Below are 56,356 nucleotides of genomic sequence, written 5' to 3' on the forward strand. Positions count from 1 at the left end.
CAGATGTGGAAGCCCGGTAACGGGTGGAGCTGACTGGTACTAATAGGCCGAGGGCTTGTCCTCAGTTGCTCGCGTCCACTGTGTTAGTTCTGAAGTAACGAACTGTGCCGATATCCGGTTTGGTTAACTTCATAGTGTTTCGGTGGTCATAGCGTTAGGGAAACGCCCGGTTACATTTCGAACCCGGAAGCTAAGCCTTTCAGCGCCGATGGTACTGCAGGGGGGACCCTGTGGGAGAGTAGGACGCCGCCGAACAATCATTGTGGGAAAGCCCCGCACCTTATGGTGCGGGGCTTTTCTGCGTTCCGGGTCCGGAGGGCCGGGTCGTTCTCCTGTAGGGTCAGGAGGCATCGTTCGTACGTTTCAAAGTGGAGGCCCTCGGGTGGAGGTCCAGGAGACTCGGGTTCAGACGGACCGAATCCTCACCATCCCGAACATTCTGAGCATGGCTCGCCTCGTCGGCGTCCCCGTGTTCCTCTGGCTCATTCTGATGCCGGTGTTCGGCGGCCCGAAAGCCGACGGTTGGGCGCTGCTGGTGCTCATGTTCAGCGGGGTCAGCGACTATCTGGACGGGAAGCTCGCCCGCCGCTGGAACCAGATCAGCAGCCTCGGCCGGCTGCTGGATCCGGCCGCGGACCGGCTGTACATCCTGTCCACGCTCATTGGGCTCACCTGGCGCGAGATCCTGCCGCTGTGGCTCACCGGCGCCCTCCTGGCCCGTGAGCTGATGCTGCTGGTCATGGTGTGGATCCTGCGCCGCCATGGCTATCCGCCGCCGCAGGTGAACTTCCTGGGCAAGGCCGCCACCTTCAACCTGATGTACGCCTTCCCCTTGCTGCTGCTCAGCGACGGGACGGGCTGGCTCGCCTGGTTGGGTTCAGTTTTCGGATGGGCGTTCGCAGTTTGGGGTACAACCCTCTATTGGTGGGCAGGAGTCCTGTACGTGGTGCAGGTCCGCCGTCTGGTGAAGGCGGACGCCACGGCCGACTGAGTTCGGCTCGCCGGAGTAGTCACGCGGAAGAGCAGCGTAGCCACCGTCCGAGACGGGCGAGGTCGGCGCAGAACGCCGTCTCTCTAGGAGGACTCTTCCGACATGAAGGCCGTCGTGATGGCTGGTGGTGAGGGCACACGCCTTCGCCCCATGACCTCGAGCATGCCCAAGCCGCTCCTTCCGGTTGCCAACCGGCCGATCATGGAGCACGTGCTGAGGCTGCTCAAGCGGCATGGTCTCAGCGAAACCGTGGTCACCGTGCAGTTCCTGGCGTCACTCGTCAAGAACTATTTCGGTGACGGCGAAGAACTGGGCATGGAGCTGACCTATGCCAATGAGGAGAAGCCACTCGGGACCGCCGGCAGCGTGAAGAACGCCGAGGAGGCACTCAAGGACGATGCCTTCGTCGTGATCTCCGGCGACGCGCTCACCGACTTCAACCTCACCGACCTCATCAACTTCCACAAGGAGAAGGGCGCACTCGTCACGGTGTGCCTGACCCGGGTGCCGAACCCGCTGGAATTCGGCATCACGATCGTGGACGAGGAGGGCAAGGTCGAGCGCTTCCTGGAGAAGCCGACGTGGGGGCAGGTCTTCTCGGACACCGTCAACACCGGCATCTACGTGATGGAGCCGGAGGTCTTCAACTATGTGGACCCCGATGTCCCGGTCGACTGGTCCGGTGACGTCTTCCCGCAGCTGATGAAGGAAGGCCGGCCGATCTACGGCTACATCGCCGAGGGCTACTGGGAGGACGTCGGCACCCACGAGAGCTACGTCAAGGCCCAGGCCGACGTGCTCGAGGGCAAGGTCCAGGTCGACATGGACGGCTTCGAGATCTCCCCCGGGGTCTGGATCGCGGAAGGTGCCGAAGTGCACCCCGACGCCGTGCTGCGCGGCCCCCTCTACATCGGGGACTACGCCAAGGTCGAGGCCGGGGTCGAGATCCGCGAGCACACGGTCATCGGCTCGAACGTGGTCGTCAAGACCGGCGCCTTCCTGCACAAGGCCGTGATCCACGACAACGTGTACATCGGTCCGCACAGCAACCTCCGCGGCTGCGTCATCGGCAAGAACACCGACATCATGCGGGCCGCCCGGATCGAGGACGGGGCGGTCATCGGTGACGAGTGCCTGATCGGCGAGGAATCGATCGTCCAGGGCAACGTGCGGGTCTACCCCTTCAAGACGATCGAGGCGGGCGCCTTCGTCAACACCTCGGTCATCTGGGAGTCGCGGGGCCAGGCGCACCTCTTCGGTGCGCGCGGGGTCTCCGGCATCCTGAACGTGGAGATCACCCCCGAGCTGTGCGTCCGGCTCGCCGGTGCCTACGCGACCACGCTGAAGAAGGGGGCGATGGTCACCACGGCCCGTGACCACTCCCGCGGTGCGCGTGCGCTGAAACGCGCGATGATCTCCGCGCTCCAGGCCAGCGCGATCGACGTGCGCGACCTGGAGAACGTACCGCTGCCGGTCGCGCGGCAGCAGACCGCGCGCGGCAGTGCGGGCGGGATCATGCTGCGGACCTCGCCCGGCGTGCCGGACTCGGTCGACATCATCTTCCTCGACGAGCGGGGCGCGGACCTCTCGCAGGGGCAGCAGCGCAAGCTCGACCGCGTCTACGCGCGCCAGGAGTACCGGCGTGCGTTCCCCGGCGAGATCGGTGACCTGCAGTTCCCGTCGAGCGTCTTCGACTCCTACACCGGTTCGCTGCTGCGGCACGTGGACACCTCCGGCGTCGCGGACTCCGGGCTCAAGGTGGTCGTGGACGCGGCGAACGGCAGCGCCGGGCTCGTGCTGCCCAGCCTGCTGGGCCGGCTCGGGGTGGACGCCCTCACGGTCAATCCCGGGCTGGACGAGTCCAGGCCGACCGAGACCGCCGAGTCCCGGCGTGCCGCCCTGGTACGCCTGGGGGAGATCGTCGCCTCCTCGCGCGCGGCCTTCGGCGTGCGCTTCGACCCGGTCGGCGAGCGGATCTCGCTCGTGGACGAGCGGGGCCGGATCATCGAGGACGACCGGGCGCTGCTGGTGCTGCTGGACCTGGTCGCGGCGGAGCGTCGCAGCGGTCGGGTGGCGCTGCCGGTGACCACGACCCGGATCGCGGAGCAGGTGGCGGCGTACCACGGCACGCAGGTGGAGTGGACGACGACCTCGCCCGACGACCTGACCCGGGTGGGCCGGGCGGAGACCACGATCTTCGGCGGGGACGGCCGGGGCGGATACATCGTCCCGGAGTTCAGCAGCGTCTTCGACGGGTCGGCCGCCTTCGTCCAGCTGATCGGGCTGGTGGCGCGCACGCAGCTCACGCTGAGCCAGATCGACGCCCGGATCCCGCGGGCGCACGTCCTCAAGCGGGACGTGCCCACGCCGTGGGCGGTCAAGGGCCTGGTCATGCGGCGCGTGGTGGAGGCCGCGGGGGACCGGCAGGTGGACACGACCGACGGGGTGCGCGTGGTCGAGGCCGACGGGCGGTGGGCGCTCGTCCTGCCGGACCCGGCGGAGGCCGTGACGCACCTGTGGGCCGAAGGTCCCGACGACGCGTCCGCGCAGGCCCTGCTGGAGGAGTGGGCGGGCGTCCTGGACGGTGCCGGGGACTGACCCCGGGTCCGCGGGCCGGGGCCACGCAGCGTGGTTCCCGGCCCGGCGGACGGCAGCATTCGGTGTCGGCCGGTGCGACATGCGACGATGTGCGGCATGTCGCAGCCGCCCAACAACCGGAGTTCGGCGAAACCGCCGGTGCGCCCGGACGCATCCATGTCGCTGCTGACGCACGTGATGGACCACAGTCTCGACGAGGGCTATGCGGAAGCCGCGGCCCGGCGCGAGGCGGAGGGCACGTCGGGTCTGCCGCGCAACCTCAAGGCCAAACTGGCGCTGGCGGCCGGTCTGGTGCTCGCGGCCATGGTCGTGACGCTGGGTGCCGCGCAGGCACGGATAGCCGCTCCGGTGCTGGCGAAGGAGCGGGAGGAGTTGATCTCCCGCGTCGAGCGGGCCGACGACCACGCGGACGGCCTGGAGAAGGACATCGAGCGGCTGCGCGACGACGTCGCGGGCCGCCAGCGTGCGGCCCTCAAGCAGCACGGCGGGGACCAGGGCGAGCTGTTGGCGCTGCTCTCCGGAGCGACCGAGGTCCGCGGACCCGGCATCAAGCTGACGGTGGACGACGCCAAGGGCGCCTCCAAGGGCAACGGCAACGGTCCGCGGGAGAGCGCGGGCTTCTCGGACACGGGCCGCTTGCGGGACCGGGACATGCAGCGGATCGTCAACGGCCTCTGGCAGGCCGGGGCGGAGGCCGTGTCGATCAACGGGCAGCGGCTGACGGCGCTGTCGGCGATCCGGGCCGCCGGTGACGCGATACTGGTCGACAACAAGCCGCTGGTGCCTCCCTACGAGATCCTCGCGGTCGGCGACAAGAAGCGGCTGAACACGGAGTTCCAGGACAGCGTGGACGGCCAGTACCTGCACGTGCTCCAGGAGAGCTACGGGATCCGGTACACCCTGTCCGCGGAGAACGAGGTACGGCTGCCGGCCGCTTCGAGCCTGACCGTACGGACAGCCACAGCAGAAGATCCGAAGAAGGGTGCATCGTGATCGCGGTACTGGGCCTGGTGGCCGGAGTGGTGGCCGGACTTCTGGTCCGACCCGAGGTGCCGGCCGTCGTCGAGCCATATCTGCCGATCGCCGTCGTGGCCGCGCTCGACGCGGTGTTCGGCGGTCTGCGCGCGATGTTGGACGGCATCTTCGTGGACAAGGTCTTCGTGGTGTCGTTCCTGTCCAACGTGGTGGTCGCGGCGCTCATCGTCTTCCTCGGCGACAAGCTCGGCGTCGGCGCGCAGCTGTCCACCGGCGTCGTCGTGGTCCTCGGCATCCGGATCTTCTCCAACGCCGCGGCCATCCGTCGGCACGTCTTCCGGGCGTGAGGCCATGAGTACGGACGAGAACACTCCGCCCGAGCCCATCCGGCCCGCGGCTCCCACAGCTCCCGAGGCGCCCGTGGAACCGTCAGGGGCCCCCTCCGCGTCTACCGAACAGACGGGGCGCCAGCGGCTGGCCGCGGGGCTCTGGCCGCCGCGGGTGAGCCGGGCCCAACTGATCGTCGCCCTGTTGCTGTTCGTCCTCGGACTGGGGCTCGCCATCCAGGTGCGCCACAACAGCGACTCCAGTGCCCTGCGCGGGGCGCGCCAGGAGGACCTGGTGCGCATCCTCGACGAGCTGGACGGGCGCACCAAGCGGCTGGAAGACGAGAAGCAGAAGTTGGTGGACCAGCGCAAGGAGCTGGAGTCGAGCTCCAACCAGGCCGACGAGGCGCGCAGGCAGACGGTCGAGAAGGAACGCCAACTGGGGATCCTGGCGGGTACCGTGGCGGCGCAGGGGCCGGGCATCACGCTCAAGGTCACCGACACCAAGGGCCAGGTGCAGTCGGACAAGCTGCTGGACACCATCCAGGAGTTGCGGGCGGCGGGAGCAGAGGCCATCCAGATCAACGGTGTGCGCGTCGTCGCGAGCACGTACTTCTCGGACGAGGGCGGCGGGGTCACGATCGACGGCAGGAAGATCACACAACCCTATGAATTCAGGGTGATCGGAAAGCCGCAGGACCTGGAGCCGGCCCTCAACATTCCCGGCGGCGTCATCCAGACGCTGGAGAAGGAACAGGCCAACGCCACCGTCGTACGATCGGCGAAGATCGTTGTGGACGCCTTGCGGCCTGCGAAGCAGCCTGACTACGCTCGGTCGTCATCGTCATGAGACCGGGCGGGATGTGGAGCGGCTCACGTGGGCGGATGCCTGCGGGGGGTCGACGCACCGAAGAAGCGGTGCGTGGTGGAAACTGTCTGGTGGTGACGGACGTTGTGAGAATGTCCGGGTCGGCAGGTGTGAGTATTCGGAGTTCGTCCTGCCCCACGGGCGGGTCTGTTTCGGTCAAGGGGAATCGCCCGTGAAGTTGTTTGAGAAGTTGTTCGGCAAGAAGAACCGCGAGGAGAGCGGTGCGCCCAAGCACCGCGCGGGACACGGTGACGTGGAGGGGCAGGGCGACCGGCCGCTCTTCCGCGACGAGGTCGCCGGAGCGGGTGACGATTCGGGCGCGTACGGCGCGTCGGCTGTTGACCCTGCTGGTACCGGACGCATAGGTTTCGGTGAACCATCAACCTCAAGTACGGGTGGAGGGTTTGCCCCCGACCCGTATGCCACCAATGCCTCCGCGGGGCACCCGCGGCGCGAGGAGCCGTCCATGTCGGCCGAGCAGGTTTGCAGCAGGTGTGGCCACCGCAGCGATGCGGCCAGCCGGTTCTGCTCCAACTGCGGGGCGCCGCTGCGGCCGGGCCTGACGCCGGAGCGTGCTTCGGAGACCACGTCCACCATCTCGATCTCGGGCCTGGAGGCCTACGAGGCCGAGGTGTCCGGACAGCACGTGTCGTCCTCGCTGTCCCCCGAGGCCCAGGCCGCGGTGGAAGCACTGCCTGCGGGCTCCGCGCTGCTCATCGTGCGGCGCGGCCCGAACTCCGGCAGCCGCTTCCTGCTGGACGGCGAACTGACCACGGCGGGCCGCCACCCGCAGAGCGACATCTTCCTGGACGACGTCACCGTCTCCCGGCGGCACGTCGACTTCCGCAGGGGTCAGGACGGTGGCTTCACCGTCTCCGACGTGGGCAGCCTCAACGGCACGTACGTGAACCGTGAGCCGATCGACTCGGTCGTCCTGCACAACGGCGACGAGGTCCAGATCGGCAAGTACCGGCTGGTCTTCTACGCGAGCCAGCGGGGCATCTGACCGTCTCCCCGGGTCCGCCCCGGGGAGACCACAGGGAAGGTCCATGCTGCGTACCTCGACGGGCGGTGCCGGACACGGCGCCGCCGGCTCGGGCGGGCGGCTGGTGAGCATCGGCACGGTGCTCACCACGCTGCGCGACGAGTTTCCCGAAGTGACGATTTCCAAGATCCGGTTCCTCGAAGCGGAGGGGCTGGTCGAGCCCCGGCGCACACCTTCCGGATATCGCAAGTTCAGCCCCGACGACGTCGAGCGGCTGGCCAGGATCCTGCGGTTGCAGCGCGACCACTACCTGCCGCTGAAGGTCATCAAGGACCAGCTCGACGCGCTCGAACGGGGCGAGCAGATTCGTATCCCCGCCCCCGCCGCACCCGCTGACGGCGACGCCGCCGGGGCAGCGGTGGTGGCCGCCGTGCTGGGTGAGATCAGCCGGAGCCGGCCCACCGTGGCCCGGATCGGCCGGGCCGAGCTGCTGGCCGCCGCCGAGGTGGACGAGGTGCAGCTGGTCGAGTGGGAGTCGTACGGGCTCCTGGCGGAGGGGCCGGAGGGCGGATTCGACGCCGAGGCCGTCACCGTGGCCCGGCTGGTGGCGGAACTGGGCCGCTTCGGCCTGGAGCCGCGCCACCTGCGCGCCATGAAGGCCGCGGCGGACCGGGAGGCCGGGCTGGTGGAACAGGTGGTCGCACCCCTGCGGCGGCACCGCAATCCCCAGACCAGGGCCCATGCCGAGGCCACCCTGAAGGAGCTCGCGGGCATCTCCGTACGGCTCCACGAGGCCCTCGTACAGACCGCTCTCGGGGTCCGACTGCACTGACTCGAGGGGCCCCGACTACCCAAACCGGCCGGGCAGGTCCTAGGGTTGCTGTGTGAACGAGCTCGACGTTGTGGGTGTCCGGGTTGAAATGCCCTCCAACCAACCGATCGTGCTCCTGCGTGAAGTGGGAGGCGATCGGTACCTCCCCATCTGGATCGGTCCTGGGGAGGCTACTGCCATTGCCTTCGCCCAGCAGGGGATGGCCCCTGCCCGGCCGCTGACGCACGACCTGTTCAAGGACGTGCTGGAGGCGATCGGCGAGGAACTCACCGAGGTCCGGATCACGGATCTGCGGGAGGGTGTCTTCTACGCGGAGCTCGTCTTCGCCAGCGGGGTCGAGGTGAGCGCGAGGCCGTCCGACGCCATAGCGCTGGCCCTGCGCACCGGGACGCCGATCTACGGGAGCGACGGGGTGCTGGACGATGCCGGAATTGCGATTCCGGACGAGCAGGAGGACGAGGTGGAGAAGTTCCGCGAGTTCCTCGACCAGATCTCCCCGGAGGACTTCGGCAGCAGCAATCAGTGAGGTGTCGGCCGAGTCGTCCTCAAGGGAATGTCAGCCCATTCGAGTAGCCTTTCCCCGCTAAGGGATACGGGAAACCACTCTCAGGGTGATTATCACTCGGCGTGCCGAGTGTGGCGATCGTTGACGCACCCCGGGTGACTGCCTACCTTCAAGGTGGCAGGTCAAGGACGGAGGGTCGGCGTGAGGATCACGGGCGACGGTACGACCGGGGGAACCCCCGCACGGAGTGAGGCCGGACCGTACGCGCTGCACGGCGGGGCGGTGGGTGCCGCGCGCCGTCAGCCGGAATCCGTGCCGCCCGGCCCGGAGGACGGCGAACACGCCACCGGGGAGATCGGCTACCGCGGGCCCACGGCCTGCGCGGCCGCGGGCATCACCTACCGGCAGCTCGACTACTGGGCGCGCACCGGGCTCGTCGAGCCCAGCGTGCGCGCGGCCGGCGGATCCGGTACCCAGCGGCTCTACGGCTTCCGGGACGTGGTCGTCCTCAAGATCGTCAAACGCTTCCTGGACACCGGGGTGGCGTTGCAGAACATCCGCACCACCGTCCAGCACCTGCGCGACCGGGGCTTTCGCGACCTGGAGCGGATGACGCTCATGAGCGACGGCGCGACCGTCTACGAGTGCACCTCTCCGGACGAGGTCGTGGGCCTGCTCCAGGGCGGGCAGGGGATCTTCGGGATCGCCGTCGGAGTGGTGTGGCGGGACGTGGAGAAGGCGCTGTCGCAGCTGCACGGGGAGCGCGTGGAGACGGGCGAGACGCTGGTCGGGCACAACCCGGCCGACGAGCTGGCCGCGCGCCGCAACCGGGCGGGCTGAGGCCCTTGAGTCGGCGGGGCCGCGGGTCGGCCCCGTCCGGGCCGCCCTCGGGGCGCGCCGGACGCGTGTCGGGGGCGTTGTCAGTGGCGTAGGGCAGCATCGGGGGCGTGAGAGCCGCGCCGACCATCCTGCATCTGGACATGGACGCCTTCTACGCCTCCGTGGAGCAGGCGGCGAAGCCGAGCCTGCGCGGGAAGGCCGTCATCGTCGGTGGGCTCGGCCCGCGCGGGGTGGTCGCGACCGCCTCCTACGAGGCGCGGCGCTTCGGGGTGCATTCGGCGATGCCCACCGCGCAGGCCCGACGGCTCTGTCCGAACGGGGCCTATCTGATTCCGCGCTTCACCCTGTACCGGGCGGTCAGCGACCTGGTGATGGCGCGGCTGCGCGCGCTGTCGCCGCTGGTGGAGCCGCTCAGCCTGGACGAGGCCTTCGTGGACCTGGAGGCGGGCGGCGCGGCCTTCGACTCCGCCGGGGCCCGGGTCACGGCCGAGCGGCTGCGGGCGGACATCCGGGCGGCGACGGGGCTCAGCGCCTCGGTGGGGCTGGCCGGGTCCAAGATGCTGGCCAAGGTGGCCTCGGAGGGTGCCAAGCCGGACGGGTTGTTGCTGATCGAGCCGGGGACCGAGCGGGAACTGCTGGCGCCCATGTCGGTGCGGACCCTGCCCGGGGTGGGGCCGGCCACCGGGGAGCACCTGCGGCGGGCCGGCATCACCACGGTGGGGGAGCTGGCCGATGCCGGCGAGGACGAGCTGGTCCGGATGACCGGGCGGGCGCACGGGGTGGCGCTGTACCGGATGGCGCTGGGCCTGGACGACCGGCCCGTGGTCGCGGAACGGGACGCGAAGTCCGTCTCGGTCGAGGACACCTTCGACGTGGACCTGCACGACCGGGTCCGGATCCGGGGCGAGGTGCAGCGGCTCGCGGAGCGGTGCGTGGGGCGGCTGCGCGCGTCGGGGCACTCGGGGCGGACGATCGTGCTCAAGGTGCGCCGCTACGACTTCTCCACGCTGACCCGGTCGGAGACCCTGCGGGGCCCGACGGACGATCCGGCGGTGGTCCGGGAGGCGGCGGCGCGGCTGCTGGAGGGGATCGACACGACGGGCGGCGTGCGGCTGCTGGGCGTGGGGGTGTCGGGGCTGGCCGACTACACGCAGGAGGACCTGTTCGCCCAGGCGGAGGCCGAGGCCGAGGCGCTGGCCCGGACGCAGGGGCCGGACGGGGGTGAGGGGGCTGACGGGGCTGACGGGGGCGCGGGGGCGCCCGTACCCGCGGAGGCGGGGGCCGGGGTCGAGGCCGCTGACGCGACCGTGGGGGAGCCCCCGCAGGAGCGGAGGTGGCCGGCGGGGACCGATGTGCGCCACGGAGAGTACGGGCCCGGTTGGGTCCAGGGCAGCGGGGTGGGGAGGGTGACCGTCCGTTTCGAGCGGCCGGGATCGCCGCCGGGCCGGGTGCGCACCTTCCGGATGGACGATCCCGACCTGGAACCGTCCGATCCGCTGCCGCTGGTGGGGGAGCCGGGCGGTGGACTTGCCGAAGTCGGTGGCGAAGGTGCCAAAGAAGGGACCGGTTGAGCGCGGACCGGTGCCGGCGGCCCCGGGCCTACGCCTCGCCGCCGGCGAGGTGGCCGAAGTCGCGGTCGCCGTGTTGGAAGTCACTCGGCAAGGTCACGTCCAGGCCGTAGTGGTGGTAGAGCTGGAGCTCCTGTTCGGGGGAGAGGTGGCGACCCACCCCGAAATCGGGGGCGTCCTTGATCAGGGCGCGTTCGAAGGGAACCCGCAGGGTGTCGCCCACCACCTCGCTCGGTTCCAGTGGGACGAACGCGTCGCGGCTGAAGAGTCCGGTCCGTACGGCGGCCCATTCCGGGACGCCCGTGGCATCGTCGAGGTAGACCTCGTCGACGGTGCCGATCTTGGTTCCATTGCGGTCGAACGCCTTGCGGCCGATCAGGCTGCGCGGATCGATGTCGGTCTGCACGGTCGCCTCCTTTTGGTCGCAACTCCTCCGTAATGACTACAAAAGTGCATTTCCGGGGAGGGGGCCACTCGAGGGAGTGCCCAGATCCTCGCTGGTAGGCTGGGGAACGGCTGCTGACCCTGTGCGGGAGAGTCCTCCGATCGAGTTCGTCGGAGGCGCCGAAGGAGCAACTCCTCCCCGGAATCTCTCAGGCAGACGTACCGCACGGACGAGGCCACTCTGGAAAGCAGGACGGGCGACGGATCGCAGTTCCGGTGCCCTTCCTCACCGACGGTGAAAGCCGGACCTCCACGGGCGATCCCCAGGAGGCCCGGTGAAGCTCTCAGGTTGAGATGACAGAGGGGGAGGCCGTCCGGGTGCCCGCGCCGTGGTACCCCTCGCAGGTCGTACGACCAGGAGGCCTCCGTACATGACCGCCAACCGCATTCCGCTCTCCCAGCTGGAGCGAGGCATCCCCTTCGAGCAGCGCCACATCGGCCCGGATGCCGAGGCGCAGGCGAAGATGCTGGCCCAGGTGGGCTACGGCTCCCTGGACGATCTGACCGCCGCCGCGGTGCCGGACGTCATCAAGAGCGCCGAGGCGCTGAACCTCCCCGGGGCCCGCACCGAGGCCGAGGTCCTCGCCGAGCTGCGTCAGCTCGCGGACCGCAACCAGGTCCTGACCCCGATGATCGGCCTCGGTTACTACGGCACCTTCACGCCGCCGGTGATCCTGCGCAACGTCATGGAGAACCCGGCCTGGTACACGGCGTACACGCCCTACCAGCCCGAGATCTCGCAGGGGCGCCTCGAAGCGCTGCTGAACTTCCAGACGGTCGTCGCCGACCTGACCGGACTGCCGACCTCCGGCGCCTCCCTGCTCGACGAGGGCACCGCCGCCGCCGAGGCCATGCAGCTCGCCCGCCGCGTGGGCAAGGTCAAGGGCGGGGTCTTCCTCATCGACGCGGACACGCTGCCGCAGACCATCGCGGTCATCGAGACGCGCGCCGAGCCCACCGGGGTCGAGGTCGTGGTCGCGGACCTGTCCGAGGGCATCCCGGCCGAGATCGCGGAGCGGGGCGTCTTCGGCGTGCTCCTCCAGTACCCGGGCGCCTCCGGTGCGGTCCGCGAGATCAAGCCGGTCATCGACCAGGCGCACGACCTCGGCGCGATCGTCACCGTCGCCGCCGACCTGCTCGCCCTGACCCTGCTCACCTCCCCGGGTGCGCTCGGCGCGGACATCGCCATCGGCACCACCCAGCGCTTCGGCGTCCCGATGGGCTTCGGCGGTCCGCACGCCGGTTACATGGCCGTCCAGGCCAAGCACGCCCGCTCGCTGCCCGGCCGCCTGGTCGGCGTCTCCGTCGACGCCGACGGCAACAAGGCCTACCGCCTGGCCCTGCAGACCCGCGAGCAGCACATCCGCCGCGAGAAGGCCACCAGCAACATCTGTACCGCGCAGGTGCTGCTCGCCGTCATGGCCGCCATGTACGCCGTCTACCACGGCCCCGACGGCCTGCGGACGATCGCCCGCCGCACCCACCGCTACGCCACCCTGCTCGCCGCGGGCCTGACGGCCGGCGGCGTGGAGCTGGTGCACGGCTCGTACTTCGACACGGTCACCGCGCGGGTGCCCGGCAAGGCCGACGGGGTCGTGGCCGCCGCCCGCGAGGCCGGGGTCAACCTCTACCGGGTCGACGCCGACCACGTCTCCGTCTCCTGCGACGAGACCACCCTGCGCGCCGACATCGACGCCGTGTGGGCCGCCTTCGGCGTCACCGCGGACATCGAGGCGCTGGACGAGGTCACCGCCGACACGCTGCCCGAGGGGCTGCTGCGCTCGGACGCCTACCTGAGCCACCCGGTCTTCCACCAGCACCGCTCCGAGACCGCGATGCTGCGCTACCTGCGCAAGCTGTCGGACAAGGACTACGCGCTGGACCGCGGCATGATCCCGCTGGGCTCCTGCACGATGAAGCTCAACGCGACCACCGAGATGGAGTCGGTGACCTGGCCCGAATTCGGCCAGCTGCACCCCTTCGCCCCGGTCGAGCAGGCCGCGGGGTACCTCACGCTCATCACCGAGCTGGAGGAACGTCTCTGCGAGGTCACCGGTTACGACAAGGTGTCCATCCAGCCCAACGCCGGCTCGCAGGGCGAGCTGGCCGGTCTGCTCGCGGTACGGGCGTACCACCGGGCGAACGGCGACGACCAGCGCACCATCTGCCTGATCCCGTCCTCCGCGCACGGCACCAACGCCGCCAGCGCGGTGATGGCCGGCATGAAGGTCGTCGTCGTCAAGACGGCGGACGACGGCGAGGTCGACGCCGCCGACCTGCGCGCCAAGATCGAGCAGTACCGCGACGAGCTCGCCGTGCTGATGATCACCTACCCGTCCACGCACGGCGTGTTCGAGGAGCACGTCGCCGACATCTGCGCGCAGGTGCACGACGCGGGCGGCCAGGTCTACGTCGACGGCGCCAACCTCAACGCCCTGGTGGGCCTCGCCAAGCCGGGTCACTTCGGCGGCGACGTCTCGCACCTGAACCTGCACAAGACCTTCTGCATCCCGCACGGCGGCGGCGGCCCGGGCGTCGGCCCGGTCGGTGTCCGGGCGCACCTGGCCCCGTACCTGCCCAACCACCCGCTGCAGCCGACCGCCGGTCCCGCGACGGGCGTCGGTCCGATCTCGGCCGCGCCGTGGGGTTCGGCGGGCATCCTGCCGATCTCGTGGTCGTACGTGCGCCTGATGGGCGGCGAGGGCCTCAAGCGCGCCACCCAGGTGGCGGTGCTCGGCGCCAACTACATCGCCAAGCGCCTGGAGCCGCACTTCCCGGTGCTCTACACCGGCCCGGGCAACCTGGTCGCGCACGAGTGCATCATCGACCTGCGCCCGCTGTCGAAGGCGACGGGCGTCAGCGTGGACGACATCGCCAAGCGACTGATCGACTACGGCTTCCACGCGCCGACGATGTCCTTCCCGGTGGCCGGCACCCTGATGATCGAGCCGACGGAGTCCGAGGACCTCGCCGAGATCGACCGTTTCTGCGACGCGATGATCGCCATTCGCGCGGAGATCGAGAAGGTCGCGGCGGGCGAGTGGCCGCTGGAGGACAACCCGCTGGCCAACGCCCCGCACACGGCCGCGGCGCTGGGCGGCGAGTGGAACCACCCGTACACCCGTGACGAGGCCGTCTTCCCGGGCGGGCTGAGCGCCGCCGAGAAGTACTGGCCGCCGGTCCGCCGGATCGACGGCGCGTTCGGCGACCGGAACCTCGTCTGCTCCTGCCCGCCGCTGGACGAGTACGACAACTGATGGTTGCGCTTGCCCATTGCTGAGCAATGAAAGGGGCCGGTCCGGGAGTATGCCTCCCGGGCCGGCCCCTTTCGCGTGCGTCGTGCGTGCCTCTTCGTACGTGTCTGTCTTCGTGCGCGTGCGTCGTGCGTGTTCCTCGTGCGCGTTCCTCGGGCGGCTCGCTACGCCGCCTTCACCACCTGCGCCGCCGCGAGCGGGCGGTGCGGAGCGATGATCTGGCCGTCCGGCAGCAGCTCACCGGTGTCCTCGAAGAGCAGGACGCCGTTGCACAGCAGGCTCCAGCCCTGTTCCGGGTGGTTGGCCACGGGATGTGCGGCCTCCCGGTCGGCGGAGTCGGCGCTAGGGCAGGCAGGCTGGTGCTGGCACATGGATACGTTCTTTCGCTGCGGTGTGGTCTGTGTGCTGCGGCTCGATGCGTCGTTCATGGCCGCCCCCCGTATCAATCTCGGTGTGGTCAGGGTCCAGTGTTGCCCTACGGACAGGCGTCCGCAGGGATTTCCGGTAGCTGTCCTCATAGATTGATGACGCATCACCCGTGCGGGCGGTTCAGCTCAACTCCCCTGTCATTTCGGGTGGTTCGGAACTGGCCCGAGCGGGCTAGGCCGAATGGGCACAGTGGGCCACGGGGTCGTCGGAGTCGGGTCGGATCGGGCCGCGGCGGCCCGGTTCAGGCGGCCGGTGCCGCCAGTGAGGGTGGCACCGGCGGGCCCTGGGGGCTCGGCGGGCTCTGGGGGGTGAGGCGGTGGGTCAACACCGGCAGCAACTCCGACACGGGGTGCGGGCGGTAGGCGGCGATGCCCGGCGGGGCGGGTGCCAACGGCACCAGCAGGTCGGCGGCGGCGGGCAGGCCGGCAGAGGCGTCGGCGCCGACCCCCTCGTGCAGCCACAGGGTGAGCATGTACAGCTCCGGTACGGACAGCAGCCGGGGCTGGTAGTTCTTGCCGAGGGATTCCGCCTGGCGCAGGGCGCGTTCGGTGGCGGCGACGTAGGGCCCCTCGAAGAAGTGGGAGAAGGCCCAGCCGTCCGCCGTCAGCCGGGTGTCCGCAGCGGCGACGAAGCGGTCGCCGCTGCGGATCAGGAACCTCCAGCCGGTGAGCCGGGTGCGGGGCGGCCGGCCCGCCGTCGACGGCAGGAACTGGAGCCGGTCCAGTACGTGGACTGGCAGGGGCAGTTCGGCGGTCAGCGGTCCTTGGAGGGAGCGCAGCGCCGGCGTGAGCGCCTCGTGGACCGCGGTGGGGGAACCGAGTGCCGCGAGGACGCTGCGCAGGGCGGGCGCGGGGGCCGGAGGGACATGCAGCGGCATGGTGGGTCGCCTCTCACTTGGGAGACCTGGGAGAACGGGGGCGGGTGCGGACGGCGCTGTCGCATTCTGGGGCCAGAGGGGGGCTGAGGGGCAATGGCCGCGCGCCAACTCTCTGCCTCGTTTGCGGAGTTTATACGACATGTGTTCACGCAGTGTTTCGGCTAGCTGTCCCGCCCATTGCCGACAAGGCGCATACCGGTCCCACTGTGGAGGAATCTCAGCTGCGCGAGCGCGGACATCCTGCGCTGACCTCGGAGGTTACCCGAAGGGCGCTCGGCTGGAAAGCGCCGTTATTGCGTACACGGAAAAGTCGACGGGGGCATTGCGGGATGCCCCTTGCCAGACGAATGTGCCGTAGCGCCCATCGGCCAAACCGGCGCGCGCTGTCCGCCAGTCGTGCCCCCGCCGCGTTATCGATCACTCGGCCGGGGCATCATCGACCGTAACGTGCGCCCGGACGGACCGGGCCGGGCCCACTCGTGGAGGGACGCTTCGATGGGGGAGAAGGTCGTGGCAGGCGGATTCGACCTGTCCGATCGGCAACGGTATCGGAGGAAGCTTCACGAGTGCCTGGAGGGACTGGAGCGGCTTCTGGCGGAGAAGAGGTTCGATCGCCCCAAGAACATGATGGGGCTGGAGATCGAGTTGAATCTCGCGGGTTCCGACGGATTGCCGAGAATGGTGAATGCCCAGGTACTGGAGCGCATTGCGAGCCCCGATTTCCAGACCGAACTCGGCATGTTCAACCTGGAGGTCAACATACTTCCGCACCGGCTCGACGGCCGGGTATTCGACCAGCTCGCGGAAGAACTCAGCGCGAGTCTCGCATATGCCAATCGGCAGGCCGCGGAGATAGACGCCGGGGTGGTGATGATCGGCATCCTGCCCACGATCTCCCGCGGCGACCTCGTCTCCGCGAACCTCTCGGCGGTGGACCGCTACTCGCTGCTGAACGAGCAGATCCTGATGATGCGGGGCGAGGACTTCGTCCTCGACATCGACGGGGTGGAGCGGCTGACCTGGACCTCGGGGTCGATCGTCCCGGAGGCGGCCTGTACCTCGGTCCAGTTGCACCTCCAGGTCACCCCCGCCCGGTTCGCGGACGTGTGGAACGCGGCGCAGGCGGTGGCGGCGGTACAGATAGCCGTGGGCGCCAACTCCCCCTTCCTCTTCGGGCGCGAGCTGTGGCGGGAGTCGCGGCCCCCGCTCTTCCAGCAGGCCACCGACACCCGGCCGCCCGAGCTCCAGGCCCAGGGGGTGCGGCCGCGGACCTGGTTCGGCGAGCGCTGGGTCGACTCGGCGTACGAACTCTTCGCGGAGAACGTCCGCTACTTCCCGGCGCTGCTGCCGATCTGCGACGAGGAGGAGCCGCTGCGGGTGCTCGGCGAGGGCGGGGTGCCCAGCCTCCAGGAACTCGTCCTGCACAACGGCACCGTCTACCGCTGGAACCGGCCCGTGTACGGGGTCGCCGACGGGGTGCCGCACCTGCGGGTGGAGAACCGGGTGCTGCCGGCCGGGCCCACCGTCACCGACGTGGTCGCCAACGCCGCCTTCTACTACGGGCTCGTGCGCACCCTCGCCGACGAACAGCGCCCGGTGTGGAGCCGGCTGCCCTTCGCGGAGGCGGAGGCCAACTTCGACGCGGCCTGCCGCTACGGGATCGACGCGCGGCTGCGCTGGCCGCGCCGGGGCCGGGGCGGGGGACTGGCGAGCGTGCCCGCGGTCCGGCTCGTGCTCGACGAGCTGCTGCCGATGGCGGCGGCCGGGCTCGACGCCTGGGGCATCGAGCCCGCGGACCGGGACCACTACCTCGGGATCATCGAGGAGCGCTGTCGCCGGCGCGCCAACGGGGCGACCTGGCAGGTCGAGACCTACCACCGGGCGCTGGCCGCCGGGCTGGAGCGGGACGCGGCGCTCGCGGCGACCACCCGCCGCTACACCGAGCTCATGTACAAGGGGGACCCCGTGCACACCTGGCCCGCCGGGTTGCCGGAGGAGGAGGTGAGCGCGGCCCTGACCGCGGGGCGGTAGGGCGGTGGGGCGGTGGGGGTGGTCGGGCGGATCCGTTCCGTGCGGCAGCCGGGTTCCGTGCGGTGCGGCGGCCGCCTTCCGTCCGGTGCCCTGTCCTGCCCGGTGATCCCGTTCCGTCGTAGAGCGGGCAGTATGGGGTGGTCGGAGCGGGACGGTGGGTCGGAGCGGGACGGAGTCAGGCGTGCGGGCGGATCCGGAGCCGGTGGTCGGGACCTTGCGCGAGGACGGGCGGCGGGTCCTGCGGACCGAGACGCTGCTGGTGCTCGCCCTGTCGCTGGGGGCGAGCGCGGTCTCGGCGCTCATCAGCTTCATCGGCTCGCTCACCAAACCGGGCGGGCTGAAGGACCAGGCCGCCACGCTCAACGGCTCCTACGCGCCGGGCCGCCCCTGGCTCGACCTGTCCTGGCAGCTCTTCGGGATCGCGACCGCCCTGGTCCCCGTACTCCTCGTGGCCCACCTGCTCACCCGCGAGGGCGCGCCCGGTCTGCGGGTGCTGGGTTTCGACCGCACCCGGCCCCGCGCGGACCTGGGGCGCGGGGCGCTCGTCGCGGCCGGGATCGGCAGCGCCGGGCTCGCCTTCTACTTGGCGGCGCGCGCCTCGGGCTTCAACCTGACGGTGGTGCCGGAAGCGCTGCCCGACGTGTGGTGGAAGTTCCCCGTACTGATCCTCTCCGCGGTGCAGAACTCCGTGGTGGAGGAGGTCATCGTGCTGGCCTACCTGCTGCGCAGGCTGGACGGGCTGGGCTGGTCGCCGACGGCCGCGCTGCTGGCCAGCTCGGTCCTGCGCGGCTCGTACCACCTCTACCAGGGCATCGGCGGCTTCCTGGGCAACGTCGTCATGGGCGTCGTCTTCGTCCTGCTCTACCGGCGCTGGGGCCGGGTCGGGCCGCTGGTGGTCGCGCACGCGCTGCTCGACATCGTGGCCTTCGGCGGGTACGCGCTGCTCGCCGGCAAGGTCGGCTGGCTGCCCACGCCCTGAGGGGCCGGGACGCGGGCTGCGGCGGCCCGGTTCAGGGTGCGGTCAGCAGCTCGCCGTCGAGGACGGTGACGGCGCGCCCGGTCAGGAACGTACGGTCCCCAGCGAGCCGGACCGTGACCAGGCCGGTGCGCGCCGAACCCTGGAAGCCGGTCAACTCGGTGCGGCCCAGGCGCGCGGCCCAGAAGGGGGCGAGCGCGGTGTGCGCGCTGCCGGTGACCGGGTCCTCGTCGACGCCGACGGCGGGGAAGAAGCCGCGGGAGACGAAGTCGTACCCCCGGGCGGGGTCCTCGGCGGCGGCGGTGACGATCAGCCCGCGCTGCGCGTAGGCGGCGATCACCGCGAGGTCGGGACGCAGCTCGCGCACGGCGGTCTCGTCGGCCAGCTCGACCACCAGGTCGCCGATGTGGGCGGCGGTGTCGTGGACCGAGCGCACCTCCACCCCGCCCAGCGCCACGGCGAGGGCTTCCGGGAGCTCGTACGGGCTGAGCGTGGAGGTCGGGAAGTCCATGGTCACCGTGCCGTCGGCGGCCGCCTCGGTGGTGAGGACGCCGCAGCGCGCGGCGAACCGGACCGGTCCGTCCGCCAGGCCGGTGCTGGCCAGGACGTGCGCGGTGGCGAGGGTGGCGTGGCCGCACATGTCGACCTCGGCGGTCGGGGTGAACCAGCGCAGCGCCCAGTCGGCCTCACCGCCGGGCGGCAGCGGGTGCGCGAAGGCGGTCTCGGAGAGGTTGACCTCGGCGGCGACCTGCTGGAGCCAGGCGTCGGGCGGGAAGCCCGCTTCGCCGTCCAGGAGCAGGACTCCGGCGGGGTTGCCCTGGAAGGGCCGGTCGGTGAAGGCGTCGACGATTCGGATGCGCATGCGGTCGACCGTAGGGCGGGCCGTGACCGGAGGACAAAGGCCACTTCGGGGTGGGTGGCCCTGAGGGTGGCCGCCCGTGGGCGGCGCCGCGGCCGGCCGCAGCACCGCTCGTGGGCCGGTGTCAGGTGGCCTGCCGGTGCAGGACCACCACGTCGCCGGCGTCCGGATCGCCCATCAGCACGAACAGCTCGGGCCGCTCCCCGGTCCCCGCCACTTCCCACCGCAGCTCCGCGCTCTCGCACTCGGGGAACGTCAGGACCACGGCCGCCCGCCGGTCGCCCACCGTCTCCCCCGCGGCCGTGGAGCGCCAGGTGCCGCGCCCGCTGCAGTGGCCCACGACGTCGAAGCCGTCGTGCACCGGCAGCTGCTGCGCCGCCGCGTCGCCCCGGTCCCCGAGCGTCAGGCTGACCCCATCGCCCGTCCACCGGCCGACGTAGTCGGCGTGCCCGAGGACGGGCGGCTCGTACGCGGGGGCGATGGCGCCGAGGACGAGGGTGACGAGCGTGGCCACCGCGATCGGCCCGATCGCCCAGAGCCGGATCTTGCCCCGCCGTACCTGCCGCATCCGGGCGAGCACCGCGACCGCCACGGGCGGGAACCCGACGGCGGCAGTCCAGCCGAGGGCGGTGGCGTACGCGGCGCCGGTCAGCACCGAGAGCGGTAGGGCGTACCCGGCGGCGAACGCGACCGTCGCGGGCAGGGCCCAGCGCGGAGCGGCGATCCGGGTGCGCACGCCGAGGGCGTTCGAGGCGAGCATCACCGGGGTGGTGAAGAGCAGGCTGTGCAGCCATCCCGCCGCGTAGGCGAGCGGGGGGCCGAAGACGACCATCACGAACAGTCCGAAGAGCACGGCGATGCCGCCGCCGTAGCCGCGGCCGTAGGGCTCGGCCGCGACCGAGGCGAGCTGGGCGTACAGCGCCGCGCACAGGAGCGTGCCGCCCCCCACGACCTCGGCGCCCGGTGCGATGCCGCTCCAGGCTCGTGAGTGCCGCGGCTGCACGGTGCCGACCTGTCGGTTCACGGCGAGGCCCCCCTCGGGCATCAATTGAACACGTTCAATTGATGCGGACACTACACCCTTGGCGCGCTCGTGTGCTCGTCCCTGTCGAGGGCATGGACGGTGCAGGGGCGGCCGAGGACGGTGTCCTCGCGCAGCGGGGTGAATCCGAGACGCCGGGCGACGGCCGTGGAGGCCGTGTTGCCGTGGTGGATCATGGCGGTGATCCGGTGGAGGCCTAGTGGCCCGAAGCCCCACGCGAGCACGGCCCGGGCGGCCTCGGTGGCGTAGCCGTGTCCCCAGTGCTCGCGGGCGAAGGTCCAGCCGATCTCGGTCTCGTCGAACTGTTCCCACCAGTTCAGGCCGGAGCGTCCGATCGCTTCGCCGGTGCTGCGCAGTTCGACGGCGCACAGGCCGTGACCGCGCCGGGTCCACTGGTCCTGTATCGCCTGCAGGCGTGCGGCGGCCTGCTCCCGGTGGTAGTCGCCGACGAACCGGTTGACCTCGTCGTCCGCGTGGAGGCGCACCCACCAGTCGGTGTCGGCTTCGGTGAGCGGGCGCAGTCGCAGGCGTGGTGTGGTGATCACTGTCGTCGGTCCTCGTGTCCGTGGGTTCGTGGGTCGGGGTCATGGGCGGGGGCGGCGGGCCCCTCAGTCGATGCAGAACTCGTTGCCCTCGATGTCCAGCATGGGGATGCACGCGTCGTTGCCGTCGTACAGCGTCCGCACGTGCACCGCGCCGAGGGGGACCAGGCGTGCGCACTCGGCCTCCAGTGCGGCGAGGCGCTCCTCGCCCACGAGTCCCGTGCCGACCCGGATGTCGAGGTGCAGCCGGTTCTTGGCGGCCTTCCCCTCGGGAACGCGCTGGAAGTACAGCCGCGGACCGACGCCCGAGGGGTCGCTACAGGCGAACCAGGCGTCCCGCTCCTCGGCCGGCTGCGACCGCCTGAAGTCGTCCCAGCTGGCGGATCCGGACGGCGGCGGCGCCGGGACGTACCCCAACACCTCGCACCAGAAGAGGGCGAGGCGCTCGGGCTCGGCGCAGTCGAAGGTGACTTGGAACTTCTTGATCGCTGCCATCGGCCCACCGTAACGGCGCGTCCCGGCGCCGGATCCCCGGGGGCGCCACGCCCCGCGTGGAAGCCGCCGGGCGGTGGCCGAGCGGCCGGGAATCCCCAAGTCCCGGGCGACGGGCTCCTTCTGGCGCAGGCTCGCAGTTTCGGCGGTCGGCACAGCCATGTCGCGCAGGTGCGTGTCGTACTCGGCCGCGTACCCGTCGTCGATCGCCGGGAGGACCCTCCCGAACGCCGCGGTCAGCCGCGCCAAGGAAGCCCGGTACGGCTCCCTGAGCGGGCCTTTGGGCCCGAAACGCACCGGCGCCGGCTGTGCGCGGGCGTGGCGTCCGCGAACTTCCGGACCTGGGCAGGACCGTCATGCCCACGATGGAGATCCTGGCGGCGGGGATGGCTATCAGTGGGCCGCCCATCGACTCGACCCAATCGGAGCAAGGGCGAAGGCTCGCGTTCGCCGCTGCGCGAGAGTTGCGGGGCGTACCGCTGCGCATGCGGGCACGTCGGTGGTGTAATCGCGCAGGGCCTGGCGAGCGGGAACGCTCGGTGTCGGGGAGGGCATGTGGACGAGTTACAGCCGAGCGATCCGCGGCAAGTGGGGCGGTACCGGATAACCGGGCGCCTGGGCGCCGGTGGGATGGGTCAGGTCTATCTGGGGCATTCGCCCAGTGGGCGGCTGGTCGCGGTGAAGGTGGTACGGCCCGAGCTCGCCCAGGATCCTGGATTCCGCCGCCGGTTCGCCCGCGAGGTGGCCGCCGCCCGCAGGGTCACCGGCTTCTTTACGGCCGCCTTGGTCGAAGCCGACCCTGACGGCCCGAGCCCTTGGCTTGCCACGGCCTACGTCCCCGGAATGGCCCTGGACGAGGCCGTCGCTTCGCATGGCCCCTGGCCGGTGGAGTCGGTACGTGCCCTGGGTGCGGGACTCGCCGAGGCGCTGGAGGCCATCCACGCGGCCGGCTTGGTCCACCGGGACCTCAAGCCCTCGAACGTCCTGATCGCGCCGGACGGACCTCGGGTGGTCGACTTCGGGATCTCCGTGGCCCTTGAGGCCACAGCACTCACTCGCACCGGCATGATCGTGGGCACCCCTGGTTTCATGGCGCCCGAACAGCTCACGGGCAAGCCGGTGACACCGGCCACCGATGTGTTCGCCCTCGGAGCCGTGCTGACGTACGCGGCCACCGGCATCGGGCCCTTCGGTACGGGCTCCGCGCAGATGCTCAACTTCCGTATCGCGTACGAGGAACCGGACCTCGGCCTACTGCCGCCGGAGGGTCTGGACGTCGTCGCCCGCTGCCTGGCCAAAGACCCCCGATTGCGCCCGTCCGTGACCGCGCTGATCGAGGAACTCGCCGTGGTGCGCGCCGAGAGCCATCACCCGACCGAGGTCGCCTCTCCCACCTGGCCGCCCACGGCCCTCGCCGAGGCGCCGCCCACTCCTGCCGCCGTGCTCACCACGATTGCGTCGGTCGACGAACCTCAGCCGGTCCCCGCGCCCGTGCCCGCGCCCCGTCGGGTCACCGCGACAGCAGCACCAGCCGTATCGCCGTGGTCCCGCCGCATCGCCATCGCCCCCTTCGGGTCGGCCATCGTGGCGCTGGCGCTCGCCATGCTGCTGCCCCCTGTCGAATGGGCGGGGTCGGCCCTGACCAGCATGGCCGAGGGCTCCTGGCCATTCGTCGTGGCTGCCGCGTTCGGCATCGGCAGCTCCGTCACGGCGATGGTCGTCTCGCGCCGTGATCCCGAGCTTCCCTGGCCAAGATGGCCTCGAATCCTGCACATCGTCGCCGCGGCCGTCAACAGCGGGCTGCTTTACATGGCCGTCACCCGGATGGCCCATGGGGACCTCGCTGTCCTGACATCCGGCGCGTACGCGTACATCGCCGCCTGCACGATGCTGATCTACGGTGCGTTCCGGTTCCCCTCACCGAAGGCCGAGCCTTAGCTCGCTCGCCTGACCCATCTCTCACGATCCAGGTCAGCTGCCGGAGGCGCGCGAGTAGCCCACCTTCGCTGGGACGAGCCAACGCGGACGTCCCCCACGCCGGATTCCCGGCTTCCGCCCCAGGCTCCTGGTCCCTGCCGGGCGCGACACCGACGGCGAGGAGCGCGGCGGCGATGCGTTCGGTCCTCCGTTGACGATCCGGATGACGTCCGCGGTGGCTCTTGTGCTTCATCACCGCATTGATGTCCGCCCCGCGGTCCAGCAGCAGGTCTCGGCAGCCGCACAGGCCCTCTCGGAGCTGCGCACTTCCCCGGAACGCGACCAGATCGGCACGCCGACCGGCTGACGCGTCCACGCAACCGGTCGGGACGGCAGCATTGCGCACCGCCGGTGGATCCGACCTTGGATGACAGCCTTTCGATCGACCGGCTGTGGCCGGAGACGGACCGACCTGTGACAGCGAGGTGGGACGGATTGCCACCGACTTGGGACCAACGCTGTTTAGCGGCGCGGAAGTTGGACCGATCGGGGTGGGCGGAAGCGGTGCCGTCGTCGATGGCCGCGTCGCAGGCCGGAGCAGACAAGGCCCAGATGTGGGCCGGGCGGGACGGTGGCTGCGGGCCCACCGGATTTCCGGGCGGTCAGGCCGTCATGCTCACTAGGATTGACCCATGACCAGTCGACGTCAGCTGATACTTCGCCTGTCACTGCCCCTGCCCCTGCTGTTGGCGTCCACGCTCTCCCTGGCGGCCTGCAGCTCGACGCCCTCCAAGGCCACGGTGGCGGCGCGCGAGTTCGCCAAGTCCGCCTGCACCTCCCTGCAGCAGCTGACCGACCACCTCGCCCGCCCCCGGCCGTCACATCTGACCGACCCCTACTACCAGACCGCCCAGCAGTACCTGAACACGGCGACCAACCGCGCCGCCGACGCGGCTCAACAGGACCACGGCTACCAGGAGTTCGCCGACACCCTGCACCGGGCGGCCGAGACCTGGCAGGTCACCTCCACGCTGGACAAGGCCGAGCCGCTGATCCAGCAGGCGCGGAAGGAGAAGTGCTGACGCTCTCGACCGGCTGGCCGGAGGACCGCTCTTTGCCGTCAGGTGCCCGAGCGCCGCTGGTATTCCGGCATGACGGATTGGTCGCAACTCAGTCATGCTTACGGCTCGGGCTCTGCCCTGAGCCCGTCGATCGCAGGCGGGCGGTGACCATCCGGCCCAGCTGAGGGCACGTCAGATTTATCCAATCCAAGCCGCCAGTCGGCCGATAGGTTCCCACCTCGACCCGAAACGAGCCCCCACGGCAGTGGGGGGTAGGGACGTTCGCGTTCCGGCAGACGTCCGCGGGGTGGGAGGGGTCTTGATGCCTGGGGATAGCGGCAGAGCGCGATTATCCGCGCGGTCATGGCTACGGATGATCGTCTTCGCGTTGGCGATGGCCGTGGTGGTTTCACTGGCGCAGGCGGGGAGCACGCCCTCCGCGTCGGCCGCATCGGCGGCGTCCAGGAAGGTGCCGCGGAACCTGCCGCTCCTTTCGGTCTCGTCACCCGCCGAGCGGAAACCGCAGGCGCCGCAAGCCGAGCCGAAGCAGCCGAAGGCCGACTTCGCGCCCTTGGCGACCGGCGAGCACGTCCGGTTCGACGCGCGAAGGGCGGTGCGCGGCGCCGACGCCGACACCGCACCGCAGACCCGTCCGGTTACCCCGGTCGATGGCGCGGTGGTGGGCACCGAGACCCCGCTGTTGCAGGTGGACTCGGTCGGTGACGGCTTCCTGTACTGCTTCAAGATCTCCACCGGGTTCGACGGCCGCTCGGGCAGCGTGGTGGACTCCGGCTGCCTCGACCAGCCGCAGTGGACGGTCCCCAAGCACGTGCTGCACGACGGCGCCCGCTACACCTGGACGGCGGCCACCGCCGTGGCCGGCGCGACGACGGCGACGCCGCCGCTGTGGGTCGGGCACTTCACGGTCAACCAGCGGGTGGGGGATCCGGGACCGGCGCCGACCGACCACCTGGGGCCGGTGACGGTGAACCTGTTCAACGGCAACGCGCACGTCGAGGCCGCCGGACCGGCGTTCCAGACCGTTGGCGGTTCGGCCGGGGTGAGCCTGGCCTACAACTCTCGGCAGGGCGCGCCGCACGGAGTGCGCGCCTCGTACTTCAACGACTCGCGGCACACGGGCACCCCGGACGCGACCCCCGTGATGGTGCGCGGCGAGTCGCAGGTCAACCTGGACTGGGGCGTCCCGTGGACCGGCAACCCGGACAACCAGCCGTGGCGGGACAACCCGATGCCGCCGGCACTGGACAAGAACTGGTACGTCGTGCGCTGGGAGGGCCAGTTCAAGGCCGCGGTCACCGGTGACTTCCAGTTCGCGGGCGCGCACACCGACGGCGCGCGGGTCTGGGTGGGCGACAAGCTCGTCTACGACAACCCCGGCCCCGCCGATCCAGGCGACGACTTCCTGCTGCCCGGTCCGCGCCAGACCCAGGAGGTCGCCCTCAAGGCCGGCCAGCTGGTGCCGATCCGCGTCGAGCTCTACCACCACTCCGACCAGCGCCCCCGCATGGTGCTGTGGGCCAAGAGCAGCACCGGCGCCGACGACCAGCGCTCCCACAACCTGCAACCGCGGATCGTGCCGACGGAGTGGTTGCTCTCCTCGGACTCGCAGTCGCTGCCAGCGGGTTGGACGCTGTCGGCGCAGTCCAGCGGCTACAGCAGCGCCGAGATGTTGGACGGATCGGTGGTGCTCACCGACTCCGCCGGCGGCAAGCACACCTGGGCCAAGGCGTCCACGGGCGGCTACACGCCGCCGGTGGGCGAGGACGGCGTGCTCGCCTTCGACGGCAAGGGCCAGATCACGGTCACCGAGGGCGAGACGGTGTCGGTGTTCAACGCCGACGGCAGGCTCGCGGCGGTGGAATCGGTATTGGACGGCAAGAAGCCCGCCGCTCTGCAGTACGTCTACGGCGGGAACCCGGCGCGGCTGACCCGGATCAAGGACCCGGTCTCCGGCCGGTCGCACCAGCTCTTCTACAACACCGACGGCAGCGACGGCTGTTACGGCGGCACGTCCCGCCCGCCGGGCGCGGACCGGGCACCCCAGCAGATGCTGTGCCGGATCCGCTACTGGGACGGCAGCGAGACCCGGCTGTGGTACCAGCTGGGCACCCTCGCCCGGATCGAGAACCCGGGCGCGGCCATGCAGGACTTCGACTACGTCGGCCGCGCCTCGGCCAAGCAGCGCTACGAGGAGGCCGGGGACAACGAGGAGGAGAAGCAGCGGGCCCTGGACAGCATCGGGCCGCTGGCCACCCTCCGCGGCAGCCTGGCCTACGACTGGGTGGCCCGCCAGGCCCCGTCCGAGGAGAACGGGTGCACCAACACCGGTGACACGGCGGCCGCTTGTACGGTGATCGGCTACGCCACCGTGATCGAGCAGCCCCAGGAACCGCCGGCCCTGCGCGCGGTGCAGGTGCTGGCCCCGGCCCCGGACGGCCGCTCGAGCGGGCTGCGGGCCGAGCACTTCTACCAGTACTACCTCGAACGCAAGCAGGCCACCGTGGCCCTGGCCGGGGTGTACGACTCCACCCGCTCGCGCACCGTGACGTACGACGACGCGGGCCGCGCGCTGGTCACCACCGACTTCGCCGGCGCGACGATATCCGCCGAGTGGAACGCGAAGGACCAGGCCACCGGCGCGGTCGACAGCGCCGGCCGGCGCTCCACCACGGTCTACGACCACGCCGACCGCCCGGTCGACAAATACGGCCCCGCACCGGCGACGTGCTTCAACGGCCAGACCCCGACACCCGCCTGCGCGGCGAAGGTGCCGCACAGCCACACCGGTTACGACGAGGGGCTCGCGGGACTCTCGGCCGCCTTCTACGACAACCCGGAACTGTCGGGCGTACCCGTCTCCTTCGCCACTGGTGTGGGCGCCGGCGACGGGGCACTGTCCCAGTCCTGGGGAGCGAGCCCGCCGGTGGCGAACACCGGCGGCTGGTCGGGCCGGTTCACCGGCGAGATCCAGTTCCCCGCCGCTGGCGCGTACGGTCTCGGGTTCACCGCGGTCGACGGCGTGCGCCTGTGGGTGGACGACGTCCTGACCGTCGACAGCTGGAGCGACAAACCCTCCACCGCGGTCACCGGCACGTACACCAACACCACGGCAGGCAGCCGCCACCGCGTCCGCGTCGACTACTACAACCGCACGGGCACGACGGGCGCCCTGGCCTTCACCTGGACCCCGCCCGGCACCAGCGCAGCGGCACAAATACCCGGCACCAACCTCGCGCCCCGCTACGGCTGGGCGACCAGCTCCACCACCGACGACACCTCCGGCGGCGACAAGGAACGGGCCCCGTCCAAGCGCAGCACCAGTAGCTACTCCGACCCGACGGCGGGCATCGACCCGGTGTACGGGCTCACCGTGTCCACGACCGTCGATCCCGGTGGTCTGGGCCTGACCGCGCGGACCCGCTACGAGCGGCCGGGCGAAGGCTATCTGCGCAAGCTGGCCACGGCCATGCCCGCCGGCGACGTCGCCAACCTCGACAAGCGGAACACGACCGCCTATTACGGCGACACCGAGACCCGTACCAACCCCTGTGATCCGGGCACTCCGGCCGCCAACCAGGGCGGTATGGCCAAGACCGCCACCGAGGCCAAACCGGGCAACGGCCCGGCGCTCACCGGTGAGACGGTGTACGACGAGGCCGGCCGGGTGGTGGCCCAGCGCGTCAACGACGAGCCGTGGACTTGCACCGGCTACGACGCGCGCGGACGGGTGGTGAAGAAGACCGTTCCTGTGTACGGGGACAAGCCGGGGCGTACCGTCGTCGCCGACTACGCCGTCGGCGGCGACCCGTTGACCTCGAAGATGACCGACGAGAACGGGTCGATCACCACCGTGATCGACCTCCTGGGCCAGGAGATCCGCTACACCGACGCCAACGGCGTCACGTCCGCGTCCACGTACGACCAGGTCGGCCGGCTGGTCAAGGACACGACCACGGTCAAGGGCGTGTCCAGCACCGTGACGTACGCCTGGAACGACGCCAACCAACTGACCACGGTCAAGGTGGACGGGGCCACCATCGCCACCCCCGCCTACAATGCCGCTGCCGAGCTGACCGGTGTCGCCTACGGCAACGGATCCCGCCTCGACTCGCTGACACGCAACGATGCGGGCAAGCCGACGGCGTTGAAGTGGAAGACCTCCGCGTCCACGGTCGTCGACACGGTCGCCCGCTCCCGCGACAACCGTGTCACCGACGACGTGGTGACCGTAGACGGCAAGACCGCCGCGACCTACGCCTACGCCTACGACGCCATGGGCCGACTGACCTCGGCGGCGGTCCCGCACCACCAGCTCACCTACCGCTTCGACCCGACCGACGGCTGCGGCACAGCGAAGGCCGCCGGACAGAACACCAACCGCACCGCATCCACCGACAGCCTCAACGGCGCCCCCGCGGTCACCACCGGCTACTGCTACGACGGCGCCGACCGGCTGACCTCGACCAACGGCGGCCTCACCCTGGCCGCCACCTACGACTCCCACGGCGACGTGGTCAAGCTCGGGGGCGACACCCTGGGCTACGACTCCGCCAAACGGCACATCCAGACCACGACCGCGTCCGGCACCGCGATCTCCTACACCCGGGACCCGTCCGACCGGCTCACCGCCCGCACGGTCACCGGCGCCACCGACGCGTCGAAGAACGGGTCCACCCGATACTCCTACAGCTCCAAACAGGACGACGCCGACCTCATCCTGGACAAGGACGGTGGCCTGCTCCAGCGGATCGTGGCCCTGCCCGGCGGCGTCCTGCTCACCAAGAACTACGACAAGGCCGCCACCACCAACTGGTCCTACCCCAACATCCACGGCGACGTCCTGTTCACCGCCGACGGCACCGCCGCCCGCACCGGCGACCTCCACCTCTATGACCCGTTCGGGCAGAACATCGACCCCGCCACCGGCGCGTTCGCCGACATCCCGATCCCGGCCACCGCGGCCGGCGGCATGGACTTCGGGTGGTTGGGCCAGCACGAGCGGCCGGTGGAGCACCTGGCCGGCCAGCAGGCCATCGAAATGGGCGCACGCGTCTACCTCCCCGTCCTGGGCCGCTTCCTCCAGATCGACCCGGTGGCGGGCGGATCGGCCAACGACTACGACTACGTCAACGCCGACCCGATCAACGGCCTCGACCTCGCCGGAACCTTCAGCTGGAAATCGGTGGTCCACGTCGCGACCACCGCCGCCGAGGTGGTGGCCTACGTGCCGGGCCCGGTCGGCACGGTCGCCTCCGGGGTGGCCGTGGCAGGCCAGCTCGCCCAGGGCAACAAGGCCGCCGCAGCCATGGACGCGTTGGGCATGATCCCCGGCGGCAAGCTCGCCAGTACCGTCGCCAAGTCCGTCGGCAAGGAGGCCTCGACGCTCGGGAAGGCCGCCGAGGCCGTCGAGAAGACGTGTGGCCCCAACTCCTTCGCACCCGACACCCCAGTGGTGATGGCCGACGGCACCACCAAGCCGATCAGCGAGATCTACGAGGGCGACCAGGTCCAGGCCACCGACCCCGCCACCGGTGCCACCGCCGCCGAACCCGTCACGGACGTCATCACCGGCCACGGCACCAAGCACCTGATCGACATCGGCCTCGAAGGGCAGCAACCGGCGACGATCACCGCCACCACCGGCCACCCCATCTGGATCCAGGGCTACGGCTGGATGGACGCGGGGGACATCAGGACCGGTGACCTCGTCGCCAGCGGACCCGGCTCGGCAGCCGTGCGAGTCACCTCGGTCCACGACCGCGGCGAGATCGACAACCAAACCGTCTACAACCTCACCGTCAGCCATATCCACACCTACTATGTACGCGCCGGTGAAACACCGGTTCTGGTTCATAACGCCGGTGGAAGCTCCTGCGGTGGCGTTCCATTTGGAGTGGGTGGCCAAAAGGCTCCGGCGGCCAACAGTAAGAGGAACTTGGACGGCGGCATCTACAAGGATCGCGATACGGCGGTAGCGAGGGCGCAGCAGAAGGTGGCCGAGAACGATTCTGCGAGATTCAGGAAAGAGTGCAGCTCAACGGCCTGCCACGTGCACACGGATGTCTACAACAATCGTGGTGAGGTGCTGGAAACGTGGCACTATCAGTGGCACCGCCCCTAGGAGTAGAACGAATGGACTCTTCCTCTATTCGACGCGCTGCTCGTGAATTCTGCGCCGCGGTGATGGAGCACGCGGCCCTGTGTGAGGACGATCCCGATAACGCGCCTCGCATCATGCCGGCCGTCGCTCGGATCCAGGAACTGGCCAGGTCGTACGGGGATGCCGTGTTGGACAGGTCTGGGTGGAGCAATCCATTGGTGGGCATCGCTCGGGCGATGCCCACCGCTGAACATGAATCGCCCACCACGTCTCCGGGGGAGGAGCCGGGTTCAGAGGGAAGGCGGATGTGGATTTCCGTAATCGACGAGCATGCGCTCTTTGTGGACGACCCAGCCGCTCTGGTTGCCTATGTCGAGAATCGGACGGGTGGAGGCGTGGACGGCGTAACGGAAGCCCTGACCGCGCTGTGCACAATGGACGGCTGGCAGCCCGAACTGATCCCGAAGAACGTCGTCCAGACTGATTGGCGGTCAATCGATGTATGCGAGGGGTGAACGACGGACCCTGGAGGAGCGGCGTTTGACGTAGCGCCCCGACCCTGGAGCTTGAACACCGGAGAGACTTGGATCTTGATGGTCGGGCCTCGTGGGAGCCGACGCGGAGTCGGCTCCCACGGTGTGCGGCCGTGGTCTGACGTGGTGTTCAGCCGGCGGAGGCGAGTTGCCGTCTCTGGCTCCTAGCCGCGGTGGACGCAGTACAGGTACCCGTACGGCGCCTCTGTGGTGAGGTTGGAGTACCTGACGAGGGCGGGGCCGTCGGCGCTGGTGGCGGTGGGGTGCTTGGTGACGGGGGACCAGGTGGTGCCGTTCCAGGTGGCGTAGCGCAGTTCTTCGGAGAGGCCGTCGGCCCGGTACATGCACAGCAGGCCGCCGGGGACGGGGGCGATGGCGGGGCGGGCGGTGGTGGAGCCCAGGGGCAGTTCTTCGAACGGTGACCAGGTGGCGGTGGCTGAGACGGTGTACCTGCTCATGAACAGGCCCTTTCCGTTCGCGCCGCGCACCACACAGTACGGAGCTGAGCCTCCGGAGTCGTGGCCCACTGCGGGGGAGTCACAGGTTGTGCCGCTGGGGAAGGGCTTGAACGTGCCCCAGCTGTCGTTGGCGCGTTCGCTCCAGAGCAGCTTGTTCTCCGGTCCGCGGACGACGCAGAGCAGCTTCACGCCGTGGGTGCTGAGGGCGGGTGAGCCGAGGACGACGTTCTCGGCGACTGTTTGCGGATTCGACCAGGACGTGCCGGAGAACTGCGTCGTCATCACGGCGTTGCTGCGGTTGTAAGCGCACCACAGCTCGCCCTGCGAGGACACGGTGAGGGTCGGCGAGTCGCTGGTGACAGCCTTGGGGATCTGGGCGAACGGCCGCCAGGTACCGCCTTCCAGGGTGCTCCACCACAGGCCGCCGGAGCCGGCGAACCCGGAGACCACGCAGTACAGCTTGCCCTGGTACTCGGCCAGTGCGGGTGTTCCGGACATGGTGCCGGAGGGGAAGGGGACGTCCGGGCTCCACGTGTGCTGTTGGCCGGGCAGCGCGGTGGGCATGGAGGTGGCGCGGGGGCGGGCGTTGATGGCGCTGGCGGTCCTGGCGATGAGGACGTAGTGGCCCTCACTGCCGCCGTCGAAGTCCCAGCTCGCCACCGGATTGAAGTCGCCTGCCCACTTGCCCAGGGCCGCCCGGTCGAAGACGAGCGTGCGCTCTTGGACGATGTCGTCGTGGTTGCGGAACAGCTCGATCAGCCCCGCGATGGCCAGTCCGATCATCGCGGCGATCTCGAAGAAGTCGATGAGGTCGTGGTACTCCGGCACCGGGAAGTGCCCGCCGTACTGCGCCAGCCGGTCGGCCATCTCGAACAGGAGGTCCGAGATCTTCCGCACTACCTTGACCATCTCGTCGCGCCACCGGGACGTGCTGTGATCGGCCTCCCAGCAGATGATGTGGGCCGTGAGGAACTTGTCGACCTCGCCGCTGAACAGCTCCGTGCCGGCGTCCAGCGCCTGGTAGTCCCCCGTCGAGATGGCGCCGTACTCGCGCGTGACATCACTTCGCTTGCCGGCCAGGTCGGAGCTGGCGGAATGGGCCCAGTAGATCTCGTCACGACCGGCTTCGTTGGACTCCCGCTTACAGCTGAAGGCGTGCAGCCCCACCGCCACCTGCTCCGGCTTGGCAGCCGCCCGCGCGTCGAGATGGTGGTCGGAAGCGGTGACCACCGTCACGCCGTGCCCGTAGGCGCGCATGCCCTCGATGAACTCCGCGCTGTCCAGCGGCGCGCCCTCCTCGAGCCGGTCCAGGTCGACCAGGCTCAGGTTCGGCTGCGCCGCGACCTCCGCGCGCAGCGCGGGCAGGTCCTTGACCAGATCCTCGAAGGCGTACCCCTGCTCCATGCCGCGCGAGGTCAGCACCTCGGGGAACATCCCCAGAGCATGTGACGACTGTTCCTCGGCGAAGACCCGCCCCAGCTCACGGATCTCCTCCTCCGAGACCAGCGGGCGCAGGAACTTCACCATCTCCGTTTCCAGATCGGTCAACTCCAGCCCGGCAGCCATACGGGCCGCGCCACGCAGCATCACTCCGTACAGCAGACCCGTCGCCGCAGCCGGCACCGCCTTCGCCGCACCGCGCGCACCCAACGGCTGTCGGCCCTGGAGCTGCGCACGCAGCCGCTCGACCCGCTCCGCCTGCGTGACCGTCACATCGCCCGACAAGGACATAGACAACTCCCAGGATCGAAGGCCACGCAGCTCCGCAGGTAACGGAACGTGGGAGACCTGATCCTTCCAAGGTGACTACACGCAGCAGAAGGAACTTAACGGACAGTGTTTGCTGGAAGTCGGCCACTCACGGCACCCAGCGCCCGCGGGCGTTCGAGCGTCTACGAGCGCAGCATCTGTAGCGCGTCGGTCAACGTCACGGTGCTATCGCTCATGGAGCAGACCTCCAGCCAGGAGAGGTACCCGTTCCGAGCGAACGCCAAGACCTCGCCAATGCAGTGCCCTTCCGCGTCGTAGAGCTGCGCCTCAGCCGCCACGACCGTGCCGGCGGGGGACGGCGCCGCCGTCACGGCCTCCGGATCCAGGTCGAAATCTGTCGTACCGCAGCCGCATGTGCAGCGTCCAGAAACCCGTAGGTGCGGTACTTGTCGGCGGAGTGCCTGGTGAGTCGCGTCCTCGGTGCCGAGAAGAACGTCGAGCGCATCGGCAACATCGGAGGGCAACCCTAGCGTCATGCCTGCACCGTAACTGACCTGCAGCGTTTCCAGGAGATCAAGGTTCGGTGAGACGAACTGTCCGGTAGCCAAGCTTCGATGGGATCGGTCAAGGATCGCTGGGACGACACGACGGGCGCGTGGAGTGGGTCGTTCTTTAAGAACACTCCCGATATATCGTTGACACATCGCGAGCGGTCAGCGATGGTTGTGATGTCGGACAACGACACGGATTAACCACTCGGAACAATGACGAAAGGAGCGCGGTCATGCGTTCACACGGACATGAGCACGGGCACGAGCACGGTCGTGGGCACGGGCACTGCGGGCCGGAGCGTCAGGGGGACTTCGAAGGTCGGCGCGCGGCGTTCGGGCCGTTCGGGCCGCCCTTCGGGGGGCCCTTCGGCGGGCGCGGTGGGCGGGGCGGGCCGCACCGGCGGGCGCGGCGGGGTGACGTCAGGGCCTCGATCCTGGCGCTGCTCGCGGACCGGCCGATGCACGGCTACGAGATGATCCAGGAGATCGGCGAGCGCAGCGGAGGGGCCTGGAAGCCCAGCCCGGGGTCGGTCTACCCGACCCTCCAGATGCTGGAGGACGAGGGGCTCATCAGCAGCGCGAGCGAGGGCGGGAAGAACCTGTTCACGCTGACCGACGCCGGGCGCACCGAGGCCGAGGCGGGCTCCGCGGCCCCCTGGGACGAGGCCGGGCGCGGGTTCGACCGCGAGGCGATGAACGAGATCCGTACGGCCGGCTTCGGCCTGATGGAGGCCTTCGGCCAGGTCTGGAAGACCGGCTCGTCCGAGCAGCGGGAGAAGGCCGTCGCGGTCATCAACGAGGCCCGTAAGAAGCTCTACCTGATTCTCGCCGACGAGCACTGACCGACCGGCGGGAGGTACGGCCGAGCGCCCCGCGCGTCATGACGCGCGGGGCGCTCGGCGTGGGTGCGTGCGGTCAGGCGACCAGGCCGGCCAGCTTGCGCAGGGACTCGTTCAGCGCGGCGCTGGCCGAGTCCTTCAGCTTGCCCGCCATGAGGGAGACGGCCGCGCCCTGGAAGTCCCCGTCGATGCGCACGGTGGTCGCGTCCCCGTCCGGGACCAGGGTGTAGCGGGTGCCCACGATCACGCCCATCGGGCCCTTGCCGCGGATGGCGAGGACGCGCTCGGTCTCCAGCTCCTCGATGGTCCACACGACCTCGGCCGGGAAGCCCATCATCTTCATGTTCTCGGCGAAGGTGGAGCCGACGGCCAGGGTCTCCGGGCCGCCCTTGGGGAAGCCGGTGTGGGTCATGCTCCACTGGCCGTACGCGTCCCAGTCCGTGAGCTGCGACCAGAGCGCGGAGGCGGAGGCCTCGATGCGTGATTCCGCGGTGACTTCGGCCATGGGACCGCCCCTTCTCGTCGGCTGTGTCCGGCGGAACGTAGTCCCGGTCGGCGGAACATTCAAGACTGACGACCTGTCAGGAAATCTCAACAGGCGTCACCCCGGTGACGCTCCTGACGAGGGCTGTCATGATGTGCCGATGCAAGCGTCAGGGAGAAATGCCGGACTGGGCCTCGCCCTCGTTTCGGCGTGTGCGTTCGGTGGTTCCGGGGTGGCGGCGAAGCCGCTGATCGAGGCGGGTCTGGACCCGTTGCACGTGGTCTGGTTGCGGGTGGCCGGGGCGGCGCTGGTGATGTCCCCGTTGGCCTGGCGCCACCGTGGACTGTTGTTCCGCAAACCCGCGCTGCTCGCCGGCTTCGGCCTGGTCGCCGTGGCCGGGGTGCAGGCCTTCTACTTCGCCTCCCTGTCCCGGATCCCGGTCGGCGTGGCCCTGCTGCTGGAGTACCTCGGCCCCGCGCTGCTGCTCGGCTACATCCGCTTCGTCCAGCGCAAGCCGGTGACCCGGGCGGCCGCCGCCGGGGCCGCGGTGGCCGTCGTCGGTCTGGCCTGCGTCGTCGAGATCTGGGCCGGGCTGCGGCTGGACCCGCTCGGGGTGCTGCTCGGCGTGGCCGCCGCCTGCTGCCAGGCCTTCTACTTCGTCCTGGCCGACCAGGGTGCGGACGGGGAGGACGTGCCCGACCCCTTCGGGGTGATCGCGTACGGCATGGTCATCGGTGCGCTGGTGATGACGGTGATCGCGCGGCCCTGGGAGATGCGGTGGGAGGTCCTGGGGCGGGACGCGGACGTCGGCGGGCTGGCCGTGCCCGCGCTGGTGCTCGTCGGGTGGGTGGTCCTGATCGCGACGGTCGCGGCCTACCTGACCGGTGTGGTGTCGGTGCGCATGCTCTCGCCGCAGGTGGCGGGCGTGGTCGCTTGCCTCGAAGCGGTCGTCGCCACCGTGCTGGCCTGGGTGCTCCTCAAGGAACACCTCTCGACCCCGCAGATCATCGGCGGTGCGCTGGTGCTGGGCGGTGCCTTCATCGCGCAGACCTCGCGGCCCGCGGCGCCCAAGCCGGGCGCGGGGTCGGGTGCGGGGGACGGGGGGAGCGCGCCGGACCCGGCCGCCCTGGGGCCGGGGGCCATGGACCAGGCGGTCCTGGGGGGCGACCGGGCAGCCGCCGAGCGGGGAGCGGTCGAACCCGGGGCGCTGGACCGGACGGCCGCGACGGCCTAGGGTCACGACCATGCTGACGAACGTGCTTCCGCCTCCCGCCGCCTGACGCGGGCGGCCTCGCCACTGCGCCGACGAACCCCGCCCGGAGTCACCGGGCCGGTCCGTGCTGCCCGCGAAGAGATGACCTTTCCCCTCATCCTTCACGTCACGCGGAGCACACGTGTCGAAGCATCTGTACCTCGTCGTCGCCGGAGCCGCCTGGGGCACCGCCGGGGCGGCCGCCTCACTCCTCTTCCTGGCCAGCGACCTCGGTCCGCTGGCCCTGTCCTTCTGGCGCTGCGCGGGCGCCCTGATCCTCCTCCTCGGGGCGCTGGCCCTGCGTCGCCCGCGGGGCGGTCGGCGCCGGTCGGCGCCGCGGCCGTCGGTGGCCTCGTTGGTCGTCACCGGGCTGCTCTTCACCCTGTTCCAGGCCGCCTACTTCGGGGCCGTGCGCGAGACCGGGCTCGCGGTCGGGACGGTGGTCACCCTGGGCGCCGGGCCGGTGATGATCGCGCTCGGGGCGCGGTACTGGATGGGTGAGCGGCTCGGTCGGGGCGGTGCGGCCGCCGTCTGCGGCGCGCTGGCCGGGCTGGTGGCGCTGACGCTGGGCGGCGGGGGCGCCGAGGTGCGGCCCGTCGGGGTCGGCTGGGCGTTGGTGTCGGCCTCCGGCTACGCGGCGATGACCCTGCGCACGCGCGCCCTCGGGCGGCGCGGGGCGGGCGGGGACCCCTTGGTGACGACCGCGTGGTCGCTGGCGGTCGGCACGGTGTGCCTGCTGCCGCTGGCCGTGCTGGAGGGGTTGGTTCCGCACGCCGCGCAGCCGGGTCGGGTGCTGTGGCTGCTGGTGTACGTGGCGACGGTGCCCACCGCGCTCGCGTACGTCCTCTACTTCACCGGTGCGGCCGCGGTGCGCGCCGCCACCGTGTCCGTGATCATGCTGATCGAGCCGGTGAGCGCGGCGTTGATCGCCGTACTGGTCCTGGGGGAGCGGCTGACCGGGTCGGTGGTGCTCGGCATCCTGCTCCTGCTGGCGGCGGTCCTCGCGCTGATCGCCGCGGAGGGCCGCCGTCCGGCGGAGGAGGGGGCCGCCGCCGGGGCGGACGGAGCCCCGGCAGGCGCGGTGGACGGAGCCCCGGAGGGCGGTCCCGTGGGGCCCGTACCGGCTCAGAGCGCGGCGATGTAGTCCGGTACCTCGATCCCGGGGGCCAGGTCGGCCGCCGGGATCGGGGCGCCGTAGGTCCGCGCGACCGGGACCACGCCCGACCAGAACGGCAGGTCCAGGTCCCGGGCCTCGTCGTTGGGGCCGCCGGTGCGCAGCTTCGCCGAGACCTGTTCGAGGTCGAGCCGGATGACGGCGGTGGCGGCCAGCTCCTTGGCGTCGGCCGGGCGGGAGTCCGCCGAGCGGCCCGCCACCACCTGGTCGACGAGGGCGTCGAGGGCCGTCCGGCGCTCCGCCTCGTCGGTGACCTCGTACGCCGTGCCGTGCACCACGACCGAGCGGTAGTTCATCGAGTGGTGGAACGCCGACTTGGCCAGCACCAGCCCGTCGAGGTGCGTGACCGTGACGCACACGGGCAGGCCCGGGTCGGCCTTGCCCGCGGCGAGCAGCGGGCGCGAACCGGTGGAGCCGTGGATGTACAGCGCCTCGCCGACCCGACCGTAGAGGGTCGGCAGGACCACCGGAGCGCCGTCGCGGACGAAGCCGAGGTGGCAGAGGTATCCCTCGTCGAGTATCGCGTGCACCGTCTCGCGGTCGTAGCGCGCGCGGTCGCGGGAGCGGGAGGGGATGGTGAGGTCCGTCGGCTCGTAGGCGTCGGTCGCGGGGTCGTGGGCGGCGGCGGGCGCGACGGTCATGATGCGAACTCCATTGCACTAGTGCATACTGTTGTTTGTGCTAGGAGAATACACAATCGTCGGGAGCCGTGCATCCGAGATCGCGGCCAGTGTCGAAGCGGGCGTGGGCTCCGGGGAGCTGGCCCCCGGCGCCCTGCTGCCACCGATGCGCGAGCTGGCGGGGGCGCTCGGGGTCAACCCGAACACCGTCGCCGCCGCCTACCGCACGCTGCGCGAACGCGGGGTCATCGAAACGGACGGGCGGCGCGGCAGCCGGGTGCGTGCCCGACCCGCCAGCACCCCGCGGGACGGGCTGCGGGTGGCGGTGCCGCCGGGCGGCCGGGACGTGGCCAGCGGCAACCCCGATCCGGCCGTACTGCCCGAGCTGTCCGCGGCGCTGGCGGCCGCGGCCCGGCGCTACGCGCAGGCGCCCACCCGGTACGGGGACGACCCCGTCGTCCCCGAACTGGCCCGGCTCGCCCGGGCCGGGCTCGACGCCGATGGGGTGCCCGCCGGGCCCGTCGGGCTGACCTCGGGCGCGCTGGACGCGATCGAGCGGGTGCTGTCGGCGCACCTGCGCCCGGGGGACGCCGTGGCGGTCGAGGATCCGGGGTGGGGCAGCGTGCTGGACCTCGTGCCCGCGCTCGGCCTGCGGATCGCACCCGTCGCCGTCGACGACGAGGGGCCGGTGCCCGAGGCCGTCGAGCGGGCCCTCGCGGAGGGCGCGCGGGCGCTGGTGGTCACCGCGAGGGCGCAGAACCCCACGGGCGCCGCGGTGAGCGCGGCCCGCGCGGCCGTGCTGCGGGAGCTGCTGGCCCGCCACCCGCACGTGGTCGTCGTCGACGACGACCACGGGCACGGCATCGTCGACCTGCCGCTGGAATCCCTGGGCGGGGTGACCCGGCACTGGGCGCTGGTGCGGTCCACCGCCAAGGCGTACGGGCCGGACCTCAGGCTCGCGGTGCTGACGGGGGACGCGGTCACGGTGGACCGGGTGCTGGGCCGCCAGCGGCTGGGCCCGGGCTGGGTGAGCCGGCTGCTCCAGTACGCCGTCATCGAGCTGTGGACCTCGGGGGCCGTGGACGGGCCCACGGTGGCGCGGGCCTACGGGGAGCGGCGGGACGCGCTGGTGGCGGCGCTGCGGGAGCGGGGCGTGGCCGCGCACGGGCGCAGCGGGATGAACGTGTGGGTGCCCGTGTCGGACGAGACGGGGGCGGTGACCCGGCTCCTCGCGGCGGGCTGGGCGGTGGCGCCGGGGGCGCGCTTCCGGGTGGACAGCGGTCCGGGCGTACGGATCACCGTGTCACCGGTGACCCCGGGCGAGATCCCGGCGCTGGCGGACGCGGTGGCGCAGGCGGTCCGCCCGGCGCGGGGGGTGCGGTACGACTAGGTCGCCTCTTTCGGATCTTGCCGGGCCGGCAAGATCCGAAAGAGGCGACCTGGGGGAGCGGCCCGGAGCCGGCGCCGGTGGCGGGGTCAGGCCTTCTGGCGCGGGCCGGACCGGGTCTGGGTCAGGGCGGCGCCGGCGAGGACGATCGCGGCGCCCACCGGGGTGTTCCAGTGCAGCTGCTCGCCCAGGACCAGGACGCCCGCCGCGGTCGCGATCACCGGGATGAAGTACGTGACCATCTGGGCCGTGGTCGGGCCGATCTCGCCCACCAGGCCGTACTGCATCTGCAGGGCCATGCCCGTCCCCAGCGCGCCCAGCGCGACCACCGACAGCGTGGGCCACAGCGGGAAGGAGGTCGGCGCGCTGGTGAACGCGGCGCTCACCGCGGCCAGTTGGAGGGTGGCGACGATCAGCTGGGCGCCGGTCAGCGCCACCGGTGAACCGGGGGTGCCGGCGAGCGTGCGGCGGACGTAGATCCAGCCGATCGGGTAGCAGAGGGACGCGAGCAGGGCGAAGGCCGTGCCCTTCGCGTCGACCCCCGCGAAGCCCTGCCAGGCCCCGAGGACCGTCAGTACCCCGAGGAAGCCGAGGCCGAGGCCCGCGAAGCGGCGCCGGGTCGGCCGGTCCTCGGAGAGGGCGACCAGGGACAGGGCCATGCCCCACAGCGGGGAGGTGGCGTTGCAGATGCCCGCGAGGCTGGAGGGGATGCTCAGCTCGGCGTAGGCGAAGAGGGAGAAGGGGACGCTGTTGAGCAGCAGCGCCGCCACCGACAGGTGGCCCCAGGTCCGCAGCCCCCGGGGGAGCGGCTCGCGCCGGACGAGCAGGACGGTGACGAGGGCGAGCGCGCCGAAGAAGACCCGACCCATGGAGACGTGGAAGGGGGCGTACGCCTCGGTGCCCACCTTGATGAACAGGAAGCTGAACCCCCAGACCACGGAGAGGATCGCGAAGCGGATCCGCCAGTCGAGGCCCGGGCGGGCGGCGGCCGGGGTGGTGGGCGCGAGGGTGGTCGGTGAGGTGGCTGCGGGACGAGGGGTGGGGGCGGCTGCGGCGGAGGTGGGGAGGGTCGGCCGGGCGGGTGCGGATGCGCTCATGGAGATCACTCTGCTCCGCACAACCTCTTAGGACAAGCGAGACTTCTTTCGCCTCACGCCGTAGCATTGCTTACATGTTGAACCTGGAGCGCCTGCGCACGCTCGACGCCCTCGCCCGGCACGGCTCTGTCAGCGGGGCCGCCGACGGCCTGCACGTCACGACCTCGGCCGTCTCCCAGCAGATGGCCAAACTGGAGCGCGAGGTCGGCCAGCCCCTGCTCTCCAAGTACGGCCGCGGGGTCCGGCTCACCGACGCGGGGCGACTGCTCGCCGACCACGCCGCACGGATCATCTCCCAGGTGGAGCTGGCCCAGTCCGACGTGGAGGCCCAGCGCGGCTGCGTCGTCGGCGAGTTGCGGATCGGCGCCTTCCCGACCGCGATGCGCGGGCTGCTGCCGGGCGCCCTCACCGCGCTGCGCGCCGCACACCCCGAGCTACGGGCCCGGGTGACCGAGCAGGAGCCGGAGCAGAGCATGCGCGCCGTGGTGCGCGGGGACCTCGACCTCGCGGTGGCCATCGACTGGCACAACCGGCGGATGCCGGTTCCCGCCGAACTCTCCCGCGCCCGCCTGCTCGACGACTCCGTCGACATCGCGATGCCCGCGGGGCACCCGATGGCCGAGCGGAGCCGCATCTCCCTGGCCGACTTCGCCGACGACGACTGGATCTCCTGGAACGAGGGCCAGTTCTGCCACGAGTGGCTGGTCTTCACGCTGCGCGGCCTGGGCGTGGAACCGCGCATCGCGCACATCGCCGAGGAGCACCACACCCAGCTGGCGTTCGTCGAGGCCGGGCTCGGGGTGTGCGTGGCGCCGCGGCTCGGGCGCGGGCCGGTGTCGCCCACGGTGCGGCTGCTCCCGGTGTGCGACACTCTGCGCCGCCACGTGTACGTCGTCTGGCGCGCGGATGCCGACCGGCGGCCCTCGATCCGGGCGGCGGTGGCGGCGCTCCGGGACGCCGCGGCCCTGCTCTGAGAAGGTCGGCGCCCTGCTTCCTGCGCCCGGCTCCCGATGCCCGGTTCCTACCGCTTGCGGAAGTCCCAGGACACCACCGAGTCCGGGGTGAGGCGGATCCAGGCGTGCCGCCCGTCGTGCGGCATCTCGGTGATGCCGAAGTTCTTCACCGGGAAGAGCCGCTCGGCCTCCTCCAACTCCGGGCAGGGCTCGCCGGTCCGGGGCGCCTCACCGACGAAGACCGCGCTGCCGGAGAGCTCGACGCCGCGCAGCTCGTCGTACTCCTCGCCCGCGTCCACGACCACCGAGATCCGCGGGTCTTTGCGCAGGTCCGCCCAGCGGCGGCTGCGGGTGATCGAGTACAACCACAGCGAGGTGCCGTCCCAGGCGAACCAGAGGGCGCCGACGTGCGGGCGGCCGTCGCCGGAGACGGTGGCGACCCGGCAGGTGCGCTCGGTGCGCAGGAACTCGTCCACCTCCGCGCCGGTCATCATGATCCGCCGGCCGCGCCGCTGTGCTTCGTCCATCTGCCCCACGCCCCTTCACATCTGACTGTGTGTCAGGAATCATGAAGGCTCTTCCGTCATCACGCCAGGGGGATGCATGTCCCAGGACCAGGACCAGGACCGGGGCCAGGACCGGGGTGCCGCCCGCCGCGACCGGCTCAGGGCGCAACTCGACCCCGCCGCCACCGCGCTGCTGACCGTCGAGTGTCAGAACGGGGTCGTCGGCGCGGACAGCGCGCTGCCCGAGCTGGCCAAGGAGGCCCAGGCGTCCGGCATGTTGGGGCGGGTGGCCGCGCTGGTCGACGCCGCGCACCTGGCGGGCGTACAGGTCCTGCACGCGGTGGCCGAGCGGCGGCCGGACGGGCGGGCGGCCAACTCCAACGCGCGGCTCTTCCGCGCGGCCGGAAAGCTGCCGGTGCAGCAACTGTCGGGCACGCGGGCGGTCGGGGTCGCCGAGCCGATCGTGGTGGCCGAGGAGGACATCGTCGTACGCCGGCTGCACGGGCTGTCCCCGATGGCCGGGACCGACCTGGACGCCCTGCTGCGCAACCTCGGCTGCCGCACCCTCGTCGTCACCGGGGTCTCCGCCAACGTCGCGATCCCGAACACGGTCTTCGACGCGGTCAACCTCGGCTACACCGTGGTGGTCCCGGCCGACGCGATCGCCGGGGTGCCGGCCGACTACACCCCGCAGCTGATCCGCAATTCCCTGGCCCTGGTGGCCACCGTCACCACGGCCGAGGACGTCATCGACACCTGGGCGCGGGACTGACGTCAGCCGCGCCGGCCCGTGCCCTGCGCGAGGAGGGCGTCGCCGACGAGGCGGACCCCGCGGGACAGCCGGCCCAGCTGCTGGAGCTCGACGGCGTACATCCTGATGGAGTTCTCGATCACGGAGGCGGCCACGCCCATCGAGGGGAGTTCCGCCCGGCTGGTCTCCAGGGCGATCCGCATCGTCCGTACCTCGTGCCGCAGTTGGAGCTGGGCGTGGCGGGCGAGCAGTGCCGGATGGCGGGTCAGGGTCGGGTAGCTGCCGTAGCGGGCCGGGAGCAGGTCCCGTAGCCAGTGCATGGCGGTGCGTTCCCAGTCCTGGGTGCCGGGTGCCTTGACCTGGCAGGGCCAGTCGGGGCTGAGCGTGAGGGAGGCAGTCTGGCGCATCTCGTCGCTTCCGAGTGGTGTCGAACTCTGATCGAGGCGTTGCTGCGGCGGCCCCGGCCCAGGGGTTGACCGGGACCGCCGTGCGCGCTCCGGTGGATCCGAAAGCCGGGATCGGGCACGGGTGGGACGTGAGGAGGAGTGGCGTCACACCGCGTGCCCGTCTCCGGGAGGGCTTGGGGTGAGCTCTCCGTGGCGTCTGGTGGATCCGGGGCGCTCGGCAAGTAAACATATATACCGTCGGGTAAGCAAGGGAATGAAAAATTACATACGACGGCGAGGTGAAAACCGGCCCCGGAAAGGGGCCTCGGAAATCGGTCGCGGAGCCGGGTGGGGGGCCGGGTGTGGGGCCAGGTGTGGAGCCGGGTGTGGGTGCGGGTGTGGGTTCGGCTCAGAGGAAGAAGCCGTGCTGGTCGGCGACCTGCTCGTAGCTTTCGAGGCGCGCCTGGGTTCGCTCGGGGTCCGCGTCGGCCATCGCCTGGAGCAGGGCCGCGGACAGCATGCCGGGTGCCGCGTAGGAGTCGAAGACGAGCCTGGCCCCGGTGCCCGCGGTCAGCGTCACGTCCGCGGCCTCCGTCAGGGGGCCCAGGGTCGGATCGGTGATCAGCGCGGTGCGCAGCCCCACGCTCCGCGCGGCCCGGAGCGCGCCCAGCGTCTCCTTGGCGTGTCGGGGCATGGCGTAGGCCAGTACCCAGGTCCCGCCCGCCGCCCGCGACTGGAGCAGGGCGTCGTAGGCCACGCTGCCGCCGCGGGTCACCAGGCGGACGTCCGGGTGGATGCGGCGGGCGGCGTAGGCGAAGTACTCCGCCAGCGACACCGAGATCCGCAGGCCGAGCACCGTCAGGGGCACGGAACCGGCGAGCTCGCGCCCGATGTTCAGCACCTGGTCGGTGTCGGCGAGCAGGTGGCGCAGGTTCTGCAGGTTCTCGATCTCGGCGTCGACGGCCGCCTGCAACTCGTTGCGGCGGAACTGCGCGCCGGCCCCGGGGGTGCCCGCGACCGCGCTCAGGGCGATCGGTTGGAGTGCGTCCCGCAGGGCGGGATAGCCGCTGAAGCCGAGGGACACGGCGAAGCGGGTCACGGACGGCTGGCTGACCCCGACCCGGTCCGCCAGCTCGGTGATCGAGAGGAAGGCGGCCTCGGTGAGGTGGTCGATCAGGTACTGGGCGATCCGCCGCTGTCCCGGGGAGAGCCGGTGGCCGTCGAACAGCGCGCGGACCCGCTCGCCAGGGGCGCGCTCGGGTTCAGGCGAGCGACCGCCCGGCGTGATGGCGGCTGCTTGGGCGCGTGCCTGCTGCCCGGATGACACCGACGGGCCTCCCTCTCATGTCACTCGTCACCCAACATAGCTCACACCCTGTGTCCGGTCCTTCGAGCGTCAGCCGAGGCTCCAGGACCAGGTGTGGTCCGCGCTGATGAGGCAGACCAGGACGACGAGGTCCGCGACCCCGAGGGCGAGCCCGAGGCGGGCGCGGGCGGGGCGGGTCGTTCCGCGGATCAGGGCGAGGGTGGCGAGGACGATCGCGACGGGTCCGAGGACGAGGTTCATGGCCACGAGCCCGACCAGGCCGGACACGAAGGAAAGGACGGCCATGGTGTCGGCCTCGTCGCCGGAGCGGGCCTCGCCGGCGGAACGGGTCGTGCCCTTCGCGCCGGCGGTGTCGGTCGCGCCGGCGGTGCCCTTCGCGCCGGCCGTGTCGGTCGCGTCGGCCGAACGGGCCGCGGCAGTCGGGTCGTCGGGGCCGGTGCGGGTCGTCGGGGCCCCGGTGCGGAGCTCCGGGGCGGGGGTGGTGGAGCGGCGCTCCCGGACGGCGGGTCGGTGCGCGGTCATGAGGAACTCCCCTGACGGTCGACGCGGTGGTGGCGCCCGGTCCGCTCCCGTACGGCGAAGACCGTGAGCCAGACGGCGATCACGGCCGTCGCGACGAGCGAGACCGCCGCCGGAACGTGGGCCACGGTTCCCAGCAGGATGCCCAAGAGCAAGAGGGCCGCTACGAGGAAGAGCATCGTGCTTCCTCCTTCGGATTCCTAGAATCGGTAACAGTTGTTCACTGACTACCCAGTCTAAATGATGGCATGCGGCCGCCGCGGGATCGGGGTTTACTTTCCGTCATGAACCAGACCGTCGGGGCCCGCCAAGCCCAACGCCTCCGTACGCGCCGGGCCTTGCTCGACTCCGCGCTCTCGCTCCTGGAGGAGCAGAGCCTGGGCAGCCTCGGTCTGCGCGAGGTGACCCGCGCGGCGGGAGTGGCGCCGACGGCCTTCTACCGGCACTTCCCCGGCATCGAAGAACTGGGGGTCGCCCTGGTGGACGAGGCGCTGGAGAACTTGGAAGAGGGGATCGCCGCGATCTTCGACGGCGCCGGGATCGCGGCCCGACGCATCGACCAGGCAGTGGATTTGATGGCCGCACTCGTCCGCGCCTACCCGGCACACCTCCGTTTCATCGTCCGGGAACGGCACGGAGGGGTGCGCCGGGTGCGCGAGGCGGTCGCCGGACGGTTGGACGGCTTCGCCCGGGACATGGCCGAAAACCTCGCCGCCGACCCGCTCGGCGCCGGGTGGAGCCCCGAGGACCTGCTGATGCTCGCCCGCCTCTACGTCGACCACATGGTGATGACGGCGTCCGCCTACTTGGCGGCGTCCCTGGAGGGCAACGCGTGGGCCGACGTCACCGACACGGCCCGGCGCCAACTCCGGCTGATCCACGCGGGGCGGCTCCACTGGACGGTGGCCGGACGGGTCGACGGTCCCTGAGCCGGGCGCGGTGAGGGGACGGCACGCGGCCGCCCGCGGCCCCTTTCGGAAGTGGCCGCCGCCGGTCCGCTCGTGGGGGTTGACCGGCGAGAACCGCGTCCACGGGCCCCGTGGCGTGCCATGCTCGACACATGGCGGGTGAATCCGGGGTTCCCGGCGGCGGAGCGAGCGCGGCACCAGAGGTGTTGGCGCTGGCCAAGGTCGTCTCCAGGCTGCGCGCCGAGGTGGTGGACCTGGAGGGGTTGGCCTCCATGACGGCCGTCGTGGAGCGGGCCAAGGGCGTGCTGATGGCCCGGGAAGGCGTCACCGCCGATACCGCGAACCGGCTGCTGCTGGAGCGCGCCGGGGAGCACCGCCGCAGCCTCCTGGAGGAGTGCTGGCTCACCCTGGGCCGTGCGACCGGCGCGGGCCCGGCGGCGCCGCCGGTGCGGGCGGTCCCGGGCGCCGGGCCCGCGCCGGGCATCCCGCGGGAGCCGGACCGCTCGCCCTTCGACGCCGGCCGCTACGTCGTCCCCGACGGCGGCCGTCCGGCCGGGCACCGCCCGGTCCTCGCGGCCCTGGCCCGGTCCCTGGCCGAGGCCCGCACCCCGATCGAGACCGCCCGGCGGCTGTACGAGGCGCTGGCGGACGCCGAGGACGTCGGCGCGGTGATGATCTACACCCTGACCACCGCCGGCAGCCTGAAGCTGATCGGGCACGCGGGGGTCGACGACGCCTTGGCCGAGCAGTGGAGCCACGTCCCGCCGCTCAGCGGCATCGCCGCGATGGAGGCCATCGAGGCCCGGGAGGCCGTGTGGCTCGAAGATCCGGAGCTCGACGCGGCCCGGTACCTGCTGATCGGGGAACCGCCCGAGCGGTGGCCCTCGCGCGCCTGGCTGCCCGTACCCGGGTACGGAGCGGTGACGGCGGTCGTCGGCTTCTTCCGCACCCGGCGGGGTCCCTTCACCGCCGGTAGCCGGACCCTGCTCAGGCGGGCCGTCCGACTGTGCGGCGGACTCCTGTACGAGGGCGAGGCGGTCCAGGGGAGCCCGCCGCTCCACGCGGACGTCGAAGCGATCCAGACGGTCTTCGACGCCATGTCCGGACCGGTCGTCCTGCTCAGCCCGCTGCGCGGGCGGACGGGGGAGGTGGAGGACTACCGGATCGACGCCGCCTCGCCGCAGTCGGTGGACGTCGCGGGGCGCCACGGCAAGGAGCTGGTCGGCCGGCGGGTGCTGGAGACGTACCCGACCGTCGCGGGCACCGCCCTGTGGGAGGGGTACCTGGACGCGCTGACCCTGGGCACGGTCTACGAGGGCGAGCCCTTCCTGTACGAGGAGGTGAGCGCCGGAGTCCCCGAGCGGTCCACTTACTCGGTGCGCGCCACCAGACTGGGCGAGCGCCTGGTGGTGACCTGGATCCGGCACGACACCACCGATCGCGAGGCGCGCCGGCTGGACGACCTCCAGCGCTTGGGCAACCTCGGCTGGGCGAGCTGGAACCTGCTGACCGACACCGTCACCTGGTCCGACCAGGTCTACGCCGTCTTCGGCCGCGATCCCGCCCTGGGGCCCATGCGGTTGGAGGAGCTGCCCGAGCACCTGCTCTCGGAGGACCTGCCCGCGCTGGGCGCGGCCGTGCAGCGGCTGCTGGGCGACGGCACGGCCATCGACCAGTACTTCCGGATCGCCGCGCCGGACGGCGTGCGGTACCTGCGGATCGTCGCGGAGGCCCAACGGGACGCGGACGGCACCCCGTTGGAGGTGCACGGCTTCTTCCAGGACCTGACCGCGCTACGGGCCGCCGAAATGGCCCTGCGCGAGAGCGAACGCGCCAACCTCGTCCAGCGCGGCACCCTCAAGGCCGAACGCGCGCTGGGGGCCCGGCTCCAGGACACCTTGCTGCCGATCCCCGAGCAGTCGCTGGAGCTGGCCGGTCTGCGTGTCGACGTGGCCTACCTGCCCGCCGACAGCGGTCTGAACGTCGGTGGCGACTGGTACTCCGCGATCGAACTCCCCGACAAGAGCGCGCTGTTCGTCGTCGGAGACGTCGCCGGCCACGGTCTGGCGGCCGTGGGCACGATGGCCCAACTGCGCTTCACGGCCAAGGGCATGACCATCACCGGATCGCCTCTGCCCGACGTGCTCGCCCGACTCAACGCCCTGCTGCTCCACACCGCCACGGACACCCACAGCGCCACCGCCACCATGGTCATGGGGCGCTACCAGCCCTGGGACCACCGGTTGACCTGGGTGCGGGCGGGCCACCTCCCGCCGCTGCTGATCCGCGACGGTGCGGCCACCTTCCTGCCGCAGCCGCGGGGCACCCTCCTCGGCGCCGCGTTCGGCTCCTCGTACGGGCAGGAGGTGGCGGACCTGCTGCCCGGCGACCACCTGCTCTTCTACACGGACGGCCTGGTGGAGGAGCCGGGCGAGGACATCGGGGTGGGCCTCGCCCAGCTCGCCGAGACGGCCCTGCGGCTCGTGCGGGAGGGGCGCAGCGGCGCCCTGGCCACCGCCCTCGCGGGCTTGCGGGAGGGGCACCGCGACGACATCTGCGTCCTGGAGATCTACGTCCCCCCGCGCCCCGATCCGACCGGGCCGGTGTAGCGGGAGCCGCAGCGGGCAGACGCGGGAGGGGACCGACGGGTGGGCCGTGGTCCGGGCGCGAAGGAGGACGCCGCCATGGCGGCCGAGCGTAGGGAGACGGCAGCGGAGCGGGCCGACCGCCGCTGGAACGAGACGCTCCAAGAGGTCCGGGTCGCGCAGACCGGGGCGCAGATCCTCTTCGGCTTCCTGCTGAGCGTCGCCTTCACGTCGGGCTTCCACCAGCTCGCCACCTTCGACCGGACGCTGTACGTCGTCACCCTGACGCTGGGCGCCCTGGCGACCGGAACCCTGATCGCTCCCGTCGCCTACCACCGGATGCTGGCCGGCCATCACCTCAAGCCGCAACTCGTGAACGCGGCCGGCCATTTGGTCTCCTTGGGCATCGTGCTGCTCGCGCTGACCGTCACCTCGGCCGTGCTCCTGCTGCTCCGCGTCGCCACCACGCACTGGATCGCCTGGCCGCTCACGGGATTCGTCACCGGCTGGTTCGTCATCTGCTGGCTGCTGCTGCCCTTCCTGCTCCTGCGCCGGAAGGGCAAGGACGACGGTTGAGGCGCGGCGTGCGCCGCCCGGCCGCGTGACCCGCCGCGTTAGTGGTCCGGTTGGCCGGGTAGCCGCGGGGTGCGGTCCCCGGTTCCGGGGCCGCTCCGCCGCGACAGAGAAGGACCCGACATGTCGAATCCATCCCTCGCACCGCTCGCATCCGTCGAGCTCGCCGTGGGCGCGTCCTCCGCGGTCGTGCTCGTCATCGGCGTGGTCGTCGCGGCGCTGCTCGTCGGCGCCGTGTGGCTGGGCATCCGGCGCCGTGGGCGCGAGCCGGCGCCGCCCCGCGCCGGGGACCAGCCGCGCCGGCCCGGGCGCGGCCGGCACACCGAGGAGGCGCGCGAGCCCGACGGCACCGGCTTTCCGGCCGACGGCGGCCGTCGTACCGCGCACGAGATGAAGGGGTACGGGAACTTCGGCTCGAAGCCGCAGGGCAGGAACCCCTCCGACGGATCGTGACGGACCGCCGCCCGGACGAATGGGGCGGGAAGCACGGGGCAGGGGCGCGATGAGAGGTACGGATGCGGCCGCCCGCAGGCTCGGGCGGCGCACGATCCACACCAACCGCGAAGGAGGCCACCATGGCCGACAAGGGAACCGGGGACAAGGCGAAGGGCAAGGCCAAGGAGGCCGCCGGCAAGGTCACCGGCAATGAACGGCTGACCGCCGAAGGCAAGATCGACCAAGCCGTGGGCGAGACGAAGAAGACCATGTCCGACGCCAAGGACGCCCTCCAGGGCAAGCGCCGCAAGGGCTGATCCGACCCCGGACCACGCCCCGGGCTCCCCGCCGACCGGCGGGGAGCCCGGCTGTGTGCCGCCCCCGGCCACGGCCTCGCGCCCTGCGCGCCCGGTAGGACCCGTGGCAGCCGAATGGCGGACGGGGTCGGGGGCAGGAGCGCGATGTGCGGAAGATACTCGCAGTAGCCGTCCTCGGCCGCCGAGGAACCCTTCGGCACCGAGCGCGACCTCGACCGGGCCGGCCGGGAGTACCTCGTCCCGTCGATGGCTCCGCGGCCGGTGCGAACCGACCCGCCCCGGGTCCGCATCGGCGGCCCCGACCGCACCCGGCCCTACGACATGGCCCTGCTCACCGTCTTTGCGATGAGCTTCGGCTCGCTGTCGGCCATGCCGTACTCGCCCTGAGCGGCTCCTGCTCCCTGGAGCGCAGCGCCATGCTTTCGCGGACGGGGTCGCTCGGCCGCGTGGGCCGTCCGGGCTGAGCGGCCGTTCGGGAAAGGTCCTGGGTGGGGACGTGCGTCAGCCCGTTAGCCTGGGGAAATGCTCACAGAAGTGATCGCGACCCGCTACGTCACGCCCTTGCGTGAGGGCGGCTCGCTGCCGGGGATCGTCGAGGCCGACGATCTCGGCACATACGTCATGAAATTCTCCGGAGCCGGCCAGGGCCGCAAGACCCTGGTCGCCGAGGTCATCTGCGGGCGCCTGGCCCAGCGGCTGGGGCTGCGCGTCCCGCCGCTGGTGCAGATGCAGCTCGACCCCGTCATCGGGCTCGGCGAGCCCGACCAGGAGGTCCAGGAGCTGCTCAAGGCCAGCGGTGGACTCAACCTCGGGATGGACTACCTGCCCGGGTCGATCGGTTTCGACCCGCTGGCCTACCAGGTGGATCCGGCCGAGGCGGGCCGCGTCGTCTGGTTCGACGCCCTGATCAACAACGTCGACCGGTCCTGGCGCAACCCGAACATGCTGGTCTGGCACGGGGACCTGTGGCTCATCGACCACGGCGCCACGATGATCTGGCACCACAACTGGCCGACCGCGGCCGCCGCGGCGGCCAAGCCGTACAACGCCTCCGACCACGTCCTGGCCCCGGTCGGCCCGGACATCGCGGCCGCCGCCGCCGAGCTGGCCCCCCTCGTCACGCGGGAGCTGCTCACCGAGGTCGCGGCCGACGTCCCGGACGAGTGGCTCGTCGACGAGCCGGGCTTCGAGTCCACCGACGCCGTGCGCCGCGCCTACGTGGACGCCCTGCTGCCGCGCGCCGCGACGATCCACGAGCGGATCACCATGGAGGCCGAGGTGAAGCCCCGCAGCGGCCCTCCCGGCTGGCTCGCCGAACGCCTCGCCCCCCTGCCCCACGACAAGAAGAGCGACAGCCGGTGACCGAGCGGTACGTGTTCGAATACGCGCTGGTGCGCGTCGTGCCCCGGATGGAGCGCGGGGAGTGCTTCAACGCCGGGGTCATCCTCTACTGCCGGGCGCACGCGTACGTCGCCGCGCGCGTCCACCTGGACGAGGCGAAGCTCCTCGCCCTGGACCCGAAGGCCGACGTGGCCGGGGTGCGGGCCGCCCTGCGCGGGGTCGCGGGCGTGTGCGCGGGCGGGGACGCCGCCGGCCAGGCCGCGGGCGACGACGCCGGGCGGCGCTTCCGCTGGCTGATCGCCCCGCGCAGCACCGTCGTACAGCCCGGGCCGGTGCACACCGGGCTGACGGCCGACCCGGAGGCGGAGCTGGCCCGGCTGCTGGAGCTGCTGGTGTACTGACCGCGCCCGGTGGGTTTCCGGTCACGGCACCAGGAGCCCCGTCGCCCGGTGGCGTTGACACCGGGTGCCGGGGCTCCTAGCGTCTCTTCAGCCGAAGCTACTAAGCGGTTGCTCACCCAGGGGGGCGCCGCCGACAGGGCATCCCCAGCGCGAGGAGAACCAGCATGTCCACCACCGAGCAGCGCGTCGCCATCGTCACCGGGGCGGCCCGGGGCATCGGCGCGGCCACCGCCGTGCGCCTGGCCGCGGAGGGCCGGGCCGTCGCCGTCCTCGACCTCGACGAGGACTCCTGCAAGGACACCGTGGAGGCGATCACGGCCGCGGGCGGCAAGGCCGTCGCGATCGGTTGCGACGTGTCGGACAGCGCCCAGGTGGAGGCGGCGGTGGAGCGGGTCGCGAGCACGCTCGGCGCGCCGACCGTCCTGGTCAACAACGCGGGCGTGCTCCGCGACAACCTGCTCTTCAAGATGAGCGACACCGACTGGGACACCGTCATGAACGTGCACCTGCGCGGTGCGTTCCTGATGGCCCGCGCCTGTCAGAAGTACATGGTGGAGGCCAAGTTCGGCCGCATCGTCAACCTCTCCAGCAGCTCGGCCCTGGGCAACCGCGGCCAGGCCAACTACGCGGCGGCCAAGGCGGGCCTCCAGGGCTTCACCAAGACGCTGGCCTTCGAGCTCGGCAAGTTCGGCGTCACGGCCAACGCCGTGGCCCCCGGCTTCATCGTCACCGAGATGACCGCGCAGACGGCCGCCCGCATCGGCATGGGCTTCGAGGAGTTCCAGGCCGCCGCCGCCACGCAGATCCCGGTGCAGCGCGTCGGCCGTCCGGAGGACATCGCCAACGCCATCGCCTTCTTCACCGGCGAGGCCGCGGGCTTCGTCTCGGGCCAGGTCATGTACGTGGCCGGCGGCCCCCTCAACTGACGAGAGGCAGGGCGCACGTCATGACGTACAACGGCATCGACAGCGGCAAGGTCGCGCTGATCACCGGAGCCAGCCGGGGCATCGGCTACGGCGTCGCGGAGGCCCTGGTCGCCCGCGGCGACCGGGTCTGCATCACCGGCCGCAACGAGGACACCCTCAAGGAGGCCGTCGAGCGGCTCGGCGCCGACCGGGTGATCGGGGTCGCGGGCAAGGCGCACGACGAGGAGCACCAGGCGGTCGCCGTCGAGCGCACGATGGAGGCCTTCGGTCGGGTCGACTTCCTCGTGAACAACGCGGGCACCAACCCGGTCTTCGGGCCGATCGCGGACCTGGACCTCGGGGTCGCCCGCAAGGTCTTCGAGACGAACGTGATCTCGGCGCTCGGCTTCGCCCAGCGGACCTGGCACGCCTGGCAGAAGGACCACGGCGGCGCGATCGTGAACATCGCCTCCATCGCCGGCGTCTCGGCCTCGCCCTTCATCGGGGCGTACGGGATGAGCAAGGCCGCGATGATCAACTTGACCCTCCAGCTCGCCCACGAGATGGCCCCCGGGGTCCGGGTGAACGCCATCGCGCCGGCGGTGGTCAAGACGAAGTTCGCGCAGGCCCTCTACGAGGGGCGCGAGCAGGAGGCGGCGGCTGCCTATCCGCTCGGTCGGCTCGGCGTCCCCTCGGACATCGGGGGCGCCGCCGCATTCCTCACCTCGGCGCAAGCGGAATGGATTACCGGGCAGACCCTGGTCGTCGACGGAGGAATTTTTCTGAATGCCGGAGTCGGCTGACCGATAACCGGACGGATACGCTCCCGACCGGGTGTTAAATGCGTATCGAATATGCACGGAACCGGTCAAGTGCCCCACGGAACCTCCATATTGGATCCGTGGGGCACTGCGGTAGGGTCTGCCGCACCCCTGGCCGATCGAGGAGCGTGCACGTGTTCAACCGGACCAGATGCCTGCAGATCACTGCGGCCCTTGCGTCCATATCCCTGCTCGCCGGCTGCGGGCTGATTTCGGATTCGAGCGCAGATCAGACAAAAAGAATCGTCGTGGGTACGACGAGCGCGCCGAGCACCCTTGATCCCGCGGCGGCCTGGGACGGCTCGTGGGAGCTTTACCGGAACGTTTATCAGACACTCCTGGCATTTCCCACGGGAAGTACCAAACCGCAGCCCGACGCCGCGCAGAGCTGCGAGTTCACCGACTCCGCCAACGAGGCCTACCGCTGCACCCTGCGCAAGGGCCTGAAGTTCTCCGACGGCGAGGCGCTCGACTCCAAGGCCGTCAAGCACTCCCTCGACCGGATCCGCAAGATCGGCTCCAAGGTCGGCCCCAAAGACCTCTTCGGCAGCCTCGACCGGATCGAGACCCCGGACCCGCTCACGGTCGTCTTCCAGCTGAAGACCCCCGACGCGACCTTCCCCTTCGTGCTCGGCTCGCCCGCCGCCTCGCTCGTGGCCCCCAACGAGTACCCGGCCGACAAGGTCCGCAAGGACGGCAAGGTCACCGGCTCCGGGCCCTACGTCCTGGACTCCTACAAGGAGGGCTCCGAGGCGGTCCTGACGAGCTACGGCAACTACCAGGGCTTCGCGCAGAGCAAGAACAACGGCGTGACCATCCGCTACTTCCCGGACTCCAAGAAGATGGTCGCGGCGCTCAAGGACAAGGAGATCGACGCGACCTACCGCGGCCTCTCCGCGGACGAGATCAAGGACCTGCAGAGCCCCGCCTCGCACGCCGCGGGCATCCAGGTCGTCGACAACGTCGGCGCCGAGATCCGCTACCTGGTCTTCAACCCGAAGGACCCGGCGGTCGCCAAGCTCCCCGTCCGCGAGGCCATCGCCCAGGTCGTCGACCGCGGAGCGCTCGTCGCCAAGGTCTACCAGGGCACCGCGGAGCCGCTGTACTCGATGGTCCCCAAGGGCGTCGTGGGCCACAAGACGCCCTTCTACGACCGCTTCGGCCAGCCGGACGTCGACAAGGCCAAGAAGCTCCTCCAGAAGGCGGACATCGCGACGCCGGTGCCGCTCACCTTCTGGTACACCACCGACCGCTACGGCTCCTCCACCGCGCCGGAGTTCGCCGAGCTCAAGCGCCAGCTGGACGCGAGCGGACTCTTCAACATCACCCTGCGCGGCAAGCCCTGGAAGGAGTTCCAGGAGGGCTACAAGGGCGGCGAGTACCCGATCTTCGGCCGCGGCTGGTTCCCCGACTTCCCGGACCCCGACAACTTCATCGCGCCGTTCGTCGGCAAGGAGAACGCGGTCGGCACGCCCTACGAGAACCCCGAGATCCTCACCGACCTGCTGCCCAAGTCCCGGCGCGAGAGCGACCGCTCGGCGGTCACGCGCGAGTTCGAGCGGGCACAGCAGATCTTCTCCGAGGACGTCCGGCTGCTGCCGCTGTGGCAGGGCAAGCTGTACGTCGCCGCGCGCGACGACATCGCCGGCGGGGAGCGGGCGCTGGACCCGCAGACCGCCATGCAGATGTGGGAGCTGTCCCGCAAGACCAGCTGGTAGCGGGGAACGGGGCGGCCGGGTCCGTTGTCAGTGGGTGCCGGTAGGTTCTGGAGCAGTTGCACGAACGCGTACCGGAGGTTGTCGACGTGACCCAGCTGCTGCCCGAGTCCTGGCTGCCCGTCCTCGGTGAGGAACTGGACAAGCCCTACTTCAGCGAACTCCTGGAGTTCGTGGAGAAGGAGCGGGCCGACGGACCGGTCTACCCGCCGCGCGAGCAGGTCTTCGCGGCACTGGAGGCCACGCCGTTCGACCAGGTGAAGGTGCTGGTGCTCGGCCAGGACCCCTATCACGGCGCCGGCCAGGGCCACGGCCTGTGCTTCTCGGTACAGCCCGGCGTGCGGACCCCGCCCTCCCTGCGCAACATCTACAAGGAGATGAAGGAGGAGCTGGGCCTGCCCGTCCCGGACAACGGCTACCTGATGCCGTGGGCCGAGCAGGGCGTCCTGCTGCTCAACGCGGTGCTGACCGTCCGCGAGGCGGAGCCCAACTCGCACAAGGGCAAGGGCTGGGAGAAGTTCACCGACGCGGTGATCCGCGCGGTCGCCGCCCGGCCCGACCCGGCCGTCTTCGTCCTGTGGGGGGCCTACGCGCAGAAGAAGCTCCCGCTGATCGACGAGGAGCGCCACGTGGTCGTCAAGGGCGCCCACCCCTCGCCGCTGTCGGCGAAGAAGTTCTTCGGCTCCCGCCCCTTCACGCAGATCGACGAGGCCGTCGCCGCCCAGGGCCATGAGCCGATCGACTGGCGGATCCCGAACCTGGGCTGACGCCCGACCGCGCCTCGGCGCCATTGCGGCCCGCTCCGGCTAGCTTCTGGATGATCGGACCGCAGCGGGTCCGACCAGGAAGCCGGAGGCCGCATTGACCGAGCAGCAGCGGGAGGCGTCGGAAGACGCCGTCATGACCAGGATCGGCCAGGCGATCATCCTGCTGCACGCCGGAGACCGGGAAGAGGCGCGCAACCGTCTCGGTGACATCTGGAACGAGATCGGCGAGGAGGGCCCCGCCCTCCACCGCTGCACCCTCGCGCACTACATGGCCGACGCCCAGGACGACCCGGCCGACGAACTCGCCTGGGACCTGCGGGCGCTGAACGCCGCCGACGGGCTGCGGCAGGAACCCATCACCCTGCCCCTGCCGCAGCCGCACTCCGCCGTGCGGGTCTTCTACCCGTCCCTGCACCTGAACCTGGCCGCCGACTACGTCAAGCTGAGCCGCCCCGAGGCGGCCCGGATCCACCTGGCCCGGGCCAGGGCGGCCACCGGCGCGCTCGCC

General features: G+C 71.1%; 52 protein-coding genes, 1 rRNA gene, 1 pseudogene and 1 riboswitch (1 of these 55 cut by a window edge). Of the genes and pseudogenes, 37 read left to right on the forward strand and 17 right to left on the reverse strand.

Features of this window, described 5'->3' with window-relative positions; genetic code table 11:
- Positions 1 to 138: 138 nt before the first annotated feature.
- The 11 genes from rrf to ACZ4UB_RS16965 all read left to right on the forward strand — a co-directional run bounded on the left by rrf (position 139) and on the right by ACZ4UB_RS16965 (position 10,491).
- A 5S ribosomal RNA gene (gene rrf / locus ACZ4UB_RS16915) occupies positions 139 to 255 on the forward strand.
- A 127-nt stretch (positions 256 to 382) separates the two neighbouring features.
- Complete coding sequence (locus ACZ4UB_RS16920; RefSeq protein WP_468070867.1) at positions 383 to 991, forward strand: CDP-alcohol phosphatidyltransferase family protein; 609 nt, start codon at positions 383 to 385, stop codon at positions 989 to 991.
- A 102-nt stretch (positions 992 to 1,093) separates the two neighbouring features.
- Positions 1,094 to 3,589: a mannose-1-phosphate guanyltransferase gene (locus ACZ4UB_RS16925; RefSeq protein WP_354382040.1), complete on the forward strand. Its 2,496-nt coding sequence runs from the start codon at positions 1,094 to 1,096 to the stop codon at positions 3,587 to 3,589.
- Positions 3,590 to 3,676: 87 nt separating this feature from the next.
- Complete coding sequence (locus ACZ4UB_RS16930) at positions 3,677 to 4,582, forward strand: DUF881 domain-containing protein (protein WP_468071115.1); 906 nt, start codon at positions 3,677 to 3,679, stop codon at positions 4,580 to 4,582.
- Positions 4,579 to 4,911 carry a small basic family protein gene (locus ACZ4UB_RS16935; protein ID WP_125651314.1) on the forward strand — a complete coding sequence of 111 codons (333 nt, stop codon included), beginning with the start codon at positions 4,579 to 4,581 and terminating at the stop codon, positions 4,909 to 4,911. Before ACZ4UB_RS16930 ends, ACZ4UB_RS16935 begins: the two co-directional genes overlap by 4 nt.
- 4 nt (positions 4,912 to 4,915) lie before the next feature.
- The gene (locus ACZ4UB_RS16940; RefSeq protein ID WP_468070869.1) at positions 4,916 to 5,740 is read left to right on the forward strand and encodes a DUF881 domain-containing protein; all 825 of its coding nucleotides are present in this window, start codon (positions 4,916 to 4,918) and stop codon (positions 5,738 to 5,740) included.
- Between the two features lie 82 nt (positions 5,741 to 5,822).
- Complete coding sequence (locus tag ACZ4UB_RS16945) at positions 5,823 to 6,764, forward strand: FHA domain-containing protein (RefSeq protein ID WP_468071117.1); 942 nt, start codon at positions 5,823 to 5,825, stop codon at positions 6,762 to 6,764.
- Positions 6,765 to 6,807: 43 nt separating this feature from the next.
- Positions 6,808 to 7,575 (forward strand): transcriptional regulator FtsR, encoded by a 768-nt coding sequence (gene ftsR / locus ACZ4UB_RS16950; RefSeq protein WP_354382037.1) that lies wholly within the window; start codon positions 6,808 to 6,810, stop codon positions 7,573 to 7,575.
- 52 nt (positions 7,576 to 7,627) lie between these two features.
- A complete protein-coding gene (locus ACZ4UB_RS16955) occupies positions 7,628 to 8,101 on the forward strand; it encodes a bifunctional nuclease family protein (RefSeq protein ID WP_283461037.1) in 474 nt (157 codons plus the stop codon).
- 180 nt (positions 8,102 to 8,281) lie between these two features.
- Positions 8,282 to 8,920, forward strand: a complete 639-nt coding sequence (locus tag ACZ4UB_RS16960; RefSeq protein ID WP_468070871.1) for a MerR family transcriptional regulator — start codon at positions 8,282 to 8,284, stop codon at positions 8,918 to 8,920.
- 107 nt (positions 8,921 to 9,027) lie between these two features.
- Positions 9,028 to 10,491, forward strand: coding sequence for a DNA polymerase IV (locus ACZ4UB_RS16965; RefSeq protein ID WP_468070873.1), 1,464 nt, complete (start codon positions 9,028 to 9,030; stop codon positions 10,489 to 10,491).
- 28 nt (positions 10,492 to 10,519) lie between these two features.
- Here the strand turns inward: ACZ4UB_RS16965 and ACZ4UB_RS16970 are convergent, their stop codons facing one another.
- Complete coding sequence (locus ACZ4UB_RS16970) at positions 10,520 to 10,894, reverse strand: PRC-barrel domain-containing protein (protein ID WP_468070875.1); 375 nt, start codon at positions 10,892 to 10,894, stop codon at positions 10,520 to 10,522.
- A gap of 114 nt (positions 10,895 to 11,008) precedes the next feature.
- A riboswitch (glycine riboswitch) is annotated at positions 11,009 to 11,107 on the forward strand.
- Positions 11,108 to 11,303: 196 nt separating this feature from the next.
- On the opposite strand from ACZ4UB_RS16970, the gene gcvP reads away from it, so the two are divergent.
- Entirely contained in the window at positions 11,304 to 14,189 is a 2,886-nt protein-coding gene (gene gcvP, locus ACZ4UB_RS16975; RefSeq protein WP_468070877.1) for an aminomethyl-transferring glycine dehydrogenase, read from the forward strand.
- A gap of 161 nt (positions 14,190 to 14,350) precedes the next feature.
- Here gcvP and ACZ4UB_RS16980 read toward each other — a convergent pair whose 3' ends face one another.
- Together ACZ4UB_RS16980 and ACZ4UB_RS16985 are read right to left on the reverse strand one after the other, a co-directional pair.
- Positions 14,351 to 14,557, reverse strand: coding sequence for a DUF5999 family protein (locus tag ACZ4UB_RS16980; RefSeq protein WP_354382032.1), 207 nt, complete (start codon positions 14,555 to 14,557; stop codon positions 14,351 to 14,353).
- A 299-nt stretch (positions 14,558 to 14,856) separates the two neighbouring features.
- Entirely contained in the window at positions 14,857 to 15,492 is a 636-nt protein-coding gene (locus ACZ4UB_RS16985) for a hypothetical protein (RefSeq protein WP_468070879.1), read from the reverse strand.
- Positions 15,493 to 15,987: 495 nt separating this feature from the next.
- Between ACZ4UB_RS16985 and ACZ4UB_RS16990 the strand changes: the two genes are divergently transcribed.
- Together ACZ4UB_RS16990 and ACZ4UB_RS16995 are read left to right on the forward strand one after the other, a co-directional pair.
- A complete protein-coding gene (locus ACZ4UB_RS16990; RefSeq protein WP_354382030.1) occupies positions 15,988 to 17,523 on the forward strand; it encodes a glutamate-cysteine ligase family protein in 1,536 nt (511 codons plus the stop codon).
- Positions 17,524 to 17,704: 181 nt separating this feature from the next.
- Positions 17,705 to 18,502, forward strand: a complete 798-nt coding sequence (locus ACZ4UB_RS16995) for a CPBP family intramembrane glutamic endopeptidase (RefSeq protein WP_467962860.1) — start codon at positions 17,705 to 17,707, stop codon at positions 18,500 to 18,502.
- Positions 18,503 to 18,533: 31 nt separating this feature from the next.
- Here ACZ4UB_RS16995 and ACZ4UB_RS17000 read toward each other — a convergent pair whose 3' ends face one another.
- The 4 genes from ACZ4UB_RS17000 to ACZ4UB_RS17015 all read right to left on the reverse strand — a co-directional run bounded on the left by ACZ4UB_RS17000 (position 18,534) and on the right by ACZ4UB_RS17015 (position 21,437).
- A complete protein-coding gene (locus ACZ4UB_RS17000) occupies positions 18,534 to 19,361 on the reverse strand; it encodes a PhzF family phenazine biosynthesis protein (protein WP_468070882.1) in 828 nt (275 codons plus the stop codon).
- 121 nt (positions 19,362 to 19,482) lie between these two features.
- Positions 19,483 to 20,382: a hypothetical protein gene (locus ACZ4UB_RS17005; protein ID WP_468070884.1), complete on the reverse strand. Its 900-nt coding sequence runs from the start codon at positions 20,380 to 20,382 to the stop codon at positions 19,483 to 19,485.
- 50 nt (positions 20,383 to 20,432) lie between these two features.
- Positions 20,433 to 20,945 carry a GNAT family N-acetyltransferase gene (locus ACZ4UB_RS17010; protein ID WP_468070886.1) on the reverse strand — a complete coding sequence of 171 codons (513 nt, stop codon included), beginning with the start codon at positions 20,943 to 20,945 and terminating at the stop codon, positions 20,433 to 20,435.
- Positions 20,946 to 21,008: 63 nt separating this feature from the next.
- Positions 21,009 to 21,437, reverse strand: coding sequence for a VOC family protein (locus tag ACZ4UB_RS17015; RefSeq protein ID WP_468070888.1), 429 nt, complete (start codon positions 21,435 to 21,437; stop codon positions 21,009 to 21,011).
- A 627-nt stretch (positions 21,438 to 22,064) separates the two neighbouring features.
- On the opposite strand from ACZ4UB_RS17015, the gene ACZ4UB_RS17020 reads away from it, so the two are divergent.
- The 4 genes from ACZ4UB_RS17020 (at position 22,065) to ACZ4UB_RS17035 (ending at position 31,048) form a co-directional block, all read left to right on the forward strand.
- The gene (locus ACZ4UB_RS17020) at positions 22,065 to 23,372 is read left to right on the forward strand and encodes a serine/threonine-protein kinase (protein ID WP_468070890.1); all 1,308 of its coding nucleotides are present in this window, start codon (positions 22,065 to 22,067) and stop codon (positions 23,370 to 23,372) included.
- 671 nt (positions 23,373 to 24,043) lie between these two features.
- Positions 24,044 to 24,433, forward strand: coding sequence for a hypothetical protein (locus ACZ4UB_RS17025; RefSeq protein ID WP_468070892.1), 390 nt, complete (start codon positions 24,044 to 24,046; stop codon positions 24,431 to 24,433).
- Positions 24,434 to 24,785: 352 nt separating this feature from the next.
- Positions 24,786 to 30,554 carry a PA14 domain-containing protein gene (locus ACZ4UB_RS17030; RefSeq protein WP_468070894.1) on the forward strand — a complete coding sequence of 1,923 codons (5,769 nt, stop codon included), beginning with the start codon at positions 24,786 to 24,788 and terminating at the stop codon, positions 30,552 to 30,554.
- An 11-nt stretch (positions 30,555 to 30,565) separates the two neighbouring features.
- Positions 30,566 to 31,048 carry a hypothetical protein gene (locus ACZ4UB_RS17035; RefSeq protein ID WP_468070896.1) on the forward strand — a complete coding sequence of 161 codons (483 nt, stop codon included), beginning with the start codon at positions 30,566 to 30,568 and terminating at the stop codon, positions 31,046 to 31,048.
- 182 nt (positions 31,049 to 31,230) lie between these two features.
- Here the strand turns inward: ACZ4UB_RS17035 and ACZ4UB_RS17040 are convergent, their stop codons facing one another.
- Positions 31,231 to 33,255, reverse strand: a complete 2,025-nt coding sequence (locus tag ACZ4UB_RS17040; RefSeq protein WP_468070898.1) for a hypothetical protein — start codon at positions 33,253 to 33,255, stop codon at positions 31,231 to 31,233.
- A 161-nt stretch (positions 33,256 to 33,416) separates the two neighbouring features.
- Positions 33,417 to 33,842 (reverse strand): hypothetical protein, encoded by a 426-nt coding sequence (locus tag ACZ4UB_RS17045; RefSeq protein WP_468070900.1) that lies wholly within the window; start codon positions 33,840 to 33,842, stop codon positions 33,417 to 33,419.
- A gap of 176 nt (positions 33,843 to 34,018) precedes the next feature.
- On the opposite strand from ACZ4UB_RS17045, the gene ACZ4UB_RS17050 reads away from it, so the two are divergent.
- Positions 34,019 to 34,627 (forward strand): PadR family transcriptional regulator, encoded by a 609-nt coding sequence (locus tag ACZ4UB_RS17050; RefSeq protein ID WP_468070902.1) that lies wholly within the window; start codon positions 34,019 to 34,021, stop codon positions 34,625 to 34,627.
- Between the two features lie 73 nt (positions 34,628 to 34,700).
- Here the strand turns inward: ACZ4UB_RS17050 and ACZ4UB_RS17055 are convergent, their stop codons facing one another.
- The gene (locus ACZ4UB_RS17055; RefSeq protein WP_468070904.1) at positions 34,701 to 35,129 is read right to left on the reverse strand and encodes a type II toxin-antitoxin system Rv0910 family toxin; all 429 of its coding nucleotides are present in this window, start codon (positions 35,127 to 35,129) and stop codon (positions 34,701 to 34,703) included.
- Between the two features lie 139 nt (positions 35,130 to 35,268).
- Between ACZ4UB_RS17055 and ACZ4UB_RS17060 the strand changes: the two genes are divergently transcribed.
- Both ACZ4UB_RS17060 and ACZ4UB_RS17065 read left to right on the forward strand, forming a co-directional pair.
- Positions 35,269 to 36,342 (forward strand): EamA family transporter, encoded by a 1,074-nt coding sequence (locus ACZ4UB_RS17060; RefSeq protein ID WP_468070906.1) that lies wholly within the window; start codon positions 35,269 to 35,271, stop codon positions 36,340 to 36,342.
- Between the two features lie 160 nt (positions 36,343 to 36,502).
- Positions 36,503 to 37,504, forward strand: a complete 1,002-nt coding sequence (locus ACZ4UB_RS17065; protein WP_468070908.1) for a DMT family transporter — start codon at positions 36,503 to 36,505, stop codon at positions 37,502 to 37,504.
- Here ACZ4UB_RS17065 and ACZ4UB_RS17070 read toward each other — a convergent pair.
- On the reverse strand, positions 37,486 to 38,175 hold the full coding sequence (locus tag ACZ4UB_RS17070; protein ID WP_468070910.1) for a pyridoxamine 5'-phosphate oxidase family protein: 690 nt from the start codon (positions 38,173 to 38,175) through the stop codon (positions 37,486 to 37,488). The genes ACZ4UB_RS17065 and ACZ4UB_RS17070 overlap by 19 nt on opposite strands.
- Before the next feature lie 37 nt (positions 38,176 to 38,212).
- Here ACZ4UB_RS17070 and ACZ4UB_RS17075 point away from each other — a divergent pair, with 37 nt between their 5' ends.
- Positions 38,213 to 39,544 carry an aminotransferase class I/II-fold pyridoxal phosphate-dependent enzyme gene (locus tag ACZ4UB_RS17075; RefSeq protein ID WP_468070912.1) on the forward strand — a complete coding sequence of 444 codons (1,332 nt, stop codon included), beginning with the start codon at positions 38,213 to 38,215 and terminating at the stop codon, positions 39,542 to 39,544.
- Positions 39,545 to 39,630: 86 nt separating this feature from the next.
- Here the strand turns inward: ACZ4UB_RS17075 and ACZ4UB_RS17080 are convergent, their stop codons facing one another.
- Positions 39,631 to 40,638: a DMT family transporter gene (locus ACZ4UB_RS17080; RefSeq protein WP_468070914.1), complete on the reverse strand. Its 1,008-nt coding sequence runs from the start codon at positions 40,636 to 40,638 to the stop codon at positions 39,631 to 39,633.
- A gap of 74 nt (positions 40,639 to 40,712) precedes the next feature.
- On the opposite strand from ACZ4UB_RS17080, the gene ACZ4UB_RS17085 reads away from it, so the two are divergent.
- A complete protein-coding gene (locus tag ACZ4UB_RS17085; protein WP_468070916.1) occupies positions 40,713 to 41,612 on the forward strand; it encodes a LysR family transcriptional regulator in 900 nt (299 codons plus the stop codon).
- Positions 41,613 to 41,659: 47 nt separating this feature from the next.
- Here ACZ4UB_RS17085 and ACZ4UB_RS17090 read toward each other — a convergent pair whose 3' ends face one another.
- A complete protein-coding gene (locus ACZ4UB_RS17090) occupies positions 41,660 to 42,118 on the reverse strand; it encodes a pyridoxamine 5'-phosphate oxidase family protein (RefSeq protein ID WP_468070918.1) in 459 nt (152 codons plus the stop codon).
- A 76-nt stretch (positions 42,119 to 42,194) separates the two neighbouring features.
- Here ACZ4UB_RS17090 and ACZ4UB_RS17095 point away from each other — a divergent pair, with 76 nt between their 5' ends.
- Entirely contained in the window at positions 42,195 to 42,869 is a 675-nt protein-coding gene (locus ACZ4UB_RS17095) for a cysteine hydrolase family protein (RefSeq protein WP_468070920.1), read from the forward strand.
- A gap of 2 nt (positions 42,870 to 42,871) precedes the next feature.
- On the opposite strand, the gene ACZ4UB_RS17100 is transcribed toward ACZ4UB_RS17095, so the two are convergent.
- From ACZ4UB_RS17100 to ACZ4UB_RS17115, 4 genes are all read right to left on the reverse strand, one after another.
- The gene (locus ACZ4UB_RS17100; protein WP_468070922.1) at positions 42,872 to 43,255 is read right to left on the reverse strand and encodes a hypothetical protein; all 384 of its coding nucleotides are present in this window, start codon (positions 43,253 to 43,255) and stop codon (positions 42,872 to 42,874) included.
- Positions 43,256 to 43,643: 388 nt separating this feature from the next.
- Positions 43,644 to 44,561: a MurR/RpiR family transcriptional regulator gene (locus ACZ4UB_RS17105; protein ID WP_468070924.1), complete on the reverse strand. Its 918-nt coding sequence runs from the start codon at positions 44,559 to 44,561 to the stop codon at positions 43,644 to 43,646.
- A 69-nt stretch (positions 44,562 to 44,630) separates the two neighbouring features.
- Positions 44,631 to 45,083, reverse strand: a complete 453-nt coding sequence (locus tag ACZ4UB_RS17110; RefSeq protein ID WP_468070926.1) for a hypothetical protein — start codon at positions 45,081 to 45,083, stop codon at positions 44,631 to 44,633.
- Complete coding sequence (locus ACZ4UB_RS17115) at positions 45,080 to 45,259, reverse strand: hypothetical protein (RefSeq protein ID WP_354382008.1); 180 nt, start codon at positions 45,257 to 45,259, stop codon at positions 45,080 to 45,082. The genes ACZ4UB_RS17110 and ACZ4UB_RS17115 overlap by 4 nt, the downstream gene beginning before the upstream one ends.
- Before the next feature lie 105 nt (positions 45,260 to 45,364).
- Here ACZ4UB_RS17115 and ACZ4UB_RS17120 point away from each other — a divergent pair, with 105 nt between their 5' ends.
- The 13 genes and pseudogenes from ACZ4UB_RS17120 to ACZ4UB_RS17180 all read left to right on the forward strand — a co-directional run.
- Positions 45,365 to 46,009: a TetR family transcriptional regulator gene (locus ACZ4UB_RS17120; RefSeq protein WP_468070928.1), complete on the forward strand. Its 645-nt coding sequence runs from the start codon at positions 45,365 to 45,367 to the stop codon at positions 46,007 to 46,009.
- A 131-nt stretch (positions 46,010 to 46,140) separates the two neighbouring features.
- Positions 46,141 to 48,597, forward strand: a complete 2,457-nt coding sequence (locus ACZ4UB_RS17125; RefSeq protein WP_468070930.1) for a SpoIIE family protein phosphatase — start codon at positions 46,141 to 46,143, stop codon at positions 48,595 to 48,597.
- 75 nt (positions 48,598 to 48,672) lie between these two features.
- Positions 48,673 to 49,149: a DUF6328 family protein gene (locus ACZ4UB_RS17130; RefSeq protein WP_468070932.1), complete on the forward strand. Its 477-nt coding sequence runs from the start codon at positions 48,673 to 48,675 to the stop codon at positions 49,147 to 49,149.
- Between the two features lie 120 nt (positions 49,150 to 49,269).
- A complete protein-coding gene (locus tag ACZ4UB_RS17135; RefSeq protein ID WP_468070934.1) occupies positions 49,270 to 49,599 on the forward strand; it encodes a DUF6479 family protein in 330 nt (109 codons plus the stop codon).
- A 122-nt stretch (positions 49,600 to 49,721) separates the two neighbouring features.
- On the forward strand, positions 49,722 to 49,898 hold the full coding sequence (locus ACZ4UB_RS17140; protein ID WP_354382002.1) for a CsbD family protein: 177 nt from the start codon (positions 49,722 to 49,724) through the stop codon (positions 49,896 to 49,898).
- A gap of 180 nt (positions 49,899 to 50,078) precedes the next feature.
- A pseudogene (locus tag ACZ4UB_RS17145) lies at positions 50,079 to 50,302 on the forward strand (FMN-binding glutamate synthase family protein); the annotation flags it as partial.
- Between the two features lie 118 nt (positions 50,303 to 50,420).
- Positions 50,421 to 51,260, forward strand: a complete 840-nt coding sequence (locus ACZ4UB_RS17150; RefSeq protein ID WP_468070937.1) for a HipA family kinase — start codon at positions 50,421 to 50,423, stop codon at positions 51,258 to 51,260.
- A complete protein-coding gene (locus tag ACZ4UB_RS17155; protein WP_468070939.1) occupies positions 51,257 to 51,640 on the forward strand; it encodes a DUF3037 domain-containing protein in 384 nt (127 codons plus the stop codon). The genes ACZ4UB_RS17150 and ACZ4UB_RS17155 overlap by 4 nt, the downstream gene beginning before the upstream one ends.
- A gap of 164 nt (positions 51,641 to 51,804) precedes the next feature.
- Positions 51,805 to 52,566 carry a 3-oxoacyl-ACP reductase FabG gene (gene fabG / locus ACZ4UB_RS17160; RefSeq protein WP_399258988.1) on the forward strand — a complete coding sequence of 254 codons (762 nt, stop codon included), beginning with the start codon at positions 51,805 to 51,807 and terminating at the stop codon, positions 52,564 to 52,566.
- Positions 52,567 to 52,586: 20 nt separating this feature from the next.
- Positions 52,587 to 53,348 carry an SDR family oxidoreductase gene (locus ACZ4UB_RS17165; protein WP_354381997.1) on the forward strand — a complete coding sequence of 254 codons (762 nt, stop codon included), beginning with the start codon at positions 52,587 to 52,589 and terminating at the stop codon, positions 53,346 to 53,348.
- A 152-nt stretch (positions 53,349 to 53,500) separates the two neighbouring features.
- Positions 53,501 to 55,084: an ABC transporter substrate-binding protein gene (locus ACZ4UB_RS17170; protein WP_468070941.1), complete on the forward strand. Its 1,584-nt coding sequence runs from the start codon at positions 53,501 to 53,503 to the stop codon at positions 55,082 to 55,084.
- Between the two features lie 86 nt (positions 55,085 to 55,170).
- Complete coding sequence (locus ACZ4UB_RS17175; protein ID WP_385778367.1) at positions 55,171 to 55,848, forward strand: uracil-DNA glycosylase; 678 nt, start codon at positions 55,171 to 55,173, stop codon at positions 55,846 to 55,848.
- A gap of 133 nt (positions 55,849 to 55,981) precedes the next feature.
- Positions 55,982 to 56,356, forward strand: the 5' portion of a protein-coding gene (locus ACZ4UB_RS17180; protein ID WP_467957460.1) for a hypothetical protein. It continues 111 nt past the right edge of the window; the window shows 375 of its 486 coding nt (coding positions 1-375); its start codon is at positions 55,982 to 55,984; the stop codon falls past the right edge of the window.

This window comes from Streptomyces sp. NPDC028419 (assembly GCF_055565515.1).

Coding starts and splice junctions, on each gene's coding strand:
- ACZ4UB_RS16925 (WP_354382040.1), top strand. CDS start 1,094: ATGAAGGCCGTCGTGATGGCTGGTGGTGAGGGCACACGCCTTCGCCCC.
- ACZ4UB_RS16930 (WP_468071115.1), top strand. CDS start 3,677: ATGTGCGGCATGTCGCAGCCGCCCAACAACCGGAGTTCGGCGAAACCG.
- ACZ4UB_RS16940 (WP_468070869.1), top strand. CDS start 4,916: ATGAGTACGGACGAGAACACTCCGCCCGAGCCCATCCGGCCCGCGGCT.
- ftsR (WP_354382037.1), top strand. CDS start 6,808: ATGCTGCGTACCTCGACGGGCGGTGCCGGACACGGCGCCGCCGGCTCG.
- gcvP (WP_468070877.1), top strand. CDS start 11,304: ATGACCGCCAACCGCATTCCGCTCTCCCAGCTGGAGCGAGGCATCCCC.
- ACZ4UB_RS16980 (WP_354382032.1), bottom strand. CDS start 14,557: ATGTGCCAGCACCAGCCTGCCTGCCCTAGCGCCGACTCCGCCGACCGG.
- ACZ4UB_RS16985 (WP_468070879.1), bottom strand. CDS start 15,492: ATGCCGCTGCATGTCCCTCCGGCCCCCGCGCCCGCCCTGCGCAGCGTC.
- ACZ4UB_RS16990 (WP_354382030.1), top strand. CDS start 15,988: ATGGGGGAGAAGGTCGTGGCAGGCGGATTCGACCTGTCCGATCGGCAA.
- ACZ4UB_RS17000 (WP_468070882.1), bottom strand. CDS start 19,361: ATGCGCATCCGAATCGTCGACGCCTTCACCGACCGGCCCTTCCAGGGC.
- ACZ4UB_RS17015 (WP_468070888.1), bottom strand. CDS start 21,437: ATGGCAGCGATCAAGAAGTTCCAAGTCACCTTCGACTGCGCCGAGCCC.
- ACZ4UB_RS17020 (WP_468070890.1), top strand. CDS start 22,065: ATGGGTCAGGTCTATCTGGGGCATTCGCCCAGTGGGCGGCTGGTCGCG.
- ACZ4UB_RS17025 (WP_468070892.1), top strand. CDS start 24,044: ATGACCAGTCGACGTCAGCTGATACTTCGCCTGTCACTGCCCCTGCCC.
- ACZ4UB_RS17030 (WP_468070894.1), top strand. CDS start 24,786: ATGATCGTCTTCGCGTTGGCGATGGCCGTGGTGGTTTCACTGGCGCAG.
- ACZ4UB_RS17035 (WP_468070896.1), top strand. CDS start 30,566: ATGGACTCTTCCTCTATTCGACGCGCTGCTCGTGAATTCTGCGCCGCG.
- ACZ4UB_RS17040 (WP_468070898.1), bottom strand. CDS start 33,255: ATGTCCTTGTCGGGCGATGTGACGGTCACGCAGGCGGAGCGGGTCGAG.
- ACZ4UB_RS17050 (WP_468070902.1), top strand. CDS start 34,019: ATGCGTTCACACGGACATGAGCACGGGCACGAGCACGGTCGTGGGCAC.
- ACZ4UB_RS17055 (WP_468070904.1), bottom strand. CDS start 35,129: ATGGCCGAAGTCACCGCGGAATCACGCATCGAGGCCTCCGCCTCCGCG.
- ACZ4UB_RS17060 (WP_468070906.1), top strand. CDS start 35,269: ATGCAAGCGTCAGGGAGAAATGCCGGACTGGGCCTCGCCCTCGTTTCG.
- ACZ4UB_RS17070 (WP_468070910.1), bottom strand. CDS start 38,175: ATGACCGTCGCGCCCGCCGCCGCCCACGACCCCGCGACCGACGCCTAC.
- ACZ4UB_RS17080 (WP_468070914.1), bottom strand. CDS start 40,638: ATGAGCGCATCCGCACCCGCCCGGCCGACCCTCCCCACCTCCGCCGCA.
- ACZ4UB_RS17085 (WP_468070916.1), top strand. CDS start 40,713: ATGTTGAACCTGGAGCGCCTGCGCACGCTCGACGCCCTCGCCCGGCAC.
- ACZ4UB_RS17090 (WP_468070918.1), bottom strand. CDS start 42,118: ATGGACGAAGCACAGCGGCGCGGCCGGCGGATCATGATGACCGGCGCG.
- ACZ4UB_RS17095 (WP_468070920.1), top strand. CDS start 42,195: ATGTCCCAGGACCAGGACCAGGACCGGGGCCAGGACCGGGGTGCCGCC.
- ACZ4UB_RS17100 (WP_468070922.1), bottom strand. CDS start 43,255: ATGCGCCAGACTGCCTCCCTCACGCTCAGCCCCGACTGGCCCTGCCAG.
- ACZ4UB_RS17110 (WP_468070926.1), bottom strand. CDS start 45,083: ATGACCGCGCACCGACCCGCCGTCCGGGAGCGCCGCTCCACCACCCCC.
- ACZ4UB_RS17115 (WP_354382008.1), bottom strand. CDS start 45,259: ATGCTCTTCCTCGTAGCGGCCCTCTTGCTCTTGGGCATCCTGCTGGGA.
- ACZ4UB_RS17120 (WP_468070928.1), top strand. CDS start 45,365: ATGAACCAGACCGTCGGGGCCCGCCAAGCCCAACGCCTCCGTACGCGC.
- ACZ4UB_RS17125 (WP_468070930.1), top strand. CDS start 46,141: ATGGCGGGTGAATCCGGGGTTCCCGGCGGCGGAGCGAGCGCGGCACCA.
- ACZ4UB_RS17130 (WP_468070932.1), top strand. CDS start 48,673: ATGGCGGCCGAGCGTAGGGAGACGGCAGCGGAGCGGGCCGACCGCCGC.
- ACZ4UB_RS17135 (WP_468070934.1), top strand. CDS start 49,270: ATGTCGAATCCATCCCTCGCACCGCTCGCATCCGTCGAGCTCGCCGTG.
- ACZ4UB_RS17140 (WP_354382002.1), top strand. CDS start 49,722: ATGGCCGACAAGGGAACCGGGGACAAGGCGAAGGGCAAGGCCAAGGAG.
- ACZ4UB_RS17150 (WP_468070937.1), top strand. CDS start 50,421: ATGCTCACAGAAGTGATCGCGACCCGCTACGTCACGCCCTTGCGTGAG.
- fabG (WP_399258988.1), top strand. CDS start 51,805: ATGTCCACCACCGAGCAGCGCGTCGCCATCGTCACCGGGGCGGCCCGG.
- ACZ4UB_RS17165 (WP_354381997.1), top strand. CDS start 52,587: ATGACGTACAACGGCATCGACAGCGGCAAGGTCGCGCTGATCACCGGA.